General features: G+C 62.3%; 54 protein-coding genes (1 of these 54 only partly in view). 31 read left to right on the top strand and 23 right to left on the bottom strand.

Annotated features, from left to right (window positions below; genetic code table 11):
• The 14 genes from O0882_RS17305 to O0882_RS17240 all read left to right on the top strand — a co-directional run.
• On the top strand, positions 1-2,133 hold the 3' portion of the coding sequence (locus O0882_RS17305; RefSeq protein ID WP_289949954.1) for an ExeM/NucH family extracellular endonuclease. Its footprint begins 891 nt before the window's first position; only the last 2,133 of its 3,024 coding nucleotides appear in the window; its start codon lies off the left edge, out of view; its stop codon occupies positions 2,131-2,133.
• 10 nt (positions 2,134-2,143) lie between these two features.
• Positions 2,144-2,773 carry an NF038129 family PEP-CTERM protein gene (locus O0882_RS17300; RefSeq protein ID WP_289949952.1) on the top strand — a complete coding sequence of 210 codons (630 nt, stop codon included), beginning with the start codon at positions 2,144-2,146 and terminating at the stop codon, positions 2,771-2,773.
• A gap of 209 nt (positions 2,774-2,982) precedes the next feature.
• Positions 2,983-3,426 (top strand): type II secretion system major pseudopilin GspG, encoded by a 444-nt coding sequence (gspG, locus tag O0882_RS17295; protein ID WP_289949950.1) that lies wholly within the window; start codon positions 2,983-2,985, stop codon positions 3,424-3,426.
• Between the two features lie 35 nt (positions 3,427-3,461).
• The gene (locus O0882_RS17290; RefSeq protein ID WP_289949948.1) at positions 3,462-4,667 is read left to right on the top strand and encodes a type II secretion system F family protein; all 1,206 of its coding nucleotides are present in this window, start codon (positions 3,462-3,464) and stop codon (positions 4,665-4,667) included.
• Positions 4,664-6,370, top strand: coding sequence for a GspE/PulE family protein (locus O0882_RS17285; RefSeq protein WP_289949946.1), 1,707 nt, complete (start codon positions 4,664-4,666; stop codon positions 6,368-6,370). The genes O0882_RS17290 and O0882_RS17285 overlap by 4 nt, the downstream gene beginning before the upstream one ends.
• Positions 6,363-7,187 carry a hypothetical protein gene (locus tag O0882_RS17280; protein ID WP_289949945.1) on the top strand — a complete coding sequence of 275 codons (825 nt, stop codon included), beginning with the start codon at positions 6,363-6,365 and terminating at the stop codon, positions 7,185-7,187. The genes O0882_RS17285 and O0882_RS17280 overlap by 8 nt, the downstream gene beginning before the upstream one ends.
• Positions 7,184-7,732, top strand: coding sequence for a hypothetical protein (locus O0882_RS17275; RefSeq protein WP_289949944.1), 549 nt, complete (start codon positions 7,184-7,186; stop codon positions 7,730-7,732). The genes O0882_RS17280 and O0882_RS17275 overlap by 4 nt, the downstream gene beginning before the upstream one ends.
• Positions 7,729-8,292 (top strand): hypothetical protein, encoded by a 564-nt coding sequence (locus O0882_RS17270; protein ID WP_289949941.1) that lies wholly within the window; start codon positions 7,729-7,731, stop codon positions 8,290-8,292. Before O0882_RS17275 ends, O0882_RS17270 begins: the two co-directional genes overlap by 4 nt.
• Positions 8,289-8,804, top strand: coding sequence for a hypothetical protein (locus O0882_RS17265; RefSeq protein ID WP_289949940.1), 516 nt, complete (start codon positions 8,289-8,291; stop codon positions 8,802-8,804). The genes O0882_RS17270 and O0882_RS17265 overlap by 4 nt, the downstream gene beginning before the upstream one ends.
• Positions 8,804-10,750 (top strand): secretin N-terminal domain-containing protein, encoded by a 1,947-nt coding sequence (locus O0882_RS17260; protein ID WP_289950352.1) that lies wholly within the window; start codon positions 8,804-8,806, stop codon positions 10,748-10,750. The genes O0882_RS17265 and O0882_RS17260 overlap by 1 nt, the downstream gene beginning before the upstream one ends.
• Positions 10,747-11,229, top strand: a complete 483-nt coding sequence (locus O0882_RS17255; protein WP_289949937.1) for a type II secretion system protein — start codon at positions 10,747-10,749, stop codon at positions 11,227-11,229. The genes O0882_RS17260 and O0882_RS17255 overlap by 4 nt, the downstream gene beginning before the upstream one ends.
• A 3-nt stretch (positions 11,230-11,232) precedes the next feature.
• Positions 11,233-11,625, top strand: coding sequence for a prepilin-type N-terminal cleavage/methylation domain-containing protein (locus tag O0882_RS17250; protein WP_289949935.1), 393 nt, complete (start codon positions 11,233-11,235; stop codon positions 11,623-11,625).
• Between the two features lie 5 nt (positions 11,626-11,630).
• Complete coding sequence (locus O0882_RS17245; protein WP_289949933.1) at positions 11,631-12,305, top strand: type II secretion system protein; 675 nt, start codon at positions 11,631-11,633, stop codon at positions 12,303-12,305.
• 226 nt (positions 12,306-12,531) lie between these two features.
• The gene (locus O0882_RS17240) at positions 12,532-13,014 is read left to right on the top strand and encodes an FxDxF family PEP-CTERM protein (RefSeq protein WP_289949932.1); all 483 of its coding nucleotides are present in this window, start codon (positions 12,532-12,534) and stop codon (positions 13,012-13,014) included.
• Positions 13,015-13,136: 122 nt separating this feature from the next.
• On the opposite strand, the gene murJ is transcribed toward O0882_RS17240, so the two are convergent.
• Entirely contained in the window at positions 13,137-14,684 is a 1,548-nt protein-coding gene (gene murJ / locus O0882_RS17235; RefSeq protein ID WP_289949931.1) for a murein biosynthesis integral membrane protein MurJ, read from the bottom strand.
• Between the two features lie 297 nt (positions 14,685-14,981).
• Between murJ and rpsT the strand changes: the two genes are divergently transcribed.
• A complete protein-coding gene (rpsT, locus tag O0882_RS17230; RefSeq protein ID WP_010395935.1) occupies positions 14,982-15,248 on the top strand; it encodes a 30S ribosomal protein S20 in 267 nt (88 codons plus the stop codon).
• A 132-nt stretch (positions 15,249-15,380) separates the two neighbouring features.
• Here the strand turns inward: rpsT and O0882_RS17225 are convergent, their stop codons facing one another.
• The 3 genes from O0882_RS17225 to O0882_RS17215 all read right to left on the bottom strand — a co-directional run bounded on the left by O0882_RS17225 (position 15,381) and on the right by O0882_RS17215 (position 16,908).
• Positions 15,381-15,833, bottom strand: coding sequence for a DUF192 domain-containing protein (locus O0882_RS17225; RefSeq protein ID WP_289949929.1), 453 nt, complete (start codon positions 15,831-15,833; stop codon positions 15,381-15,383).
• Positions 15,834-15,964: 131 nt separating this feature from the next.
• Positions 15,965-16,234, bottom strand: coding sequence for a hypothetical protein (locus O0882_RS17220; RefSeq protein WP_289949928.1), 270 nt, complete (start codon positions 16,232-16,234; stop codon positions 15,965-15,967).
• A 110-nt stretch (positions 16,235-16,344) separates the two neighbouring features.
• Positions 16,345-16,908, bottom strand: coding sequence for a pseudouridine synthase (locus O0882_RS17215; RefSeq protein ID WP_289949926.1), 564 nt, complete (start codon positions 16,906-16,908; stop codon positions 16,345-16,347).
• A 290-nt stretch (positions 16,909-17,198) separates the two neighbouring features.
• Between O0882_RS17215 and icd the strand changes: the two genes are divergently transcribed.
• Positions 17,199-18,452, top strand: a complete 1,254-nt coding sequence (gene icd, locus O0882_RS17210) for an NADP-dependent isocitrate dehydrogenase (protein WP_289949925.1) — start codon at positions 17,199-17,201, stop codon at positions 18,450-18,452.
• A gap of 92 nt (positions 18,453-18,544) precedes the next feature.
• Here the strand turns inward: icd and O0882_RS17205 are convergent, their stop codons facing one another.
• On the bottom strand, positions 18,545-18,748 hold the full coding sequence (locus O0882_RS17205) for a cold-shock protein (protein ID WP_010395943.1): 204 nt from the start codon (positions 18,746-18,748) through the stop codon (positions 18,545-18,547).
• A gap of 321 nt (positions 18,749-19,069) precedes the next feature.
• Between O0882_RS17205 and clpS the strand changes: the two genes are divergently transcribed.
• The 3 genes from clpS (at position 19,070) to O0882_RS17190 (ending at position 25,325) form a co-directional block, all read left to right on the top strand.
• A complete protein-coding gene (gene clpS / locus O0882_RS17200; protein WP_071078868.1) occupies positions 19,070-19,372 on the top strand; it encodes an ATP-dependent Clp protease adapter ClpS in 303 nt (100 codons plus the stop codon).
• Entirely contained in the window at positions 19,369-21,669 is a 2,301-nt protein-coding gene (gene clpA / locus O0882_RS17195) for an ATP-dependent Clp protease ATP-binding subunit ClpA (RefSeq protein WP_289949921.1), read from the top strand. Before clpS ends, clpA begins: the two co-directional genes overlap by 4 nt.
• A gap of 287 nt (positions 21,670-21,956) precedes the next feature.
• A complete protein-coding gene (locus O0882_RS17190; RefSeq protein WP_289949920.1) occupies positions 21,957-25,325 on the top strand; it encodes a S41 family peptidase in 3,369 nt (1,122 codons plus the stop codon).
• A 5-nt stretch (positions 25,326-25,330) separates the two neighbouring features.
• Here the strand turns inward: O0882_RS17190 and O0882_RS17185 are convergent, their stop codons facing one another.
• The 5 genes from O0882_RS17185 to prpR form a co-directional block, all read right to left on the bottom strand.
• A complete protein-coding gene (locus O0882_RS17185) occupies positions 25,331-26,050 on the bottom strand; it encodes a LytTR family DNA-binding domain-containing protein (RefSeq protein ID WP_289949918.1) in 720 nt (239 codons plus the stop codon).
• Entirely contained in the window at positions 26,047-26,715 is a 669-nt protein-coding gene (locus tag O0882_RS17180) for a histidine kinase (protein WP_289949915.1), read from the bottom strand. Before O0882_RS17180 ends, O0882_RS17185 begins: the two co-directional genes overlap by 4 nt.
• Before the next feature lie 3 nt (positions 26,716-26,718).
• Positions 26,719-27,105 (bottom strand): hypothetical protein, encoded by a 387-nt coding sequence (locus O0882_RS17175; RefSeq protein WP_289949913.1) that lies wholly within the window; start codon positions 27,103-27,105, stop codon positions 26,719-26,721.
• 3 nt (positions 27,106-27,108) lie between these two features.
• Complete coding sequence (locus O0882_RS17170) at positions 27,109-27,981, bottom strand: alpha/beta hydrolase (RefSeq protein WP_289949912.1); 873 nt, start codon at positions 27,979-27,981, stop codon at positions 27,109-27,111.
• Between the two features lie 176 nt (positions 27,982-28,157).
• Positions 28,158-29,783 carry a propionate catabolism operon regulatory protein PrpR gene (gene prpR, locus O0882_RS17165; RefSeq protein WP_289949910.1) on the bottom strand — a complete coding sequence of 542 codons (1,626 nt, stop codon included), beginning with the start codon at positions 29,781-29,783 and terminating at the stop codon, positions 28,158-28,160.
• A 209-nt stretch (positions 29,784-29,992) separates the two neighbouring features.
• On the opposite strand from prpR, the gene O0882_RS17160 reads away from it, so the two are divergent.
• Positions 29,993-33,652, top strand: a complete 3,660-nt coding sequence (locus O0882_RS17160; protein ID WP_289949908.1) for a bifunctional diguanylate cyclase/phosphodiesterase — start codon at positions 29,993-29,995, stop codon at positions 33,650-33,652.
• On the opposite strand, the gene xth is transcribed toward O0882_RS17160, so the two are convergent.
• Positions 33,649-34,413: an exodeoxyribonuclease III gene (gene xth, locus O0882_RS17155; protein ID WP_289949906.1), complete on the bottom strand. Its 765-nt coding sequence runs from the start codon at positions 34,411-34,413 to the stop codon at positions 33,649-33,651. The genes O0882_RS17160 and xth overlap by 4 nt on opposite strands.
• Before the next feature lie 570 nt (positions 34,414-34,983).
• Between xth and O0882_RS17150 the strand changes: the two genes are divergently transcribed.
• The 4 genes from O0882_RS17150 to O0882_RS17135 are packed head-to-tail and all read left to right on the top strand — an operon-like array spanning position 34,984 to position 36,602.
• Positions 34,984-35,355 carry a hypothetical protein gene (locus tag O0882_RS17150; RefSeq protein ID WP_289949904.1) on the top strand — a complete coding sequence of 124 codons (372 nt, stop codon included), beginning with the start codon at positions 34,984-34,986 and terminating at the stop codon, positions 35,353-35,355.
• Positions 35,356-35,365: 10 nt separating this feature from the next.
• Positions 35,366-35,554: a DUF1653 domain-containing protein gene (locus O0882_RS17145; RefSeq protein ID WP_034782199.1), complete on the top strand. Its 189-nt coding sequence runs from the start codon at positions 35,366-35,368 to the stop codon at positions 35,552-35,554.
• A 32-nt stretch (positions 35,555-35,586) separates the two neighbouring features.
• On the top strand, positions 35,587-36,057 hold the full coding sequence (locus tag O0882_RS17140) for a CreA family protein (RefSeq protein WP_289949902.1): 471 nt from the start codon (positions 35,587-35,589) through the stop codon (positions 36,055-36,057).
• A gap of 11 nt (positions 36,058-36,068) precedes the next feature.
• Positions 36,069-36,602, top strand: a complete 534-nt coding sequence (locus O0882_RS17135; RefSeq protein WP_289949900.1) for a hypothetical protein — start codon at positions 36,069-36,071, stop codon at positions 36,600-36,602.
• 186 nt (positions 36,603-36,788) lie between these two features.
• On the opposite strand, the gene O0882_RS17130 is transcribed toward O0882_RS17135, so the two are convergent.
• Positions 36,789-38,282, bottom strand: a complete 1,494-nt coding sequence (locus O0882_RS17130) for a leucyl aminopeptidase (RefSeq protein ID WP_289949898.1) — start codon at positions 38,280-38,282, stop codon at positions 36,789-36,791.
• A 67-nt stretch (positions 38,283-38,349) separates the two neighbouring features.
• Between O0882_RS17130 and lptF the strand changes: the two genes are divergently transcribed.
• From lptF to O0882_RS17110, 4 genes are read left to right on the top strand one after another with little or no spacing between them, the layout of a single operon-like run.
• Complete coding sequence (gene lptF, locus O0882_RS17125; RefSeq protein ID WP_289949897.1) at positions 38,350-39,495, top strand: LPS export ABC transporter permease LptF; 1,146 nt, start codon at positions 38,350-38,352, stop codon at positions 39,493-39,495.
• Positions 39,492-40,661 carry an LPS export ABC transporter permease LptG gene (lptG, locus tag O0882_RS17120; RefSeq protein WP_219133427.1) on the top strand — a complete coding sequence of 390 codons (1,170 nt, stop codon included), beginning with the start codon at positions 39,492-39,494 and terminating at the stop codon, positions 40,659-40,661. Before lptF ends, lptG begins: the two co-directional genes overlap by 4 nt.
• Positions 40,661-41,068: a CbiX/SirB N-terminal domain-containing protein gene (locus O0882_RS17115; protein WP_289949894.1), complete on the top strand. Its 408-nt coding sequence runs from the start codon at positions 40,661-40,663 to the stop codon at positions 41,066-41,068. Before lptG ends, O0882_RS17115 begins: the two co-directional genes overlap by 1 nt.
• Positions 41,065-42,036, top strand: coding sequence for a Stealth CR1 domain-containing protein (locus O0882_RS17110; protein WP_289949892.1), 972 nt, complete (start codon positions 41,065-41,067; stop codon positions 42,034-42,036). The genes O0882_RS17115 and O0882_RS17110 overlap by 4 nt, the downstream gene beginning before the upstream one ends.
• A 6-nt stretch (positions 42,037-42,042) precedes the next feature.
• Here O0882_RS17110 and O0882_RS17105 read toward each other — a convergent pair whose 3' ends face one another.
• The 8 genes from O0882_RS17105 to O0882_RS17070 form a co-directional block, all read right to left on the bottom strand.
• Positions 42,043-42,693: a hypothetical protein gene (locus O0882_RS17105; RefSeq protein ID WP_289949891.1), complete on the bottom strand. Its 651-nt coding sequence runs from the start codon at positions 42,691-42,693 to the stop codon at positions 42,043-42,045.
• Between the two features lie 251 nt (positions 42,694-42,944).
• Positions 42,945-43,709, bottom strand: a complete 765-nt coding sequence (gene cobA, locus O0882_RS17100; protein ID WP_289949889.1) for a uroporphyrinogen-III C-methyltransferase — start codon at positions 43,707-43,709, stop codon at positions 42,945-42,947.
• A gap of 14 nt (positions 43,710-43,723) precedes the next feature.
• Positions 43,724-45,043 (bottom strand): GTP-binding protein, encoded by a 1,320-nt coding sequence (locus O0882_RS17095; protein ID WP_289949887.1) that lies wholly within the window; start codon positions 45,041-45,043, stop codon positions 43,724-43,726.
• Positions 45,043-45,954 carry a sulfate adenylyltransferase subunit CysD gene (gene cysD, locus O0882_RS17090; protein WP_244199084.1) on the bottom strand — a complete coding sequence of 304 codons (912 nt, stop codon included), beginning with the start codon at positions 45,952-45,954 and terminating at the stop codon, positions 45,043-45,045. The genes O0882_RS17095 and cysD overlap by 1 nt, the downstream gene beginning before the upstream one ends.
• Before the next feature lie 40 nt (positions 45,955-45,994).
• Positions 45,995-46,711 (bottom strand): phosphoadenylyl-sulfate reductase, encoded by a 717-nt coding sequence (locus tag O0882_RS17085; protein WP_289949882.1) that lies wholly within the window; start codon positions 46,709-46,711, stop codon positions 45,995-45,997.
• 9 nt (positions 46,712-46,720) lie between these two features.
• The gene (locus tag O0882_RS17080) at positions 46,721-47,281 is read right to left on the bottom strand and encodes a DUF934 domain-containing protein (protein ID WP_289949881.1); all 561 of its coding nucleotides are present in this window, start codon (positions 47,279-47,281) and stop codon (positions 46,721-46,723) included.
• The gene (locus tag O0882_RS17075) at positions 47,274-48,962 is read right to left on the bottom strand and encodes a nitrite/sulfite reductase (protein WP_289949879.1); all 1,689 of its coding nucleotides are present in this window, start codon (positions 48,960-48,962) and stop codon (positions 47,274-47,276) included. Before O0882_RS17075 ends, O0882_RS17080 begins: the two co-directional genes overlap by 8 nt.
• A gap of 69 nt (positions 48,963-49,031) precedes the next feature.
• Positions 49,032-49,805 carry a sulfite exporter TauE/SafE family protein gene (locus tag O0882_RS17070; protein WP_289949877.1) on the bottom strand — a complete coding sequence of 258 codons (774 nt, stop codon included), beginning with the start codon at positions 49,803-49,805 and terminating at the stop codon, positions 49,032-49,034.
• A 160-nt stretch (positions 49,806-49,965) separates the two neighbouring features.
• On the opposite strand from O0882_RS17070, the gene O0882_RS17065 reads away from it, so the two are divergent.
• From O0882_RS17065 to O0882_RS17055, 3 genes are all read left to right on the top strand, one after another.
• The gene (locus tag O0882_RS17065) at positions 49,966-50,907 is read left to right on the top strand and encodes a CysB family HTH-type transcriptional regulator (RefSeq protein ID WP_071078844.1); all 942 of its coding nucleotides are present in this window, start codon (positions 49,966-49,968) and stop codon (positions 50,905-50,907) included.
• A 61-nt stretch (positions 50,908-50,968) separates the two neighbouring features.
• A complete protein-coding gene (locus O0882_RS17060) occupies positions 50,969-51,619 on the top strand; it encodes a class I SAM-dependent methyltransferase (protein ID WP_289949875.1) in 651 nt (216 codons plus the stop codon).
• 194 nt (positions 51,620-51,813) lie between these two features.
• Positions 51,814-52,761 carry a porin gene (locus O0882_RS17055; RefSeq protein ID WP_096234409.1) on the top strand — a complete coding sequence of 316 codons (948 nt, stop codon included), beginning with the start codon at positions 51,814-51,816 and terminating at the stop codon, positions 52,759-52,761.
• Between the two features lie 51 nt (positions 52,762-52,812).
• Here O0882_RS17055 and O0882_RS17050 read toward each other — a convergent pair whose 3' ends face one another.
• From O0882_RS17050 to O0882_RS17040, 3 genes are all read right to left on the bottom strand, one after another.
• Positions 52,813-53,994, bottom strand: a complete 1,182-nt coding sequence (locus tag O0882_RS17050; protein WP_289949872.1) for a PAS domain-containing sensor histidine kinase — start codon at positions 53,992-53,994, stop codon at positions 52,813-52,815.
• A 165-nt stretch (positions 53,995-54,159) separates the two neighbouring features.
• Entirely contained in the window at positions 54,160-54,918 is a 759-nt protein-coding gene (locus O0882_RS17045) for a LytTR family DNA-binding domain-containing protein (protein WP_289949871.1), read from the bottom strand.
• A gap of 63 nt (positions 54,919-54,981) precedes the next feature.
• Positions 54,982-56,274, bottom strand: a complete 1,293-nt coding sequence (locus tag O0882_RS17040; RefSeq protein ID WP_289949869.1) for a histidine kinase — start codon at positions 56,272-56,274, stop codon at positions 54,982-54,984.
• Positions 56,275-56,769: the final 495 nt, after the last annotated feature.

Here is a 56,769-nt window from a genome sequence, read left to right as displayed (position 1 = left end):
AATTATCCCGTCACCGTCAGTTTCAGCAACGACCAGCAGCAGACAGCCTCGTGCAAGGTGGACGTGGCCGTGCAGGGCCTGGCCGCCATCAGCCATACGATTCCGCAAATCCAGGGCAGCGGCGCGGCCAGCCCGTACGCCAATTCCGTGCAGACGACCGAAGGCGTGGTGACGCTGAATGTGGGCACCGGCTTCTTCATCCAGGATGCGGCCGGCGACGGCGATCCGTCGACTTCGGACGGCATCTTTGTCTACACGGGTAGCACCGCCACCAGCGTGCAGCCAGGCGAACTGGTGCGCGTGACGGGCACGGTGTTTGAATATACGCCCACGGGTGCCAAGAATTCCTACACGGAATTGAAAGACGTGACGGCCATCCTCACGCAAAGCGCGGGCCACGCCGTCGTGCCGACGAATGTGGTCTTGCCCAACGACAACCTGGCGGCCGTGGAAGGCATGCTGGTACGCTTCACGCAGCCTTTGACCGTGTCGCAGAACGCCTACCTGGGCGCGCGCGGCGAATTGACTTTGTCGGCGGGACGGCGGGAAGTGCCGACCAACCGTTACCCTGCCGGCTCCGCCGAAGCGCAAGCCTTGATCGCGGCCAATGCGAACAACCTGATCGTGCTCGATGATGGCATCTTCGTTGCACCGCCGACGATACCGTATATCGGCCAGGATGGCACCGTGCGCAGCGGCGATACGGTGGCCGACCTGACGGGCGTGGTCGACTTTGGCGCCATCGGCGGTGGCGGTGCCGCGTACAAACTGCAGCCGACGCAAGCGCCGCAGTTTTCGCGCGACAACCCGCGTGCGGCCAGCCCGGAATTGCCTGTTGGTAACGTCAAGGTGGCCAGCGCCAATGTGCTCAATTTCTTCACGACCTTTACGAATGGCAGCAACGTGTTTGGCCAGACGGGACAGGGTTGTACGCTGGGCACGTCGACAAGCAAGAGCAATTGCCGCGGCGCCGACAACCTGGCTGAATTCGTGCGCCAGCGCGACAAGATCGTCGCCGAACTCAAAGCCATCGACGCCGACGTGGTGGGCTTGATGGAAATCCAGAACAATGGCGAGACAGCCGTCACCTACCTGGTCGAGCAACTGAATGCGGCCATCGGCGGCGTGAGCTATGCCGTGGTGCCGAAGCCTGCTGCCACGGGCACGGATGCCATCCGCGTGGCGATGATCTACAAGCCGGCCAAGCTGGGCCTGGTGGGCGGTGCCTTGTCGGATGCCCATGCCATCAACAACCGTCCGCCGATGGCGCAAACCTTCCGCGCTGGCAATGGCGAGAAATTCTCGCTGATCGTCAATCATTTGAAATCGAAGGGCAGCTGCCCTTCGGGCGGGCCGGACGCGGACAACAACGATAGCCAGAGTTGCTGGAACGCCACGCGCGTGCAGCAGGCGCAGCGGCTGGTGGGCAGTTTCGTGCCGCAAGTGGCAGCCACTGCCGGCGACGCGGACGTGCTGGTCATCGGCGACCTCAATTCGTATGGGGCGGAAGACCCGATCCAGGTCATCACGGGCGCCGGCTTCGTCAACGAACTTGAACGTTTCGTGCGCCCGTCCGGCATGCCGTATTCGTATGTGTTTGGCGGCCAGAGCGGCTACCTCGACCATGCGCTGGCCAGCGCCGCACTGAGCCCGCAAGTGGCCGGTGTTGCCGAGTGGCATGTCAATGCCGACGAGCCAGAAGTGATCGACTACAACATCGATGCGGCCAAGCCGCAAGACTTGTACAACGCCTTGCCCTACCGTGCCTCGGACCACGACCCCGTCGTCGTCAGCCTGGACTTGCAGCCAGCCTACCGCGACATCACGGCCGCCGTGGCGCAAGCCAGCTCGGGCCTGACGGTCAACCGCGTGACGCAGAAATACACGGGTACGTTTTCCTTCACCAACACGGGCACGAGCGCGCTCAGCGGCCCGTTCCAGGTGGTGTTTGGTGGCTTGCCGGCTGGCGTGACCCTGGCCAACGCCACGGGCAGCCATGCGGGCGCCGCGTACGTCAGCGTCAACGCGGCCAGCCTGGCGCCAGGTGCGACGGCTTCGTTTGCCGTCAGCTTCAGCAATCCGTCGAAAGTGACGATCAACTACTCGGCCAGCATCTTCGCCGGCAACTTCTAAGGACATCACCATGTTTGCAACGACACTCAACCGTACCTTGCGCCACGCCGTGCTGGCCGCCTTGCTTGCTGGCAGCTCCAGCCTGGCGCTGGCGAACACGCTCAGTTACCACGTGGAAATCGACACCAGCCAGTTTTCCGGCGCCGGCTTCCTCGATTTTGCCTTTATCGCCGGCAACAGTCCCGCACCGGGCGCCAGTGCCGTGCTCAGCAATTTCTCGGGCGCGTTCGGCGCGCTGGCGTCGCAGGAAGGCAATGTCAGCGGCAGCGTGCCGGGCACCTTGACCTTCGGCAATAGCGGCGCCTACAACGACTGGTTTCATAACGTGACCCTGGGCGGCAAGTTCGCATTCAACGTGGTCTTCGGCGGCGACTTCCTGAACACGGCCGGCAACGCGGGCACGACCTTTGGCGTGGGCTTGCTCGACGCCAGTGCCGGTTCTTACCTGGGTAATGTGAATGGCAACCTGGTGCAGTTCGAACTGACGCCGGTCAATGGCGGCTTGCCCGCCAGCATCGCCGGCAGCACCTATGCCAGCATCGCGTCGATCTCGGCCGTGCCGGAGGCGTCGGAATGGATGATGCTGACGGGCGGCCTGGCGCTGATCGGTTTTGCCTTGCGCCGCCGCCAGACCGTGTGAGCCTGTCGGTACGGCGCACGATTTGCGCTAGGGCAAACTTGATGGTTTCCTCCGGTGTTTTGTTGTTTTTAGTGCAAATAAAAGATTGCATTAAGCATAAGCTGCGTGGTAGCCTGCCATGCATCAGACAGGCAGGCGCCGCCTGTGCGTAGCCACCAGCGGCGCACAGGGAGGTAATGTATCGAATGTAGGCACGAAGGAGTTAGCGGATGCATGCAGCACACAGGCAGAACCTTGAGGCAACGCGCCATGCGCGCGGCTTTACCTTGCTCGAATTATTGGTCGTCATCGTGATCATCGGCTTGCTGGCGGCGTATGTCGGCCCCAAGTATTTTGCCCAGCTGGGCAAATCGGAAGTGACGGTGGCCAAGGCGCAGATCGAGGCGTTTGAAAAATCGCTCGACACCTATCGCCTCGATGTGGGGCGCTACCCGACCACGGAAGAAGGCCTGGCCGCACTGCTGGTGGCGCCGCCGGCTGCCGGCACGCGCTGGAATGGACCGTACCTGAAAAAGGCCGTGCCGCTCGACCCCTGGGGCCATGCCTATCAATACCGCGCGCCCGGCAGCAAGGGCGAGTACGACATCGTTTCGATGGGCAAGGATGGCCAGCCCGGTGGCAGCGGCGACAACGCCGACATCAGCGCGCAATAGCGCCAGCGCCACTCCTTCCTCACGGACACGCCATCATGCAGTTTGAAGTTCGCGCGCTCTCCACGGACCAGGCAGCGGCCACCTTGTCGACCTGCGTGATTGACGCGCGCGACGAAGCGGACGCGCGCCGCCAGGCCGAGGCGCGCGGCCTGTTCGTCAGCGCCATTCGTCCCCTGCGGGCCACGCCGTTCAGCGCGGCCGGACGGCAGCGCGCGCGGGCGCTGCCCTTGCTGTTGTTCAGCCAGGAATTGCTGGCGCTGCTCAATGCGGGCCTGGGCATCGTCGAAGCGCTGGAAGCCTTGCTGGAAAAGGAAGCGTCGCCGGCCACACGCAGCGTGCTCACGCGCCTGCTGGAAGGCTTGCGCGAAGGCAAGCGCTTTTCCGCCGCACTGGCGGAGCAGGCCGAACTGTTTCCACCGCTCTACATCGGCATCGTCAAGGCGGCCGAAGGCACCAGCGACTTGCCGCGCGCGCTGTCGCGCTATATCGACTACCAGCAGCGCATCGATGCGGTGCGCTCAAAAATCGTCAGCGCCGCCATCTATCCCACCATCCTGCTGGCCGTGGGCGGCGGCGTCAGCGTCTTCCTGATCAGTTATGTGGTGCCGCGCTTTGCCGAGGTTTACCAGGGCGCGGGGCGCAACCTGCCGTGGATGTCGCAAGTCATGCTCAGCTGGGGCCAGTTCGTCACCGAACACGGCCTGGTCCTGCTGCTGGCGCTGGCGCTAGCCGGCAGCGTGTTGCTGACCGCCGTGCGCCGCGTGCTGCGCCACGGCGGCGTGGCGCGCCTGCTGGCGAAACTGCCCGGCATCGGCGAGCGCGTGCGCATCTATGAACTGTCGCGCTTGTACCTGACCCTGGGCATGCTGGCCGAAGGCGGCATCACCATCGTGCAGGCAATTTCCACCGTGCAAGCGATGGTCTCGCCGCGCATGCAGGCGTCCCTGCAGGGCGCGCGCGGCGCCATCGAGGCGGGCCAGCCCCTGTCATCCGCGTTTGAACAGCATCAACTGACGACGCCCATTTCCCTGCGCATGCTGCGCGTGGGCGAGCGCACGGGCGACATGGGCCCCATGCTGACGCAGTCGGCAGCCTTTTACAACGGTGAAATCAGCCGCTGGATCGACCGTTTTACACGCACCTTCGAGCCGCTGCTGATGGCCGCCATCGGCCTGATCGTGGGCGCCATCGTGATCCTGCTGTACATGCCCATCTTTGACCTTGCCGGCGATATTTCATGATGCACACCAGTCCCGAACCCAGGGCGCCCGGCGTGACCATCGACGCTGCGCTGATGCAGCACGCGCGCGTCCTGAGCCGGCAATCGAAGCGCAGCCTGGTCGAAGAATTGCAGCACTTGAGCGGCATCGAGGCGCGCGCCGTGGTGCGCGAACTGGCGCGCCCGTTCGGCCTGGCCGTGCTGGAAACGGCCGACATGCTGGCATACGCTCCCGCCTTCGACCTGCTGCCGCTGTCGCAGGCATTGGCGCGCCATAGCGTGCTGCTGCGCGGCGCCGACGGCCATCTGCTGGGCGTGATTGCCGACCCGTTCGACCTCGACCTGCAAACCTGGCTGGGCGCGCGCGCGGGGCAGGGCGTTTTGAACGTGCGCCTGGCGCTGCAGGCCGACATCGGCGCCTACCTGTCGAAGCAGGAAGAATCGGCGCGCGCTGTCGACAACCTGCTGCCCGGTGCGGCCGCAGACACCCGGCGCGACGGCAAGACGGCCGCCGTGCTGTCATTCGCCAGTGTTTCGGAAGCGGCCAGCCCCGCCGTCAAGCTGGTCAACTCGACTTTATACGATGCGCTGAAGGCGGGCGCCTCGGACATCCACCTGGAAAGCACGGCCGGCGGCCTGGCCGTCAAGTACCGGATCGACGGCGTGCTTGATCACGCCACGTCCGTCAACGGCATCGAAGTGGCCGAACACATCATCTCGCGCCTGAAGGTGCTGGCCGAACTCGATATCGCCGAGCGCCGCGTGCCGCAGGACGGCAGCTTCCGCGTCGAATCGGGCGGGCGCGAAATCGATTTGCGCGTTTCCGTCATGCCCAGCATCCATGGCGAGGACGCCGTCATCCGCATTCTCGACAAGCGTGCCATGATCGAGGCATATGGCGCGCTGACGCTCGAAGCGCTGGGCTTTGACGCCCAGTCGCTCGAAGCGTTGCGCGCGCTGGCGCAAGAAGCCTACGGCATGTTGCTCGTCACCGGCCCCACGGGGTCGGGCAAGACCACGACTTTATATGCGGCGCTGACGGAAATCCATAACGGGCGCGAAAAGATCATCACCATCGAAGACCCCGTCGAATACCAGTTGCCCGGCATTTTGCAGATACCCGTGAATGAAAAGAAGGGGCTGACCTTTGCCAGGGGCTTGCGCTCGATCCTGCGCCACGACCCCGATAAAATCATGGTGGGCGAGATCCGCGACCGCGAGACGGCGGAAATCGCCGTGCAGTCGGCGCTTACCGGTCACCTGGTGCTGACCACCGTACATGCGAATAATGTGTTTGACGTGTTCGGCCGTTTTACCCACATGGGCATCGACCCGTATGCGTTTGTCTCGGCCCTGAACGGCATCTGGGCGCAGCGCCTGATCCGCACCAACTGCCCCCATTGCGCCACCGAATACACGCCGGACGACGGTGAACTGGCCAGCGTAGGGCTGGCGCGCGCCGACGCTGATACATATCAATTCAAGCAGGGCAAGGGCTGTGGCGACTGCCGCGGCACGGGCTACAAGGGCCGCCGCTCGATCGCCGAAATTCTCGTGCTGACCGATGAAATCCGCGAACTCATCGTCGACAAAAAACCGATCCGCCAGATCAAGGCGGCAGCGTATGCGAATGGCACGCGCAGCCTGCGCCTGGCGGCGCTGGAACTGGTCAAACGGGGTGCCACCACCATCACGGAAATCAAGAGGGTCACCCTGCATGCGTAGAGCTTTTGGAATGGGTTTGCGCCTGGGCGTGGCGGCGGGCAGCGTCAGCCTGTGGCGCAGCAGCCGCTGGCGCGCGCCCGCCTGGACCTTGCTGGGCGAAGCCGCGTATGTACCGGACGCCGGTCTGGGCCCGCATGGCGACTTTGCCGCCCTGGGCCAGGCGCTGGAGCAGGTGCTGCCGGCGGGGCACTACGCGCGCTGGCCCTTGTCCGTGGTGCTCGACGATGGCTTGGCGCGACTGTGGCAGGTGGACATGCCGCAGGGCGCCGCGCGCCTGGCCGACATCGAGGCGGCCGCCGCGCTGCGTTTCCAGTCGCTGTATGGCGATGCGCCTGGCCTGTGGCACAGCAGCCGTGCCTGGGATGCGCGCGTACCGTTTTTCTGCGCCGTGCCCCGTGCGCTGCTGGAGCAACTGACGCGTGTGGCCCTTGCGCGCAAGCTGGCCTTGATTTTCATCACGCCGCAATTCGCGCGCCACTGGAACCGCTGGCACGGCGCGCTGAAACCGGGCGCCTGGTTTGGCCAGTTGCAGGAGAACACCTTGACCCTGGGCGTGCGTCACGAAGGACGCCTGCGCGCCGTGCGCGCGTTGCCTGTCCCCCCGGACGCCGGCCATGGCTGGCTGGAGCAGACGCTGATGCGCGAAGCGCTGCTGCAAGGCGTGCCCGCACCGGTGCTGCTGCAGCTGTGCGGCGCGCCGCCGGCTGGCTGGCTGGTGCGGGCGGAAGCGTTCCACTGCCAGATTCTCTCCACGCGGGACGGGGACGGCGCCTTGTCGCCATCTGCCCGGCTGGCGCGCAGCGCAGGCCTGGCATGACGCGTCTCGATATCGATTTTGCGCCACCAGGCTGGCGCCGCAGCCTGCAGCGCGTGCCCGCCTGGGCGTGGATCACGGGGATACTGGGCCTGGCGCTGACCGTCACGGCGGCGTGGGCCGGCAGCGACGCGCTGCAGCGCCAGCAAGCCAGCGAGGCGCGATGGCAGCGCGCGCAGCAGCGCGTCGCGCAAGCCACGCAGGGGCCGGCACCCGTGGCGATCGTGCCGATTGCGCCGGCGCAGGCGGCGGCCGTGAATGCGGCCATCCTGCAACTGAATCTGCCGTGGCGCGACCTGCAGGATGCGCTGGCCAGCGCCACGCCGCCCGCAATCGCGCTGCTGGCGCTGGAGCCGGATGCGCGCAAGCGCGTGCTGAAGATCACGGCCGAGACGACGGGCAGCGATGCCATGGTGGCCTACATCGCGCAATTGAAGCAGCAGGAGCTGTTCGGCGCGCGCGTGCAGTTGCTGCGCCATGAAATCAACGCGCTCGATCCGAACAAACCCTTGCGCTTCCAGCTCGAAGCGCGCTGGGGCATGCCATGATGGCCATCGACCTCCATACCTTGCGCCTGCGCGCGCAACTGCTGCTGCGCCGCGTGGGCGCGCCCGCCTGGCTGGCCGTGGCCTTGCTCGCGCTGGGTGTGGCCGCCTGGGTCTGGGCCTGGCAGCAGCGCGCCGTGGCGGCGCGGCTGGAAGCGCGGCCCTTGCCGCAGCCATCGCTGGCTGTCGCCATCGTGGCGCCGCCAGTGACGGCGAGCGAGAACCTGGCGCGCTTCTATGCAACCCTGGGGCAGCAGCGCCACGCGGAGCAGCAGGTCAAGCAGCTGTTCGACCTTGCCGCGAAAAACGGCTTGCAGCTGGCGCAGGGCGAATACAAGAGCGGCTACGACAAGGCCAGCCGCGTCGCCACCTACCAGGTGACCTTGCCACTGAAGGGCAGTTATGCGGCCGTGTGGCAGTTTGCGCTGCAGGCGCTGCGCGCCATGCCGTTCGCCTCGCTCGACGAACTGAGTTTTCGCCGCGAGCAGATCGCCGATACGCAACTCGAAGCGCGCTTGCGCCTGACCTTTTATTTAGCTGACAGCGCGGGAGAAGCGCCATGACGCCGCGCCACTGGCTCATGCTGGCCGGCGTGCTGGGCGCGGGCGCCTTGCGGCTGTTCGGCGAGCGCCAGCCCGTGGCCGAGGTAGCCGAGGCGGTCGAGCGGGCCGTGGCGCCCGCGCGCCAGCGCGCTGCCAGGCCACCAGCCGAGCCACCGGTCATCCTGGCGCTGTTGCCGCGCAGCGAGGTGGCTGGCGAGGATGGCGACACCTTTGGCGGTGCCGGTAGTGTCTTCCAGCGCCAGGACTGGACCCCGCCACCGCCGGAAGTGACCGTGGCCCCGCCGCCACCACCGCCGATGGCGCCGCCCGTGCCTTTCGTCTACCTGGGCAAGGTGGCCGCCGACGGCGCCTGGGAAGTGTTTCTATCGCGCGCCGACAAGACGTATATCGTACGCGCCCATACCGTCATCGATGGCGCCTACAAGGTCGTGGCGATCGCGCCGCCCGTCATGACGCTCACTTACCTGCCGTTGAACCAGGTTCAGCAGCTCAACATTGGAGTTTCCGAGTGATGCCTCGTTCCTTTTCATCGGCGCCGTTGCTGGTGCTGCTGGTGCTGCTGTCCGGCTGCGCCGGTCAGCAGGCCTACCGCGACGGGCGCGAGCTGCTTGCGCAGAATCACATCCCGGCCGGTCTGCAAAAGCTGCAGGAAGCGCTGCAGCAAGACCCCGGCAACGCGCAATACCGCAGCGCTTATCTGCAGGCGCGCGAACGGGCCACCAGCACCGGCCTGCAGCAGGCCGAGCGTCAGGCGCAAACGGGGCAGGGTGAGCTGGCGCGCGCGGGCTTTCTGAGCGTGCTGGAAATCGACGCGCAGAACGAGCGGGCCAACAGCGGCTTGCGCGCGCTCGAACGCGAACAGCGCCAGGGGAAATTGCTGGCCGATGCACGCGCGGCGTTGGAGGCAAAACAATACGACCCGGCGCGCCAGCGCCTGAACGCCATCCTGACGGAGCAGCCGAACCATGCGGGCGCGCGCGCGCTGCTGCGCGAAGTCGATGAAAAGACGGCGCCGCCTATCGTCGAATCGGGCCTGGCCAAATCGTACAAGCAGCCGATCACCATCGAGTTCCGCGACGCGCCATTAAAACAGGTGTTCGAACTGATTGCGCGCCGCTCTGGTCTCAATTTCGTCTTCGACAAGGACGTCAAGGCCGACGCGAAGACGTCCATCTTTTTGAGGAACAGCACGGTGGAATCGGCCATCTACTTCCTGCTGGTGACGAACCAGCTGGAGCAGCAGGTGATGGATGCGAACACCATCCTGATTTACCCAAATGTGGCGGCCAAGCTGAAGGAATACCAGGAAGTGCTGGTGAAGACCTTCTTCCTGGCCAATGCCGATGCCAAACAGGTGGCCAACACGCTCAAGACCATCCTCAAGACGCGCGACGTGGTGGCCGATGAAAAACTCAACCTCGTCATCGTGCGCGACACGCCCGAGGCGATCCGCCTGGCCGAGCGCCTGATCGCGCTGCAGGACGTGCCCGAGGCGGAAGTGGTGCTGGAGCTGGAAATCCTCGAAGTCAAGCGCAGCCGCCTGCTGGAACTGGGCGTGGCCTGGCCTACGGGCCTGACCCTGACGCCGCTCTCCACCTCGGGCGGGATGGGCCTGACGATCAACGACCTGAATAGGCTGAACCAGCGCAGCATCGGCGTGAGCGACCTGTCCGTGACGGCGAATGTCAACAAGACGGACGGCGATGCGAACATCCTGGCCAATCCGCGCATCCGCGTGCGCAACCGCGAAAAGGCGAAGTTCGTCATCGGCGACAGGGTGCCCGTGGTGACCACCACCATTTCGCCGGGCACGGGCGGCTTCGCTTCCGAATCCGTCAGCTACCTGGAGGTGGGCTTGACGGTGAACGCCGAACCGACCATCTACCTGAATAACGAGGTGGGTATCCGCATCTCGCTCGAAGTGAGCAACCTGGGGGCGGCCACCGTCACACGGAGCGGCTCGACCCTGTACCAGATCGGCACGCGCCAGGCGTCGACCATGCTGCAATTGAAGGATGGCGAAAACCAGGTGCTGGCGGGCCTGATCAACAATGAGGAGCGCAGCTCGGGCAACAAGGTACCGGGCCTGGGAGATATCCCCGTGCTGGGGCGGCTGTTCGGCAGCAGCAAGGACGACAGCCAGAAGACGGAGATCGTGCTGTCCATCACGCCGCACCTGGTGCGCACGGTACAGCGTCCGGAAGCGAAGGAATCGGAATTTTCGGCCGGCACGGAAGGCAGCTTTCGCCGCCGTCCCGACATGGCGGCCAAGGTGGCCACGCAGATGCCTGGTACGGTGAGCGTGCGTTCCGGCCCGTCCGCCGTCGGCATGCAGCCGGCGCCGCTGCCACCGACCTTGCCACAGAGCGTGCCGGCGCCGGAAGTGGCGCCGTCGCCCGAGCCGGCCGCGTCGCCTTTGCCGATATCGTCCGGCCAGCCCGTGCCGGTCGCCAAATGAGACTGGCGCGTGCACACGGCGGTTTTACGCTGATCGAACTGCTGGTGACCCTGGCCATCCTGGGCGTGCTGGCCACGCTGGTGATCCCCGTCACGCAGGTGGCCATGCAGCGGCGCCAGGAGCAGGAGCTGCGGCGCGCCTTGCGCGATATCCGCCAGGCTCTGGATGCGTACAAGCGCGCTGGCGACGAAGGCCGCATCCTGCGCACGCCCGATGCCAGCGGCTACCCGAAAAGCCTGGAAGTGCTGGTCGAGGGCGTGCCGGACCAGCGCAACCCGAAGCGCAGCAAGATGTTCTTCCTGCGCCGCGTGCCGCGCGACCCGTTCAATGCCGATGCCAGCCTCAGCGATGCGCAGACGTGGGGCCGGCGCAGCTACGCCAGCGAGGCGAGCGAGCCGCACGAGGGGGACGACGTCTACGATGTGTATTGCACGTCCAGCAAGACTGGCCTGAACAATGTGCCTTACCGGGTATGGTGAACCATGGCTGCCGATAAGCATGCCGCGCGCGCGCGCGGCTTTACCCTGATCGAATTGCTGGTGGTGCTCGGTATCGTGGCGCTGCTGCTGACCCTGGCCGTGCCGCGCTATGTTCCCAGCCTGGACAAGGCCAGGGAAACCGTGCTGGCGGATAACTTGCGCAATCTGCGCATCACCATCGACCAGTACCACGGCGATACGGGCCGCTATCCCGATACCCTGGAGCAACTGGTGGACAAGAAATACCTGCGCGCCATGCCCATCGACCCCATCACGGAGAGCGAATCGACATGGCTGATCGTGGCGCCGCCCGACGATACGCCGGGCCAGGTGTATGACGTCAAGAGCGGCGCGCCTGGCAAGGACCGCAACGGCACGCCGTTTGCCGACTGGTAGCTGCGATGCATGCTCGTGCGCACCGCCAGCGCGGCTTCACCTACCTTGGACTGATCATCCTGGTGGCCATCCTGGGCTTGGTGGGCGCGGCCGGCCTGAAGATGGGTTCCCTGCTGCAGCGCCAGGCGGCCGAGCAGGAGCTGCTCGACATCGGCGCGCAGTTTTCAGATGCCCTGCGCAGTTATGCCGCCGCCACGCCCCCGGGGCAGCCGCAGCAGCCGCCGACGCTTTTCGCCTTGCTGCGCGACCCCCGCGTGCCGCAGCTGCGCCGCCATCTGCGCAAGCTGTATGTCGACCCCATCACGGGGCGTGCCGAGTGGGGCTTGCTGTACCAGCCCGGCAGCAATGGCATCATCGGCGTGCATAGCCTGTCGCCGGCCGCAGCGTTGAAAGTAGGGAACTTCGAAGCCCGGTTTGCCGGCTTCGACGGCAAGGCGCGGCTCTCGGAATGGCATTTCATGGTCGACGCACAAGCGCTCCAGCCGGCGGCGCAGGCTGGGGAAGCCGGCCTGGAAAATGCATCGGCCGCACTATCGCCAGGCGGTGCCGCCGCACCGCCGCCATCGTTATTTTCCAAAACTATTTCTGCGCAGCAAGAAGACGCGCCGCCAGAAGCGCCCCAGCTTCAGGATCCGGCCGAGCTGCCAGCCGACGCAGCCGCAGCGCCAGTGCCCCGATAGCGGGCGGCTGGCAGCGGGACGACGCGTGCGGAATTATTTACCTATGGAAAGTGCTCGATACAGGCAAATAGTTCAGTCCGTAAATGGTTATCTCGGATGAAACTTTGATAAAATATTTATAAGTAATTAGATGCATTTATGCTACCATTCTGTTCAGTACTTTCAGTACTAAAACTCTTGGTGGCCCGCGCATCGCTGCCATAAATTACTTTTTAAGGGATAAACTATGAAATTGAAATTTATCGTTGCCGGCATTCTGGCTGCGGCGTCGTTCAGTGCTTCTGCAGGTGATCAAGTCATCAATGTTAATGCCAATGGCCACGCGCATGCCTTCAACGCTGTCGTCGGCAATGGCATCCTGTTCGGCGGCCTCGATGAAATCCTCCTCACCGGCTTGGGCGCTGGCAAGTACAACATCGGCTTGTCGATTACCGGCCAGAACCTTTCGTTTGATGCGCTGACATCGAACTTGAACGGCAAGCTGGGTGAATCATTATCGTCTGGCAGCCTGCGCTTCTTTGGCGTGGAATACACCGGTGTCGGTCCGTTCAAGCTGCAACTGTTCGGTGAATCCTTTGCTGGCGGCAATTACACGGGGACGTACACCGTCAGCGCCGTGCCTGAGCCAGCAACCTATGGCATGCTGTTGGGCGGCCTGGGCCTGTTGGGCTTCATGGCGCGTCGCCGTGCCGCAAAAAAGGCAGCCTGATCACACTGTCTTGTCGTAGCGCCAAACCCGCCCGCATCTCGGCGGGTTTTTTTTCGCCCCGCCACATTGCGCTGGGCGTCTTGCCGATGGCAAGGCGCAGGCAGCGGGGCCAGCGCCGCGGGTCAGGCGCTGCGCTTGAAGTCGCGGAAGCGGAAGCCAACTAAAAAGAGGGTGGCAAAGTACGCCACGCCGCACAGGCTCACCAGCAGGGCCAGCGCGCCGGCCCGCAGCAGCGGATGGGCTTGCATAGCGATCCAGTCGATGCGCATGGCGCCAGCATACGCCACGCCGCCCATCACGATGAGGGCCGGCAGCAGGCGCAGGAAGAACTTGGCCCAGCCCGGTTTCGGCTGGTAGATGCCGCGCTTGCGCAAGCCCCAGTAGAGAAAAGTGGCGTTCAGGCAGGCGCCCAGGCCGATCGACAGGGCCAGGCCGGCCACGGCGATGTAGGGCACGAACAGCAGATTCATCAACTGTGTGGCGATCAGCACGCCGATGGCGATTTTCACAGGCGTGCGGATGTCCTGGCGCGCATAGAACGCGGGCGCCAGGGTTTTCACGAGGATGATGCCGATCAGGCCCAGGCTGTAGGCCACCAGCGGCTGCGTCGACATGGTCACCGATTCGGCCGTGAATTTGCCGTAGTGAAATAATGTCGCGATCAGCGGCGTGGACAGCGTCGCCATGCCGACGGCGGCGGGCAGGGCCAGCAGGAAAGTCAGGCGCAAGCCCCAGTCCAGCAGGGCCGAGTATTCCGTCTTGTCGCCATCCACATTCGCCTTCGACAGGCTGGGCAGCAAGATGGTGCCCAGGGCCACGCCCAGCATGGCGGTCGGGAACTCCATCAGGCGGTCCGCATACGACAGCCAGGAAATGCTGCCCTCCGTCAGGCGCGAGGCGATGCTGGTGTTGATCATCAGGCTGATCTGGGCTGCCGAGACGGCGAACACGGCCGGTCCCATTTTTTTCAGCACGCGGCGCACGCCGCCGTCGGACAGGCCGATGGCGGGATTGAGCGACAGGCTCGGCAGCATGCCGATCTTGATCAGGGCGGGAATCTGGATGGCCACCTGCAGCAGGCCGCCGGCGAACACGGCAATGGCCATGGCGTAGATCGGCTGTTTCAGGTGCGGCGCGAGGAACAGCGAGGCGGCGATGAATGATAAATTGAGCAGCACCGGCGTGAAGGCGGGAATCTTGAATTCGCGCCAGGTATTCAGAATGCCGCCCGCCAGGGCCACGAAAGACATGCAGGTAATATAAGGGAACATCAGCCGCGTCATCCACACGGCCGCGTCAAAAGCGCCCGCATCCTTGGTCAGGCCCGTGGCGATCGCATACACGAACCACGGCGCGCCGACGATGCCGATGGCGGACACGAGCAAAGTGGCCCAGACCAGCGTGGTGGCCACATGGTCGGCCAGTTGCTTGCTGGCTTCCTGGCCGTGCTGGTTCTTGTATTCCGACAAGATTGGCACGAAAGCTTGCGAGAACGCCCCCTCGGCAAACAATCGGCGCAACAGGTTGGGGATGCGGAAGGCAACAATGAAGGCGTCCGTGTAGGCGCCGGCGCCAAAGGCGCGCGCGAACAGGCTTTCGCGCAATAATCCGGTTACACGGGACAGCATGGTCATGCTGGAGATGGCGGCGAGGGTTTTAAGCAAGTTCATGGGGGCAGATTATAGCCGCGCATGGCCCTGGAAAATGCTTAAAATATGGTAACAATCGCTGTTGATTCACCGTTGTCAGGCCCATTTTCAGGTGTTTTTGGCGTCACACACGGTTTTTTGATTTGCCCCCGCTTGAAAATATCGCTATAATCGAAGGCTGTACAGAATTCTGTTACGCAGACACTAATGTTTGACAGGCACTGGTTTGGCACACATGGTTCGGCAGACGCACAGAACGCACCGGTTGGCAAACACTAATGTTTGCAAACGCACTTTGACCCTGTTTTAGGAAATTCCATGGCAAATACCGCACAAGCGCGCAAACGCGCTCGTCAAGCAGTTAAGCAAAACGCACACAATTCGTCCCAACGTTCGACCTTGCGCACGGCTATCAAAGCTGCTCGCAAAGCGATCCAGGGCGGCGACAAGGCAGCAGCTGCTGCAATCTTCCAAGCATCCGTGTCGACCATCGACCGTATCGCTGACAAGAAGATCATCCACAAAAACAAGGCAGCTCGCCATAAGAGCCGTCTGGCAGCTGCCCTGAAAGCACTGTCCGCTTAATATTCGCCAGCAGGCAAGCCACCATGGTGGCCTTGCCTGTGCCGGTACGCTGGCATTGGTTGAAAAGCAAAAACCCGCAGATTCGTTCTAGCGGGTTTTTTCGCGTTCTTTCGCGGCCGCGGCCAGCACTGTCTAGCGCGTCGCGGGCAGGTTGCCGATGCTCATGCCTGGCTTGATGTTTTTTTGCTTGAACCAGCCGAGGTTCATTTCCAGCGCATAACGCACGGGCACGGTTTTGGTCGAGCAATGGCTGTCGAGCGTGTGCGCTTGCATGTCTTCGATGTTGACGATCTTGCCGCTGGCATCGATAAAGGCCACGGACAGGGGCAGCGGCGTGTTTTTCATCCACATGCATTGCGTGGACGGGTTGCCAAAGACGAACAGCATGCCTGCATTGGCCGGCATCTTTTCACGGTACATCAAGCCTTGTTCGCGTTGCTCTTCCGTAGCGGCCACTTCTGCCTGGATCAAATGCATGCCGGCCGAGAGCTGCAAGCTCTTGCCTTGCGGTGTTTGCGCTTGCGCAATGCTGGCACACGCCAGCAGGGTGATGGACAGGCTGAGACAGCGAAGGGAAGTTTTCATGGCGCGGGACGGTGGCTGCGAAGCGGCGATTAAGCCATGCTGGCGGCTGCCTGGTCAAGCATGCTGCCCGGCCGCAGCGAAAGCGTGGGGTGACAGCAACATAGTCGCTGCCGTCACCCCATGAGCGACGCTTATTTCACCGGCTTGCCTGCTTCAGCGGCCGGCTGCTTCGTCTTGCGCGGCTGCGGAATCAGGCGCGGTGCATCGGTTGCGGCCGAGGCGTTGACCGAGGCCGCCGCCGGCTTGACGGCATCGGTGGCAGCCGAGGCATGGCTGGCTGCCGATGCCGGTGGCGGCTTGACGGCATCGGTCGCTGCGGAAGCGTGCACCTTGGCGCCCGATTGCGCCAGTGCGGCGCCGGCAAGCAGAGAGGCGGCCAGCATCAGTATTACTTTTGTCATCATCTTTCCTTTTCCGTCATGTTAAGGTCAGATGATTTTAATGCATTATCTAAAAATAAATAATGCTTATTGGAAAAATTTCAGTGCCGAAGCCGTTTTTCTTGTCCTGTTCACGCTTTTCCAATGTTCTCGGCCGGCACTTCACACCATTCGCCGGGTAGCAGAGGGTGGCTGGCCAGCGAGAACGGGCCGATGGCGCTGCGCACCAGGCGCAGGGTTGGCAGGCCGACGGCAGCGGTCATGCGCCGCACTTGCCGGTTTTTTCCTTCTTTCAACGTGATCGCCAGCCACGAGGTCGGCTTGTCGGCGCGCGCGCGGATGGGTGGATTGCGCGGCCACAGCCATTCCGGCTCGGCGATGCGCACGGCCTTGCACGGCTTGGTGATGAAGTCGCCCAGGTCCAGCGGCGCCTGCAGGCGCGCCAGGCTGGCCGCATCGGGCACGCCATCGACCTGCACCAAATAGGTTTTCGCTTCCTTGCGGTCGGGGTGGCTGATCTCGTGCTGCAGGCGGCCGTCGTCCGTCAGCAGCAGCAAGCCTTCGCTGTCGGCGTCGAGCCGGCCGGCCGGGTAGATGCCGGGAATGGTCAAATGGTCCGCCAGGGTGAGGCGGCCGTCCTGCGGCGAAAACTGGCACAAGACCTGGAATGGTTTATTGAAGAGGATGAGTGGCATGCTGGTCGGGGAATGGATGTAAGCGGTGGTGGCTGCTGGTCGGCGCCGCAAAAGCGTGGCGCCCTGTAAGATAGTGGTGCATAATGTGAAACACAGTCTTATGTCTTATAGAAGACATGAGCGGTATGGCAACGAGGTTCTTTGGCGCCGCAGATGGTCCGGCTGTTCTTTCCCTGCTAAAGTGCGTTGTTGCCGCCATGTTCGGACTTGTTTTTGTAAACTCTGCAACCGCAGAGCGCGTCGCCGGCCCGTGTTGCCCGCCAGCGGTGTGTCCCACTTCGGAGATCACGATGTATCAACATATCACTGTACCTGCTGACGGCCAAAAAATCACCGTCAACGCCGATTTTTCGCTGAATGTACCAGATAATCCCATCGTTCCCTTCATTGAAGGCGATGGCACGGGCATCGATATCAGCCCGGTCATGATCAAGGTGATCGACGCTGCCGTGGCCAAGGCCTACGGCGGCGCGCGCAAGATTAGCTGGATGGAAATCTACGCGGGCGAAAAATCGACGAATGTGTACGGTCCCGATGTGTGGCTGCCGGAAGAAACGCTGGCCGTACTGAAAGATTACGTCGTCTCCATCAAGGGCCCCCTGACCACGCCCGTCGGCGGCGGCATCCGCTCGCTGAACGTGGCTTTGCGCCAGCAGCTCGATTTGTACGTCTGCCTGCGCCCCGTGCGCTACTTCACGGGCGTGCCGTCGCCCGTGAAAGAGCCGGAAAAGACGGACATGGTGATTTTCCGCGAAAATTCGGAAGACATCTACGCCGGCATCGAATACCAGCAAGGCTCGCCCGAAGCCAAGAAATTGATGGATTTCCTGATCAATGAAATGGGCGTGACGAAGATCCGCTTCCCGGCCACGTCCGGCCTGGGCATCAAGCCCGTCTCCATCGAAGGCACGCAGCGCCTGGTGCGCAAGGCCATCCAGTACGCGATCGATAATGACAAGCCATCCGTGACGATCGTGCACAAAGGCAACATCATGAAGTACACGGAAGGCGGCTTCCGCGACTGGGCGTATGCGCTGGCGCAAAAGGAATTCGGTGCCGAGCTGATCGATGGCGGCCCATGGTGCAAGTTCAAGAATCCGAAGACGGGCCGCGACATCATCGTCAAGGATTCCATCGCTGACGCGTTCCTGCAACAAATCCTGCTGCGTCCGGCCGAATACAGCGTCATCGCCACCCTGAATTTGAACGGCGATTACATTTCCGACGCGCTGGCGGCGCAAGTGGGCGGCATCGGCATCGCGCCCGGCGCCAATCTGTCCGACTCCGTGGCCATGTTTGAAGCGACGCATGGCACGGCGCCGAAGTATGCGGGCAAGGATTACGTGAACCCCGGTTCCCTGATCCTGTCGGCGGAAATGATGCTGCGCCACATGGGCTGGCTGGAAGCGGCCGACCTGATCATTTCTTCAATGCAAAAATCGATCGCCTCGAAGCGCGTCACCTACGATTTCGCCCGCCTGATGGAAGGCGCGACGCAAGTGTCGTGCTCCGGTTTCGGCGATGTGATGATCGAGCACATGTAACACGCGGGGCAGGGCAGGGTGCAGCGCACCCTGCGGACGAAAAAAAACCCCGTCAGGAGACGGGGTTTTTCACATCTGAGGGCCGGCGATGCTTAGGCTGCTTGGATGTTGGAAGCTTGCTTGCCTTTAGGGCCTTGCGTGACTTCGAATTGAACTTTTTGACCTTCTTTGAGGGTCTTGAAACCGTTCATGTTGATTGCGGAGAAATGAGCAAACAAATCTTCGCCGCCATCATCTGGAGTGATGAAGCCAAAACCTTTGGAATCATTGAACCACTTAACTGTACCTGTTGCCATAAAAAGAACTTTCAAAATTAAAACAAATCACACGAGCCATAAAAGCAAGAAGCTTCTTGCCCCCTCCTCGACGTCTCACTTCTTATCAAGCTGTACATTACTGCAACAGTCGATACAGCATTGTTGGCGGAATAAATAATGAAGTCAAGCGCTTTTCCATCGATATTGCCAAATTCTTCACGGCAACCAAAAAAGCAACTCTTGATTTTGACAGCAAGGTCGCCATCTGCGCACTATTAAGAAAACGCGTAAGATTGAAAACAATTGGAAAGGCGTAGATATTGCGCATGACAACCACTGTGAAAGCATTAGAATAAGCGTATGGCAACCAAGCATGACTCAGAAACCCTGCTGGAGCGGCAAGTGCTGAAGCCGCCGCCGCTCTATCAGGTAGCCTTGCTCAATGATGACTACACCCCGATGGAATTTGTGGTGGCCATCATTGAGGAGTATTTCAACAAGGACCGTGAAACGGCGACGCAAATCATGCTCAGTGTTCATCGCTACGGCAAAGGAGTGTGCGGCGTGTTCTCTAAAGATATAGCGTGTACCAAAGTGGAGTTCGTTTTAACGCATGCGCGCAAGGCAGGGCACCCCCTGCAGTGCGTGATGGAGGAAGTATGATTGCGCAGGAATTAGAAGTTAGTTTGCACATGGCGTTTGTCGAAGCTCGGCAGGCACGGCATGAATTCATCACGGTTGAGCATTTACTGCTGGCACTGCTGGACAATCCCTCCGCTGCCGAGGTGTTGCGTGCCTGCGCGGTCAATATTGAGGACCTGCGCAAGACCCTCACCAATTTCATCGGCGATAACACGCCGACCGTGCCTGGCACGGGCGAAGTCGACACCCAGCCGACGCTTGGTTTCCAGCGCGTCATCCAGCGCGCCATCATGCACGTCCAGTCCGCCTCGAATGGCAAGAAGGAAGTCACGGGCGCCAATGTGCTGGTGGCCATCTTCGGCGAAAAGGATTCGCATGCGGTCTACTACCTGCACCAGCAGGGCGTGACGCGCCTGGACGTGGTCAATTTCATTTCGCACGGCGTGCGCAAGGACCAGTCGACGGAAAGCGCGAAAGCCTCCGAAGGCGTGGAAGACGCGCCCGTCGAGGGCCAGCCGAAGGAAAGCCCGCTCGACCAGTTCACGCAAAACCTGAACAAGGCCGCTGCCGAAGGCAAGATCGACCCGCTGATCGGCCGCGAGGAAGAAGTCGACCGCGTGATCCAGATCCTGTGCCGCCGCCGCAAGAACAATCCGCTGCTCGTCGGCGAGGCGGGCGTGGGCAAGACGGCCATCGCCGAAGGCCTGGCCTATCGCATCACGCAAAGCGACGTGCCGGAAATCCTGCAAAATGCCGTCGTGTATTCGCTGGATATGGGCGCCTTGCTGGCCGGTACCAAATACCGCGGTGACTTCGAGCAGCGCCTGAAAGCCGTGCTCAAGCAATTGAAGGACAATCCGAACGGCATCCTGTTCATCGATGAAATCCACACCATCATCGGTGCGGGCTCGGCCTCGGGCGGCACCCTGGACGCCTCCAACTTGCTGAAACCGGCACTGGCGAATGGCCAGTTGAAATGCATCGGTGCGACCACGTACACGGAATTCCGCGGCGTGTTTGAGAAAGATCATGCGCTCTCCCGCCGTTTCCAGAAAGTGGACGTCAACGAGCCGACCGTCGAGCAAACCATTCAGATTCTGCGCGGCCTCAAGTCGCGCTTCGAAGAACATCACGGCGTGAAATACTCGGCCTCGGCCCTGTCGACGGCGGCCGAACTGGCGGCGCGCTTCATCAACGACCGTCATCTGCCCGACAAGGCGATCGATGTCATCGATGAAGCGGGCGCGGCGCAGCGCATCTTGCCGAAGTCGAAGCAAAAGAAAACCATCGGCAAGGCCGAGATCGAGGACATCATTGCCAAGATCGCGCGCATTCCGCCGCAAACGGTCAACCAGGACGACCGCAGCAAGCTGCAGACGATCGACCGCGACTTGCGCAATGTCGTGTTCGGACAAGATCCCGCCATCGACGCGCTGGCGTCGGCCATCAAGATGGCGCGTGCCGGCCTGGGCAAGACGGACAAGCCGATCGGCTCCTTCCTGTTTTCCGGTCCGACCGGTGTCGGCAAGACCGAGGTGGCCAAGCAACTGGCCTTCATCCTCGGCATCGAGCTGATCCGTTTCGACATGTCGGAATACATGGAACGCCACGCCGTCAGTCGCTTGATCGGCGCGCCGCCGGGCTACGTCGGTTTCGACCAGGGCGGCTTGCTGACGGAAGCGATCACCAAGAAGCCGCATGCGGTCTTGCTGCTCGATGAAATTGAAAAAGCCCATCCGGACATTTTCAATATCCTGCTGCAAGTGATGGACCATGGCACCTTGACGGATAACAATGGCCGCAAAGCTGATTTCCGCAACGTGATCATCATCATGACCACCAATGCGGGTGCGGAAAGCTTGCAGAAAGCCTCGATCGGTTTCACCAATTCCAAGCAGGCAGGCGACGAGATGGCCGACATCAAGCGCATGTTCACGCCGGAATTCCGTAATCGCATCGACGCGACCATCAGCTTCCGCGCACTGGACCAGGACATCATCCTGCGCGTGGTCGACAAGTTCCTGATGCAGCTGGAAGAGCAGTTGCACGAGAAAAAGGTCGAAGCCGTGTTTACCGAGAAGCTGCGTGCTTTCCTCGGCAAGAAAGGCTTCGATCCGCTGATGGGCGCGCGGCCGATGGCACGCCTGATCCAGGATCTGATCCGCAAGGCTCTGGCCGACGAGCTGTTGTTCGGCCGCCTGGTCACCGGCGGACGGGTCACCGTCGACCTCGACGACAAGGACCAGGTCTTGCTGGAATTCCCGGAACCGCCAGACGCGGCGCCGACGGCAGCACCGGAAACGGTGGAAGTCGAGTAAGAACACCGAACCAAACCTACTGCGCGTCGCGATTTGCGGCCTCCGATGCTCACTGTGCTAAAGCACAGCTCCGCTTCTCGGCCGCAACTCGCTGCCGCTCGCTACGGTTTTGTTCGGCGTTCAGAGCGTTTCTGCTCTTGTCGAAAAACCCGCCCACGCAAGTGGCGCGGGTTTTTTTACGTTTTTGTGGGCAATAAAGAAGGTTTTCTTTGGTCGCGCTTATGCCAGAATTGCTGTCCGGTATCGACATGATGTCCATGCCCCCTGACCGCTATCTGGATGCCCACATGAAAATTTCCCGTACTCTCGCCTTCCTGTTGTTTTCCGCCGGCCTGCTGGCTGACGCTGCGGCCGCCGCCGCCGCCGCCGCCACCGCGCCTGCCGGCAGCTATTTCCGTTTTCCCGCCGTACGCGGCGACACCGTCGTCTTCACGGCCGAAGGCGATTTGTGGAAAAGCAGCGTGCGCGGCGGCGCGGCGCAGCGCCTGACCACGCATCCCGGCTATGAAACGAACGCGGCGATTTCGCGCGACGGCCTGTGGCTGGCCTTTTCCGCCGCCTACGAAGGGGCACAGGAGGCGTATGTGATGCCGCTGGCGGGCGGCTTGCCGCGCCGTATTTCCTTTGATAATGGCGGCGTGCTGGTGCTGGGCTGGACGGCGCAGGGCGAAGTGCTGGTCAGCACGCAAAACACGGACGGTCCCGCTTCGCGCCGTATCGTCGCCGCCATCGATCCCGTGAAACAGACGCGGCGCGTGTTTCCCGTGGCTGACGCCAACGACGCCGTGCTCGACGATGCGGGCAAGACGCTGTTCTTCACGCGTTTCGGCCTGGCTGTGACCAACGACAATGTGCGCAACTATCGGGGCGGTGCGCATGCCACCCTGTGGCGCTACGACCTGGACGGCAAGGGTGAGGCCGTGTGCATGCACGCGGAGCCTGCCGTGTTGGCGGGCAACAACAAGCGCCCCATGTGGTGGCAGGGTCGCGTGTATTACATCAGCGACGCGGGCGGCAGCGACAATCTGTGGAGCATGCTGCCCGACGGCTCCGACCGCCGCGTATTGACGTCCCATAAGCAATGGGACGTGCGCAATGCTTCCTTGGGCGATGGCAAGATCGTGTATCAATTGGGCGCCGACCTGCAGGTGCTGGACCTGGCGGCAGGGACGGACTCATCGCCGTTGCCGATCAACCTCGTATCCGATTTTGACCAGCAGCGCGCGCGCCAGATCCGCTCGCCGCTCGATACCTTGAGCAATGTGCAGCTGTCGGGCAAGGATGAGCGCATCATCCTCACTGCAAGGGGCCGTGTCAGCATCGCCGGCACGGGCAGCCTGCGCCGCGTCGATATCGCCATTCCCGAAGGGGCGCGGGCGCGCGATGCCGTCTTTTCCAGCGACGAGAAATCCGTGTTCGCCATCGTCGACACGAGCGGAGAGAACGAAATCTGGAAGTACGCCGCCGATGGTTCGGGCAAAGGTGAGCAGCTGACGACGCAGGGCGACAACCACCGCTGGAAACTGTACCCGTCGCCGGATGGGCGCTGGCTGGCGCACACGGACAAGAAGGGCCGTTTCTGGCTGCTGGACCTGGCGACCAGGGGCAACCAGCTGATCGACGACGCGGGCAAGGCGGGCGTGGACAAGCACGACGAAGTGCAATGGTCGCCCGACAGCCGCAACCTGGCCATCGTGCGCGTGGCCAGCAACGAGCAGCGCGAGCAGATCGGCTTGTACAACCTCGCCTCGAAACAGCTGCAATTCGTCACCAGCGACCGCTACACGTCCGGTTCGCCCGTGTTTTCACCCGACGGGCGCTGGTTGTATTTCCTGTCGGCACGCAATTTCCAGCTGGCCAACGGTTCGCCGTGGGGCGACCGCAACATGGGCCCCGTGTTCGACAAGCGCATTGGCGTGTATGCGCTGGCGCTGCAGCCGGGCAACCGTTTTCCGTTCCAGCCCGACGATGAGCTGAGCCGTCCGGGTGTGAAACCGGCCGAGACGGACGATGAAAAGGCGGCCGAACTGGCGGCGGAAAAGGCCCTGGAGAAGGCGGGCGGCAAGACGAGCGTGAAGAAAGCGCCGGCGGCCCTGCCGGACGTCGTCTTCAAGGGCCTGGCCGAGCGCCTGTATGAAGTACCGCTGGCGGCGGGCAATTACGGTGCGCTGGCCATGGATGACAAGCGCCTGTACTTCATCGAGCGGGAAAGCGGCGAGAACAAGTCCAGCCTGAAAACGCTCGCCATTGGCAATACCGGCTCCAAGCCGGAACTGCTGGTGGCCAATGTGCGCGAATTCGACCTGGCGCAGGATAAAAAGCATTTGTACTACCGCACTGTAGCGGCCACCGGCCCGGGTGAGATGCTGGTGATCGAGGCGGGCGCCAAGCTGCCGTCCGACCTGTCGAAGGCGAAAGTAAAAGTCGACGACTGGACGTTTGTGTCGAACCCGCGCCTGGAATGGAAGCAGATGTTCAACGACGCCTGGCGCTTGCACCGCGATTTCCTGTACGACGCGAAGATGCGCGGCGTGAACTGGAAGGCGGCGCGCGACAAATATGCGCCACTGGTCGAGCGGGTCACGGATCGGGCCGAGCTCAATGACGTGCTGGGCATGATGGTGGCCGAAGTAGGCGCCCTGCATTCGCAGATCCGTCCCGGCGAATTGCGCCGCACGGAGCAGGAAGGCACGCCGGCCGGCCTGGGCGCCGTGCTGGCGCGCACTGGCGACGGCTACCTGGTCGAGCATGTCTACCGCAGCGAAGCGGAATTGCCCTCGGCGCGCGCACCGCTGTCGCGCCCTGAAGTGGATGTGAAGGCGGGCGACGTGATCACGGCCGTCAACGGCAAGGACGTGCTGGCCGCGCGCGATATCAGCGACCTGCTGCTGAACCAGGCCGACAAGCAGGTGCTGCTGCAGGTCAAACGGGACAATGGCAAGGGCGCGCCGCGCGCCGTCATCGTCACGCCCGTCAACATGGCGAAACAGACGGCGCTGCGCTATGGCGACTGGGAATTGAGCCGTGCCGAACAGGTGGCTGCCGCCTCGCAGGGGCGCATCGGCTACCTGCACCTGCGCGCCATGGGCGCGAACGACATCGCCTCGTTCGCGCGCGACTTTTACGCCAACATCAACCGCGAAGGCCTGATCATCGACGTGCGGCGCAATAACGGCGGCAATATCGATAGCTGGATCATCGAAAAACTGCTGCGCAAGGCCTGGGCATACTGGGCGCCGCCGGGCGTGCAGCCATCGTCGAACATGCAGAACACCTTCCGCGGCCACCTGGTGGTGCTGGTCGATGAACTCACGTATTCGGATGGCGAGACCTTCGCCGCCGGCATCAAGGCATTGAAACTGGCACCGCTGGTAGGCAAGCGCACGGCCGGCGCCGGCGTCTGGCTGAGCGACAATACGCGCCTGGCCGACAATGGCATGGCGCGCGTGGCGGAAAACGGCCAGTTCGGCATCGATGGCCAGTGGCTGATCGAAGGCGTGGGCGTGGTGCCGGACGTCGAGGTGGAAAATCCGCCGCACGCCACTTTCAATGGCGCCGACCGCCAGCTGGAAGTGGCGCTCGACATGCTGGCGAAAAAACTCAAGGAGCAGCCGCGCCCCGCCTTCCAGGCGCAGCCTATCCCCGCGCTGAAGTAGTCGCGTTACAGGCCGCAGGCGGCCTTGAACTGTTGCGCGCGGCGGCGTGATACTTCCACCACGCTGCCGTCCAGCAGGTGCAGGTCGATGCCATCGGCCGCATTCGGCGCCACTTGCGCCACCTGCGCCAGGTTGACGATCTGGCGCCGGTTGGCGCGCAAGAACAGGGTGGGGTCGAGCTTTTCTTCCAGCTGGTTCAGGGTGCGCAGCAGCAGCGGATGCTGTGCACCAAAATGCACGCGCGTGTAGTTGCCTTCCGATTCGAGCAGGCGGATATCGTCAAACGCGACAAACCAGCAGCGTTCCCCATCCTTGATGAAGACCTTGCGCGGCGCGGGCGGCGGCATGGCTTGCGCCCGTGCGCCGGCACGCGCCAGGGCCGTGGCCAGGCGTGCCGCCTGCACGGGTTTTTGCAGGTAGTCGAGGGCGCTCACTTCAAACGCCTGCAGCGCGTACTGGTCGAAGGCCGTGCAAAAGATGACGTCGGGCGCATCGTCCAGCGCGGCCAGCAGGTCGAAGCCGGAGCCGCCCGGCATCTGCACGTCGAGCAGCAGCAGGTCCGGGTGCAGTTTGCCGATCTGCGCGATGGCGTCGGCCGCGCTGGCCGCCTCGCCGACGATCTCCACGGCGCCCCGCTGCACATGCGGCGCCAGCAGGCGCCGCAGCTCGGCGCGCGCCAGGCGCTCGTCATCGACCAGCATTACCTTGAGCGGCTGACCGTTCATGCCAGCTCCGGCACATGGATGGTGGCGTATATCCAGCCCGCCTGCTGGCGCAGTTCCAGGCTGGCGTGCTCGCCGCAAGCCAGCTGCAAACGCTGGCGCGCATTGCGCAAGCCGACGCAGGTGGAGTTACCTGGCTCGCGCAAGGCGCCCGTGTTGGCGACATCGATCCGCAGCATGGTGGCGCCGTCGGCAGGGCTGGAACGCTGCGCTGCAATGCGGATGTCGCCGCCATCGGCGCTTGTTTCCACGCCATATTTGACGGCGTTTTCCACCAGTGTTTGCAGGGCCATGGGCGGCACGCGCACGCGATCGATGCCGGGGGCGATGTCGAAGCTGACGCGCAGGCGATCCTCGAAGCGTATCTGTTCGATCGCCAGGTAGGCGCGCACGGCGTCCAGTTCGGCCGACAGCGGCACCGTCGCATGCTGGCTGGACTGCAGCGCGTGGCGCATCAGGTTGGCCAGCTGGTCGATCATCTGCGCGGCCGCCTCGCGGTCTTCGAAGATCAGGGCGCGCACGCTATTGAGGCTGTTGAAGAAAAAATGCGGATTGACTTGCGCCTGCAGCGCGCGCAGTTCCGCATCCCGTCCATGCAACTGCAGGCGCAGGGTTTCCGCTTCCAGGTGGGCGGCGCGGCGCAGCGACAGCGCGGTGAAGTAAAACACCGTTCAGGTCAGGAATACCCCGAACCAGAACAGCAGCGCACCGGGCAGCCATGCCAGGCCGCGCAGGACGTCGGGCGGATACATGACGTGGAAGGCGGTCGTCACGCTGGCCGTCTGGATGGCGGCCAGCAAGGCCAGCGAGGGCAAGATGCGTTTCCAGCGCAAGCCGTTCGCCGCCCAGCCGCGCCGGCGCAGGACGCCATGCCAGAGGTGCGACAGCAACAGCCCGCCCAAGCCCCCCCAGCAGGCAATCGTCACGACGATGCGCAGCTGCGAGGAGCCGCCATACACGCTGTTGAACAGGGTAAGTGCGCCCCAGCCGGCCAGCTGGAAGGTCCAGTACCAGTTGATCCTGGCCAGCAGCGGCGGCCGGTGCAAGGGTGCGTTCATTGCCTAGTCCAGGAACTGTTCGATGCGCGCATGCATCCAGTCCGGCTGGTCGTACATGATGAAATGGCGCGCCGTGTCGGCCAGCGCGATTTTTACGCCCGGCAGCTGTGCATACTGTTGCTGGAAGGTCGCTTCGATGGCGGCGCGCGGCGCATAATCCTTGTAGGCGATCCAGGTGCCCAGCACCAGCGTGGGCGACGTGATGCGTGCCACATCCTGGCGCAGGTCGCTGGCCATCAGCGTGCCCATGGTGCGGATGACCGTTTCGCGGTCCGAGCGCTGGCCCCAGCCGATGATGCGCTCCACGTCGGCCGGCGCGCTGGCCATGCCGGCGACGGTGCGGCGCTGGCTGGCGCTGGAGCTGGCCACATCCTGCGCGCGCATGGCCGATTGCATCTGGCTCGACATGGCTTGCAGCTGTTCCGGCGTGGCGTTTGGCATCTGCGTCACGCCCAGCGCCGGCAGCGAGTCGACGATCAGCAGCTTGCCCGTCTGGGCCGGATGATCGATGGCCATTTTCAACGCCAGGAAGCCGCCCAGGCTATGCCCGATGATGGCTGGCCGGCCCAGTTTCTGGGTGCTGATGTAGTCGGCCAGTTGCTGCTCCGCCTGCGCCAGCAGGTCGCCTTCGATGGGCGCCACGCCGGCAAAGCCGGCCAGGGTCAGCACATGGCAGGCGCGTCCTGTTTTCGGTCCGCACAGGCGCGCCACCGTGCCTTGCCAGACTTCGCCCGAGGATGCCAGGCCGGGAATCAGGATCAACGGGCGGCCCTGGCCCGTGACGTCGACCGTGAATGCAGTCGGGGCCGCGGCCCGGCTGGCACCCGCCAGCAGCACGGTACTGAGCAAGATCAATGTTTGCAATGTTCGTTTCATGATGTGTTCCTCCTTGACGACGATGCTAGCGGGCCAGGCGGCCCGCCGCCAGCACCGCGGGATGAGCGGCGGCAGGCAGGGATGAACGGTGCAAAAGATGCGGGTGCCGCTGCCGTACAGGTGCTGGCAGGCGTGGCGCATCGTTTTGAGCCATGGTCGTTTCCGTGCTTGAACACTCAGCCGGCGCGCAGGCGGCGCCACAGGGTGGTGCGGCTGATGCCGAGGTAATGGGCGGCCGCATCGCGGCGCCCGCCGAAGCGCGCCAGCACGGCGCTGGCGCTTTCCTCCTCTCGCTGCTGTGCAACGGCGGCAGCCGGCGCCGGCAAAGCCGTGGCCGGGCTGGCGTCTTGCGCCAACTCCGGCGCCACACCCAGCACGAAGGCGGGGGTCAGCGCCTGCAGCGGTTCGGCGGCCAGGAACAGCGCCAGGCGCTCGGCCAGGTTGCGCAGTTCGCGCACGTTGCCGGGCCAGTCGTAGCGGCGCAGCAGCGGCGCGCAGGCGATGATTTCCGCGTGCAGGTTGGGGTGTGGCCGCGCGCCCAGCGCGGCCAGCGCGTTTTTCAGCGACCATTCTGCCAGGCCTGGAATATCGCTGGCGCGTTCGCGCAAGGCGGGCAAATGCAGGCGCAGCACGGCCAGGCGGTAGAACAGGTCGGCGCGGAAGCGTCCTTCGCGGATACGCTGCTCCAGGTCGCAATGCGTGGCGCTGATGATGCGCACATGGATGGCGATGGGCCGCGTGCCGCCCACGCGCACCACTTCGCGCTCTTCCAGCACGCGCAGCAAGCGCGTTTGCAGGGCCAGCGGCATTTCGCCGATTTCATCGAGGAACAGGGTGCCGTGGTTGGCCGCTTCGAACAGGCCCGCATGGCCGCCCCGGCGCGCTCCCGTGAAGGCCCCATCCTCGTGGCCGAACAGTTCCGATTCCAGCAAGGACTCGGCGATGGCGCCGCAATTGATGGCGATGAAGGGCCGGTTCGCGCCCAGGCTGCGCGGGCTTTCGCGGTGGATCGCCTGCGCCACCAGCTCCTTGCCGCTGCCCGTCTCGCCCTGGATCAGCACCGTCGCCGGCGAGCGGGCATACAGCACCACCGACTGGCGCAGCGCTTCCATCGCTTCCGATTCGCCGCGCAAGTCGTGCAGGCCGTGGCGCGCGCGCAGGGTGTCGGCCACCACCGTGCGCCGTCCCCGGTTCGATTCGATCTGGGTCAGGCGGGCCAGTTCCAGCGCGTCGTCGAAGGCGCGCCGGATGGCCGTGGCCGAATACACGAAGACGGCGGCCAGCCCTGCCTCCTCGGCCAGGTCGGTGACGAGGCCCGCGCCGACGACGGCTTTGACGCCGGCCGCCTTCAATTCATTGATCTGCGCGCGCGCGTCTTCCTCGGTGGCATAGGTGCGCTGCGCGATCTGGAAGCCGAAGGTGGCGGCAAATTCGGCCAGTTCCGGCATCGGATCCTGGTAGGTGACGACGCCGATGTCCGGCGAGATGCGCCGCGCGCGCGCCAGCGCCTGCATCACGTCGTAGCCGCTGGCCTTGGCGATGATGACGGGTACCGACAGCCGGCCTTTCAGGTAGGCGCCGTTCGAACCGGCCGCGATGACGGCGTCGCAGCGTTCGGTGGCCATGCGTTCGCGGATGTGGCGCACGGCGTCGTCGAAACCCAGGTTGATCGGTTCAATCGTCGCCAGGTCGTCGTATTCGAGCGTGATGTCGCGGAACAGGTCGAACAAACGCGAGACGGAGACGGTCCAGATGACGGGTTTGTCGCGGTGGTCGAGCGGAGGTTGGGGAGGGCGGCGCATGCTTTATTCTAAACGATTTGTTTCATTTTATTCCCATGCAACGGCGGTGCAACGGGCGTGTTGCAAGTGGTCTGTGGCGTTTCAGATATTGCCAATAAGGAATATGAAAAAACCCCGGGAAACTGGTTTATGATCTGACAGCACTATGATGCCTGACGAATATATTGCTCAGGTGCATTCCGACCGCTAACAACCGACCCATGGTGTTCATGAACCGCGTACCGACCAGTCCCGATTTCATCGCCGATGCCTTGCAGCTGATCGCCTTGCCCGCCTGCGCCTGCGATGCCTGCGGCATGGTCGTCGCGGTGAATGGCGCCTTGAGCGCCTTGCTGGGCAGGGATGTGTCGGGCTGCCTGCTGGCCGACTGTTTTACGGACGCCTACCGCGCGTCGAGCACCAGCATGCTGCGTGGCGCGCTGGGTGCGGCCGGGCGCGAGCGGCACTGGGACAGCAGCCTGGAGGGAATCGATGCGGCCATCGCCGTGCAGGTATGGGCCAAGCCGCTGCCGGTGGGCGATGGCTTGCCGGGCGCGACCCTGGTGTTTGCCGACATCAGCGTGCAGCAGCGCGACCAGCAAGCCTTGCGCAAGACCTTGCTGGAACAGCAGGCCATCCTGGAAAGCGCGGCCGTCGGTATCGTGTTTTCCAGGGGCGGCTTCATCGAGGAGTGCAATATCCGCGCCGCCGAGATGCTCGGCTATGCGCGCCACCAGTTGACGGGCATGCCGGGCGCGGTGCTGTATCGCTCCGCCGAGCATTGCCGCAACTTGGGGCTGGAAGCGGCGCCGCTGCTTTCCAAGGGCAAGCCGTACCGCACCGAACTGGAATTGCGGCGCCAGGATGGCACGCTGTTCTGGAGCCGGCTGCACGGGCGCGCCGTCGATCCCTTGAATACCCATGACGGCACCGTATGGATCATCGAAGATATCAGCGACCACCGGCGCGATGAAGACCAGCTGCGCCGTGCCATGCTGGAAATGCAGGCCGTGATGGACAACGCGCCGCTGGCCATCGGTTTCCAGCGCGACAAGGGCGTGCTGCGCTACAACCGCCGCTTCGCCGAATGCTTCGGCTTTGATGGCGACAGCGGCGTGGGCCTGGCCGTCGCCGACCTGTACCCGTCGCGCGCGGCCTATGAGAACGTGGTGCGGCAAGCGTCGCCCTTGCTGCGGCGCGGCCAGCCGTTCCAGGGCGAGATGGAGATGCGCCGCCGCGACGGTTCTACATTCTGGGCGCTGGCATATGGCTACGTGCTGAACCCGGAGAGCCAGACCGACCGCGGCTTGCGCGACACGATCTGGCTGTTCGACGACCGCAGCGCGCAGAAAGCGGCCGAGGAGGCCACGCGCCAGCTGATGCTGGAGCAGCAGGCCATCCTCGACAATGCGTCCGTCGGCATCCTGTTTTCGCGTTCGCGCCTGGTCTTGCGCTGCAATCCCCGCTTCGCCGAAATGTTCGGCTACGCGCAGGAGGAGATGACGGGCTTGCCCGCCGCCGAGCTGTTTCCCTCACCCGCCGCCTACGCAGCGTTTGGCGTGCAAGCCACGCCACTGCTGGGACAGGGCTTGCCGTACGAGCAGGATGAAGTGCTGTTCCGCCGCCGCGATGGCAGCCTGTTCTGGTGCCGCATCCGCGCCAAGGCCGTTGACCAGGAGCATAGCGAGCAGGGCACCATCTGGATACTCGAAGACGTCACGGACAGCCGCCAGGCGCAGATGGAAGTGGCGGCCATCATGACGAATGCCTCGGTGAGCATCCTGTATACCAAGAACCGCCAGATCACGCGCTATAACCTGGGCTTTGCCACGATGTTCGGCTACAGCGGCGACGAGGCGCTGGGCCTGCCCGGGCGCGCGCTGTATGTGTCGCAGCAGTCCTACGAGTTGCTGGGCGCGGCGGCCTTCCCTTTCCTGTCGGTGGCCAAGCCGTTCCAGACGGAAGTGGAAATGATGCGCCGCGACGGCAGCACCTTGTGGGCGCAGCTGATCGCCTATGTCGTCAATCCGGACGATCCGGCCGCCGGCACCATCTGGATCATCGAAGACCGCACGGAAGCGAAGCGCGCCGAAGAATCCTTGCGCAATGCGCTGCTGGAAAACCAGGCCATCCTCGACAGCGCCGTGCTGGGCATCTCGGTGGTGGAGGGCGGCTACAATTTGCGTGCCAACAGCAAGATGGAAGAGCTGTTCGGCTATGGACCCGGCGAGATCAACGGCCTGTCGGTGCAGGCCCTGTATCCGGACGTGGCTGCGTGGAAGACGGCACGCGGCGAGACGGCGCGCGACTTCGAGGCCGGCAGGGTGCACATGTCGGAATACCAGCTGGTGCGCAAGGATGGCAGCCGCTTCTGGGCGCGCCTGTCCGGCCGGCCATTCGACCTGGCGCATGCGCATGGCCGTTCCGTGTGGCTGGTCGACGACGTGACGGCGCGCCGCGAGGCGGCCGAGGCGGTGCGCCGTGCGCGCGACGAACTGGAGCTGCGCGTGCACGAACGCACGGCTGAACTGGCCGGCGCCAATTTGCTGCTGCAGGGCGAGATCGCCGAGCGGCGCCAGGCCGAGGCGCGCGTGCATCACATGGCTTACCACGACAACCTGACGGGCTTGCCGAACCGCGCACTGTTGTCGGACCGCCTGGAGCGGGCCATGCTGTCCTCGCAGCGCTCCGGGCGCAAGCTGGCCGTGATGTTCATCGACCTGGACCGCTTCAAGACCATCAACGATTCGCTGGGCCACATGACGGGCGATGTGCTGCTCAAGGAAGTGGCTGCCCGGCTGTGCCACGCGGTGCGCGCCAGCGACACGGTGGCGCGCCTGGGCGGCGATGAATTCGTCGTGCTGGTGCCGGGCATCCGCGACAGCGACGAGGCGGCGCGCGTGGCCGAGAAGGTCATCGAGGCGCTGACGCCCGCTTTTCCGCTCGATGGCCATGTGCTGCACGTCACGCCGTCCATCGGCATCTGCGTGTATCCGGACGATGGCGGCGATGTCGACGCCCTGATGCGCCATGCCGATGCGGCCATGTACCACGCCAAGGGCAATGGCCGCAATAATTACCAGTTCTTCACGCAGACGATGAACCAGGCGGCGGCCCTGCACTTCGACCTGGAAAGCAGCTTGCGCACGGCGCTGGCGCTGCAGCAGTTCGAACTGTTTTACCAGCCCATCATCGATATCGCCACGCGCCGCCTGCATGGCATGGAAGTGCTGCTGCGGTGGCGCCGTCCCGGCCATGGCCTGGTGCTGCCGGACCGCTTCATTCCCATCATGGAGGAAAACGGCTTGATCGTGCCGGTGGGCGAATGGGTCATGCGCCAGGCCTGCGAGCAAAGCATGGCCTGGCAGCGCCAGGGCTTGCAGCCCGTGCCCCTGGCGGTGAATTTGTCGCCGCGCCAGTTCATGCACAAGGGCCTGGTGACGGCCATCGGCGCCGTGATGCGGGAAACGGGCATCGATCCGGCGCTGCTGGAATTCGAGATCACCGAGACGGCGCTGATGCAGCACGGCGAGCATACGCTGGAGATTTTGCGGCAGATCAATGGCATGGGCCTGCGCCTGTCGATCGACGATTTCGGCACCGGCTATTCCAGCCTGGCCTACCTGAAGCGCTTCCCCGTGAAAAAGGTCAAGATCGACCGTGCCTTCATCAAGGACCTGGAACACAGCGCGGAAGACCGCGCCATCGTGGCGGCCATTATCGCGCTGGCCGACAGCCTGCAATTGTCGACCGTGGCCGAGGGCGTGGAGACGGAAGAACAGTTCGCCCTGCTGCAGGAGAAAGGCTGCCGCTATGCGCAGGGTTATCTGTTTTCCGCGCCCGTACCAGCTGCAAATGCGCAATCGCTGCTGGAACGGTTTCCTGCTTAGTCGATGGTGGCAACGACGGGCGCATGGTCGGACGGCTGCTCCCACTTGCGGGGCACGCGGTCGATCACGCAGGCCGTGCAGCGGGCACTCAGGGCGGGCGAAAGCAGGATATGGTCGATGCGCAAGCCCTTGTTCAGGCGGAAGCCCAACTGGCGGTAGTCCCACCAGCTGAACGATTTTTCCGCCTGTTCGAACAGGCGGAAGGCGTCCGTCAGGCCGATGTCGAACAGGCGCTGCAGGGCGGCGCGTTCCTTGTCCGAGACCAGCACCTGGCCGGCCCAGGCGACGGGGTCGTGCACGTCGCGGTCGTCGGGGGCGATATTGTAGTCGCCCACGACGGCCAGCTGCGGGTGCTGCCGCGCTTCTTCGGCCAGCCAGTCGTGCAGGGCGGACAGCCAGCCCAGCTTGTACTCGTATTTGTCCGAGTCGACGCTCTGGCCGTTCGGCACGTAGGCGCAGACGACGCGCACGCCACCGATCGTGGCGGCCAGGATGCGCTGCTGCGCATCTTCATAGAGGGGATTGTTCTTCACCACGTCGGTGATCGGCAGCTTCGACAGGATGGCCACGCCGTTGTAGGTTTTCTGGCCGCTGAAGACCACCTGATAACCAGCCGCCTCGATCTCGGCGACGGGGAACTTATCATCCGTGAGCTTGGTCTCTTGCAAGCAGAGTATGTCGACCGGATTGTCGGTCAGCCACTGCAGCACTTGCGGCAGGCGCACTTTGAGTGAGTTGACGTTCCAGGTGGCGAGTTTCATGGGAAAAATCCTTGCTTGAATAGATATCGATAAGCGCGAATCTTACCGCATGCGTGTCGCCGGCGTCCTGCGCGCCGCTTGTCGCGCAAGCACATTATTTTCCCACGGGGAAAAAGAGTGTTCATAAAGTATTTATATTTAGCCAATCGTGGCGCATGAATATTATGTTTTTGTGTATGATTGATCAACCCCTGTGTTTGATTTGGCATAAGTGGCTGGCGTGGCAGGCTGCGTCTCGCCGTTTAACGCGACAAAGGTGTAAAGTTTCTCGCTGAAACGCGATAAAAACTACTAAAATGGCACAATGTAACAACTGTGTCACACGGCTTTGTTACAGCCAAGTTGAGAACCGAACAGGAAGCAGTTGTAATTAGTTGTAATTGCTATTCCGATTACATGACCACTGTGCCGAGGCGGAGCGTCAATTCCGTTTCCGGCGCCGCCAGACTTGTTATGTAAATTGCAGTACTATATCTATGAGACTGTTTTACGACATCAATAGATGGTACTATTTTGAAATGTTGCAGTTTTAATAGTGAGACTTGCGCGTAGCATTTGCAAAGGAAGAAAATGCGAACTGCATTTGAAGCGTGGGCGCAGCGTGACGGCCACATTGTGCGGCGAAGAGAAGACAAACCGGATGAGTACCTGATTTTCGAAACCCAGCGCCGCTGGGTTATCTGGCAGGCAGCTCTGACGCATGGCAAGACGGCGGCCAAGCCGCGCGTGAGCGCTGCCGAAAAGGCGGCGAAAGCCCAGCGCGCGCTGGAAATGTCCTCCGATGAGGCGACCGTGCGCAACAAGGTGCTCAATGAAGTGCTCGACGCCTTCAACGGCGCCGATGGCGCTGCCGGCATGGAAGGCATACTGAAAGTGATCCAGGGCCTGAAGATGAAGCAGAAGGCACTGGCCGACGACAAGAGCGAAGATTCAACGGCTTGAGGGGACGGCGATGCGTTATCGACACTACAAGGGCGGCATTTATGAACTGGTGTGCGAAGCCACGCTGGAAGCGGATCTGACGCCGATGATCGTGTATCGCGCTGCGGACGGTTCCATCTGGACCCGGCCGAAAGACGTGTTTTTTCAACTGATCGAAGTCGAAGGCGTCATGGTCCAGCGTTTCGCTCCCATCAACTGATGGCCGCCTGCGTGCGTGCCCGGGATTATTTCATGCGTAAACTGCTGCCTGCCGTTTTGGTGCTGGGCTTTGCCTGTACCGCGGCGCATGCCGAAACCATCGGTTCGGTCGACACGGTGTTCAAACTGATCGGCCCTGACCACAAGATCGTCGTCGAAGCCTACGACGATCCCCGTGTCGCTGGCGTCAGCTGCTATCTGTCGCGCGCCAAGACCGGTGGCATCAAGGGCGCCGTCGGCCTGGCCGAGGACAAGGCTGATGCGGCCGTCGCCTGCCGCCAGGTGGGGCCGCTGCAATTCAAGGGCAAGCTGCCGCGCCAGGAAGAAGTGTTTACCGAGCGTGCCTCGCTCTTCTTCAAGCATGTGCGCGTGGTGCGCATGGTCGACAGCAAGCGCAATGCGCTGGTCTACCTCGTGTATTCCGACCGCCTGATCGAGGGCAGCCCGAAAAACAGCGTCACCGCCGTCGCCGTGCCCGCCGACCAGCCGATTCCCGTCCGTTAAGCGAGCCAGCCATGCGTGTGCCGCTGTCCGCCCCCCTTGCCGCCTTTGCCGCCGGGACGCTGTTGTTCGCTCTGGGCGGCTGCGCCACCTTGACCGGCAATACCGAGCAGATGGTGCTGGTGCAAACCATCCAGGACAACCGCGAGCTCAATGGCGCCGGCTGTATCCTCAGCAACGACGTGGGCAAGTGGTTCGTCACCACGCCGGGGCGCATTACCATCCGCAAGAGCCAGGAGCCTCTGAAGGTCGATTGCCGCAAGCACGGTTCACCCGCCATCGCCACGGACGATCACATCGACCCCAAGCTCAATGCCAGCGTCTGGGGCAATGTCATCCTGACCCTGGGCGTCGGTTATTTCGTCGACCGCAACACGGGCGCCGGCTTTGACTACCCGTCGATCCTGACCATCGTCATGCAAGACCCGGCCCGTCTGGCGCCGCCGCCCGCGCCGATTTCGTTGCCGCCGCCTGCGGCCGCCGTGCCGGAAACGGTGGTGCAGCCAAAAGTGGCGCCATCGCCTTTGCCCAATCCCGTCGTCTACTGATTCAAATACACCTAAAAAAGCCGCCATGGTCAGTGACCATGGCGGCTGCCTTCTTACGTAACGACGCCTGACAAAACCGTAGCGAGCGGGAGCTAGTGGTGGCCGAGAAGCGCAGCTGTACTTTATGTACAGCGAGCATCGCCGGCCGCCAATAGCCCCGCGCAGTAGGTTTGGTCTGGCGTTCTCTTACACGCGGTTGATCAGGAAGGTCGTCAGCAGGGGCACTGGACGACCGGTCGCGCCTTTTGCGCCGCCCGATTTCCATGCCGTGCCGGCGATGTCCAGATGCGCCCAGGTGTACTTCTTGGTGAAGTTTTCCAGGAACGCCGCTGCCGTCACCGAACCGCCGCCTGGCGTGCCGATGTTCGCCAGGTCGGCGAAGTTCGACTTCAGCTGCTCGTTGTAGGCCTCTTCGATCGGCATGCGCCATGCCGTGTCGCTCGACTGCTTGCCCGCTGCCAGCAGTTCATTGGCCAACTGGTCATGCGCCGCATCGCTGCGCGTAAACAGGCCGCTGTTGTGGTGGCCCAGGGCGACGACGCAAGCGCCCGTCAGGGTGGCGATATCGACCACGGCTGCCGGCTTGAAACGTTCGGCGTAGGTCAGCGCGTCGCACAGCACCAGACGGCCTTCGGCGTCGGTGTTCAGCACTTCGATGGTCAGGCCGTTCATCGAGGTGACGATGTCGCCCGGCTTGGTGGCGCGGCCCGACGGCATGTTTTCGCACGCGGCGATGACGCCGATGACGTTCAGCTTCAGGTTCATTTCGCCGATGGCGCGGAAGGTGCCCAGTACCGAGGCGGCGCCGCACATGTCGTACTTCATTTCATCCATGCCAGGACCGGCCTTGATCGAAATGCCGCCCGTGTCGAAGGTGATGCCCTTGCCGACCAGGACCACTGGCGCATCCTTGGCCTTGCCGCCCAGGTGCTTCAGGACGATGAATTTCGGCGGCTGCTCGCTGCCGTTGGTGACGGACAGGAAGCTGCCCATTTTCAGCGCTTCGAGCTGTTTGCGGTCCAGCACTTCGACGTCAAACTTGTAATCCTTGGCCAGCTGCTTGGCCGTGTTGGCCAGGTAGGTTGGATTGGCGACGTTGGCAGGCAGGTCGCCCAGCTTGCGCGTCAGGTCGGAACCGTTGCCGATGGCGATGGCTTGCGCCAGCGCGCCGCGCGTCGCTGCCGTTGCCGGTGCCGCCAGGGCGATCTTGCGCACGCCTGCTGGCGCCGGATCTTTTTTGCTTTTTTGCGAGTCGCAGCGGTATTCGCTGTCGTGGGCGGCTTGCACCACGCAACGGATTGCCCAATTTACGTCGCGCTCTTTCACTTCCGTCAGCGGTAATGCGATAATGGCGTCCGCAGCGCCCAGCGAGCCGAAAGCCTTGAGGGCCGCTTGTACACCGGTAGCGAAGCTTTTTTCGCTGACAGTTTCGTCGCTGCCCATGCCTACCAGCAGAACACGTTCGGCGGCGACGCCATCGACTGCGCGCAGCAGCAAGGTGCTGCCTGGCTTGCCGCTGATGTCGCCGGACTTCAGCGCAGCCGAAATCGCACCCTTGCTGTCCAGCGATTTTGCCGCTGGCGACAGTTTTTTGTTTTCGAATACCGCAACCGCGATGCATCCGCTTTTGGCCGTGCCGAGGGTGCTCTTGGTATCGAATGCTTTTATGCTAAAGTCCATTTGGTTCTCCGTTTTCATTTACTAGTAACGTGTTACTCAACTAACTGACCCGAATTATAAACTCCGAATGATCTTTCAACGCGCCCTTCGACGTGAATTGGCTAGTGCCGCCGGGGCCACCTTCACTGTTTTGTTCAGCATCCTGCTCACCTGGATGCTGATCGGTATTCTCGGCAAGGCGGCGGGCGGCAAGATTGCGTCGGCCGACGTCATGTCGCTGATGGTTTTTTCCGCCCTGATGCAGCTGCCCACCATCATCATCCTTACCGGTTTCATTTCGGTGCTGATGGTCGTCACGCGCAGCTACAAGGAGTCGGAGATGGTGGTGTGGTTCGCCTCCGGCCTGAGCCTGTCGCGCTGGATCTGGCCCGTGCTCAGCTTCGGCCTGCCGCTGGTGCTGGCCACCGGCGTCCTGAGCCTGTACGCCACGCCGTGGGCGCAAAAGAAAAGCGATGAATACGTGTCGCGCTTTGAGAAGCGCGAAGACCTGCAGAAAGTCACGCCTGGCCAGTTCCGCGAATCGGCCGGCAGCAACCGCATCTTTTTCGTCGAGGGCGTCAGCGGCGAGAAGAATGTGGTGCAGAACGTCTTCGTCAATACCGTCGATGAAAAAGGCAGCGCCGTCGTCGTCGTCGCCAAGGAAGGCGTGATCAATACCGACGCCAAGGGCGAACGCTTCCTGGTGCTCAAGAGCGGCCGCCGCTACCAGGGCGTGCCGACACAGGCGGACTTCCAGACCATGGAATTCGAGCAGTACATCATGCGCATCGAGAGCAAGCAGCAGGAACTGGGCGCGGAACTGGGCGTGCGCGCCATGAGCACCATGGCGCTCATTGCCGATCCGAATCCCTACACCATGGCTGAATTGCTGTGGCGCGTCAGTGCGCCCATGATCGGCCTGATGCTGATCCTGCTGGCCATTCCGCTGGGCTTTGTCAATCCGCGCGCCGGCAGTTCGGCCAACCTGATTGTGGCCCTGCTGATTTTCTTCACCTACAGCAATCTGATCAAGGTCGTCGAAGCGAGCGTGAAACAGGGGCGCCTGACATTCGGCCTGGCCTGGTGGCCGCTGCACCTGCTGGCGGCACTGGCCGTGGTGGCGCTGTTTGCATGGCGCCTGAATGTGAATCACCGCTATCATCCGCTGGTCCTGCTGGCGTCCTTCAAGCGCGCGCGCCGCGCCGGCAAACCAAGTAAAGCGGTATCGAAATGAAGATTTTACAGCGCTATTTTGCGGTCTCGATATTCCAGGCGGTGCTGTTCGTGCTGCTCGCCTTTTTGGCACTGCAAGCCTTCATCGACCTGACGGGCGAGCTGCCCAAGGTGGGCCGCAACGGCTACACCATCCAGTATGCCTTCCTGTATGTGCTGGTGCTGGTGCCGGGGCATGTGTACGAGGTGATGCCGATTGCGGCACTGATCGGCACGATCTATACGATGGCGCAGTTTGCGGCCAGCTCCGAATTTACCATCATGCGCGCCTCGAGCATGTCGACGGCGATGGCGGCCGGTTTCCTGTTCCGCATCGGTATCGTCTTCGTCGTCATCACCTTCATCTTTGGTGAGCTGATCACGCCGCGCACCGAGCCGCTGGCCGAACGCCTCAAGCTGACGTCGCGCGGCGCGGCCGTGTCGAGCGAATTTCGCTCGGGCCTGTGGACCAAGGACATGGTCAAGAGCGACGGCCTGACGGGCACCGTCACCGGTTCGCGCTTTTTCAATGTGGGCGAAGCGCGTCCGGACGGCCAGCTGAAAAACGTCAAGCTGTATGAATTTGATACCGATATGCGTTTGCGCACCCTGACCGTGGCCAAGGGGGCGACGTATCAGGGCAATAATATCTGGCGCCTGACCGACGTGACGGAAACCTCGTTCTCGAACAGCGCGGCGACCTCGCCCGGCTTCGAACCGAAGCTGACGAACTACTATGGGCAGGAAACGAGCCTGGTGCGCACGGTGCAGAGCGCCAGCAAGGACATGACGTCGGAAGTGACGCCGAAGATTCTGACGGTGTCGGCTTCCGATCCCGAGCGCATGTCGGCCAGCGAACTGGCCGTGTACACGCGCCACCTGGCCGAGAACAAGCAGGAAACGGAACGCTTCCGCATCGCCTTCTGGAAAAAGCTGATCGATCCGCTGGCCATTTTCGTGCTGATGGCGCTGGCGCTGCCGTTCGCCTACATGCACACGCGCAGCGGCGGCATCAGCCTGAAGATCTTCATCGGCATCATGATCGGCGTGAGCTTCATGCTGGTCAACACCCTGTTTTCGCATCTTGGGCTGCTCAGCACCTGGCCGGCCTTCCTGACGGCGGTGGCGCCGAGCACCCTGTATCTGCTGCTGGCGCTGGGCGCCCTGTGGTGGGTGGAGCGGCATTGATGGAGACGAACGTGCAACAGGCACTGATCTTGTTTGCCCATGGCGCGCGCGCCGCATCGTGGGCCGCGCCCTTCGAGCGCCTGCGTGATCTGAGCCAGGCGCGCCTGCCCGGCACCAGCGTGCACCTGGCCTTCCTGGAGCTGATGACGCCGCGCCTGCCCGAACTGGTGGCGACCCTGCTGTCCGAGTTGCCCGCCGGCGCCATCCTGGACGTCACCGTGGTGCCCGTGTTCCTGGGGCAGGGCGGGCATGTGCTGCGCGACTTGCCGCTGTTGCTGGAAGAACTGCGCCAGCAGCATCCGGCACTGCGCCTGAAGGTGGTCGAGGCGGTGGGCGAGAACGCCAGCGTGCTCGCTGCCATCGCCGATTACTGCGTGGCGGCGCCAGGCTCCAGCCCTCTGCCTTGAGCGGCATCGACATCGACATCGTCTACCTGTGGGTTGACGGCGCCGATCCCGCATGGCGCACGCGCCGGCGGCACGCCTATGCCGCCTGGGCGCAGGCGCATCCCGGCCAGCTGGCCCTGCACGGTAACGTGGCGGGGCGCTACCGTGACAACGGCGAACTGCGTTACAACCTGCGCGCGCTCGAGCGCTTCTTCCCAGATCACGGCCATGTCTATCTGCTGACGGACCGCCAGGTGCCTGCCTGGCTGTGCGCTTCACCGCGCCTGACGGTGATCGACCATGCCAGCCTGATGCCCGATGCCTCCCTGCCCGTGTTCGACTCCGGCCATATCGAATCGTACCTGCACCATATTCCTGGCTTGTCCGAGCGCTTCCTGTATCTGAACGACGACGTTTTTTTTGGCGCGCCGTTCGAGCCCGCATTCTGGTTTGGCGGGGAAGGGGACCGGCGTTTGAGTGTGTTTACGGAGAGCGCGCAGCAACCCGATTTACAGGGCTTGCGCGCCGACGTGGCGGCACCCGTGAATTGTGCCACCCTGTCGCGGCAATGGCTGTCGGCGCAATACGCCGATTACCGGCATGAACCGCGCCTGTATGCGCATGCGCCGCGGCCCATGCTGAAAAGCGCGCTGCATGCACTGGAAGGGCTGGCGCCGGCCATGTTTGCCGGCGTGCGCGCGACGGTGTTCCGTTCCTGGCAGGTGCCGGCATTGCTGCCCGACCTGGTGCCGCGCTGGATGGTGCATCAAGGCGTGGCACGGGCGCGCATGCTTGACCCGCTGCATATCGCCAGCGGCGATGTGGATGCGCCGCAGCAGCTGGAGGAGCTGGCGGCGCGTTTCGGCAGCTTGCCGTTTTTCTGTATCAACGATACCTGCGACGAGGCCGAGGACGACGATCCGCGCCTGCTGCGCGTGGCCGCGACCTTGCAGCGGCTGCTGCCGCTGCCATCTTCCTTTGAAATCTGAAGACGGTCAGGCCGCTTTCCTTTTTGGCGCCAGGCTGATGCGGGCGGCGGCCGTGCTGTCGGACAGCGAGGCGAGGAACAGCAGCAGATAGGCGCCCAGTTCGAAGACTTCCTCGCCCAGCAGCGCGTAAGCGTCCGGCATGCCGTGAAATACCTTCTTGTCGAAAGGCCAGCCAGCGACCATCAGCAAGCCGCCGATGGCCGTCAGGATGGTGATGCGCATGCTGAAAATCCGCGGCGCAAGGGCAAACACCTTGCGCGCGCGCGGCGCAAAAAAGATCAGCAGGCGTATCAGGATCAGCAATTCCATCACGCGCAGGGCTTTTTCAAGCTGCGCCCAGGCGGGGGCCGTACCGAACTGGTCGATATCGAGTTCGCGCAGCAGGAAGCCGAACAGCAGGGCCGACAAGCCCGCGTGCATGAGGAAACGCAGGGACTGGCGGTCAGGCTCCTGCCATGCGCGCACGCCGTGCACAGTGCAGGCCAGGGCCAGGAACAGCGCCTGCAGCCATTCCAATAAATGGTTTTCATCGTCGATATTCGGAAACACCGTCCACAGGGCGATGGAGGCGAGCATGCTGAGCAGCACAGCGCTGGCGACGCCGGCATTACTGCGGCTGAGCGAAATCAGGGCTTCGCGCATGGAAGTGAAATTCATGGTTGGATCGTAACGGCTAAAGTTGCGCGGCGGCGGTATTGCAGCCTGCGGGCGCAGCTTTTTTCGGGGAGACTGCCGCGCGGTTCCCGTCAACGGGGAGGCCGCACAGCAAGCGCTATGGCGGGGTGTAGCGGGAATTTCATTGCAATTACGCAATAACTTCTCGAGAAAAGATGCGTGAGCATCGTATCATGTTTCTTTTGAAGACGTCGGTTACTGACTTTAAAGTCGGTAAAATACGGTGTATTTATTCAGGCATGGCGCGCCAGAACAGCAGTGTCATCTTCGATGGCCTGGTGTGCGCGCGTGGCCATGGCGTCGCCCAGCATCACCAGAACGGGGCCGTGGGTGTCGCCCAGGCCGTGCGCCAGGGCGCTCAGCGTCAGGCGCACGATGCGCTGGTCCGGGCGGCTGCAGTTTTCAATCACCACCACGGGCGTGTCAACGCGCCTGCCCTGGGTCAGCAGGCGTTGCGCCGTGGCGATGGCTTCGCGTCCGCCCATGTATTGCACCAAGGTATCGCAGTCGGGAATGCGCGTCTGCTCCGGTTCGCCCGGCGCCGTGCTGGATGTGAAAAAAGCCACGCTGCGCGAGACGCCCCGCTTGGTCAGCGGTTGCAAGGTGGCGGCGGCAGCCGCCAAGGCCGTGGTAATGCCGGGCACCACTTCGACAGCGATGCCCGCTTCTTCCAGCGCCCGCAGCTCCTCGTCGGCACGGCCGAACAGCATGGGGTCGCCCCCTTTCAGCCGCACCACGACGGCGTGCTTGCGCGCGTTGTCGACCAGTTGCTTGTTGATGAAGGCTTGCGCCGTCGACAACTGGCCGCAGCGCTTGCCGACCAGAATCTTTTGCGCCTGCGGACACAGCTCCAGCATCTCTTCTGTGACCAGCGCGTCGTGCAGCACGACGTCCGCTTGCGCCAGCAGGCGCGCGCCGCGCAAGGTCATCAGGTCTTGCGCGCCGGGGCCGGCACCGATCAGGTAGACCTTGCCGGGGAGTGATGTGGAGTTGTTCATGGTGCTTTCTTTCCTTAGTCGAGACGAATCATTCCCGCCGCGACGGTCTGGTGGGTCACTTCATCGATCAGGATGAATGCACCCGTGGCGCGGATATCGGCATACGCGTCGGCCGCCAGCGCCTGCTGCACGTTCAGGCTGATGCGCGCAATATCGTTCAGCTTCAAGCCTTCGGCAGGATGGCGCTGTTGCGTATTGATGTCGAGGATCGACTCGATCGCCGTCACTTTTGCCGCCGTCTGTTTCGTGCCGTGCTTGATCCAGTACTTGCGGCGCAGGTCCAGCGCGTCTTCGGACAGCCAGCATACATCGGCCACCACCTGTTTCAGCAGGGTGGCGGGGCGGTCCGCTCCGGCCAGCAAGTCGCCGCGCGAGATATCGAGGTATTCATTCAGCAGCAGGGTCACCGACTGGCCCACCACGGCCGTCGGCAGCGAGCCATCCAGCGTGACGATATCCTTGACGGTGGCCGTCTGGCCCGACGGCTGCACCACGAGGGTGTCGCCGATGCTGACCTTGCCCGCTTCGATGCGGCCCATGTAGCCGCGGAAGTCGTTCGCTTCGTGGCCGTTGTGGCGCGCCACCAGCTGCACCGGGAAGCGGAAAGGCGTGTCGTGCGATTCGTCGTAGACGGACAGCGATTCGAGCAGTTCGATCAGCGTCGGGCCCGTGTACCAGCCCAGCTTGTCGCCGCGTTCGACGACGTTGTCGCCGGTCAAGGCGGACAGCGGGATCGGCGTGATGTCCTTCAAGCCCAGCGACTGGGCAAATTCGCGGTAGGCTGCGACGATGCGCTTGTACACGGTTTCATCGTAATCGACCAGGTCCATCTTGTTGACGGCGACGACCACGTGCTCGATCTGCAGCAAATGGGCAATCGTCGAATGGCGCTTGGTCTGGATCAGCAATTCCACGCTGCCGTCGTCACCGAGTTTGACTTTCGACACGTCGATCAGGATGATGACGGCGTCGGCCGTGGACGCCCCCGTGACCATGTTGCGCGTGTACTGTTCATGGCCCGGCGTGTCGGCGATGATGAACTTGCGTTTCGGCGTGGCGAAATAACGGTAGGCCACGTCGATGGTGATGCCTTGCTCGCGTTCCGCTTCCAGGCCGTCCGTCAGCAGGGACAGGTCGACCGTGTCGCCCACCGTGCGCTTGTGCTTGGAGCGCGACATGGCGTCGAGCTGGTCGGCGAAGATGCCCTTGCTGTCGAACAGCAAACGGCCGATCAGGGTGCTCTTGCCGTCATCGACGGAACCGGCCGTAATAAAGCGCAACATGCCGCGTTCAACGCTGTCGGTGAGAGTGGTGTTGGAGATTGCTGCGTTCATTAGAAATACCCTGCTTTCTTGCGTTTTTCCATCGAGGCTTCGGAAGTCTGGTCATCCATGCGGGTGGCGCCCCGTTCCGTGATTTGCGTGATTGCCGTCTCGGCGATGATGGCGTCGACCGTCGCCGCGTCGGAAGACACGGGGCAGGTGCACGAGATATCGCCCACCGTGCGGAAGCGCACGACTTGCGTTTCCACCGTTTCGCCTTCGCGCGGCGGCGTCAGATCCGTCAACGGTACTAATAAACCGTTGCGCGGGATCACCTGGCGCTCGTGCGCGAAGTAGATCGGCGGCAATTCCAGCTTTTCGCGGGCAATGTATTGCCACACATCCAGTTCGGTCCAGTTCGAGATGGGGAAGACGCGCATGTTTTCACCGGGATGCACGCGGGTGTTATACAGGTCCCACAATTCGGGGCGCTGGGCTTTCGGATCCCAGGCGCCGAATTCGTCGCGGAAGGAAAAGATGCGTTCCTTGGCGCGGGCCTTTTCTTCATCGCGGCGCGCACCGCCGATGCAGGCGTCGAATTTGTATTCAGCAATCGTTTCCAGCAAGGTCACGGCTTGCGCCGCATTGCGCGAATCCGTGGCCGGGTTGCGCAGGCGCACGGTGCCGCGCTGGATCGAATCTTCGACGGAGCCGATGATCAGGCGCTCGCCCAGCTCGGCCACTTTCTTGTCACGGAAGGTGATGACTTCCGGGAAGTTGTGGCCCGTGTCGATATGCACGAGGGGGAATGGAAACTTGCCTGGACGGAAGGCTTTCTCGGCCAAACGCAGCAGGACGACGGAATCCTTGCCGCCGGAAAACAGCAGCGCGGGGTTGGCCGATTCGGCCGCCACTTCGCGCAGGATGTGGATGGCCTCTGATTCAAGGCTGTCGAGGTGACGCTGGTTCAAAATATTGCTCATATGGTGTACTTTCTTGTTCTGCTGAGTCTGTTGTGTCTGTTCAGGCTGCCACGGATTTGATGCGTATCAACTTGCCGTCCACCATGTGCAGGCCGCATTCCTTGGAGTCCGGGTTTTCCCACCACCAGCGTCCGGCGCGCACATCTTCGCCCGGTTGCACGGCCCGCGTGCACGGTTCGCAGCCGATCGACGGGTAGCCCTGGTCGTGCAGCGCGTTGTAGGGCACGTCGTTGGCGCGGATATAGTCCCACACATCCTGCTCGGACCAGTCAGCCAGCGGATTAAATTTCGTCATCGCGTGCGCCGGATCGTCTTCCTGCACGTGCAGTTCGGCGCGCGTGGTGGACTGGGCGCGGCGCTGGCCCGTGACCCAGGCCTTGTTGCCGGCCAGGGCGCGGCCCAGTGGCTCGACCTTGCGGATGCGGCAGCATTCGCGGCGCATCTCCACGCTGTTGTAGAACGCATTGAGACCGTTCTGTTCCACGTAGGCCGCCACCGCTTCCGGCTGCGGGCGGTACAGGGTGATGTCGTGGTCGTAGCGGGCCTTGACCTTGTCGAGCACGGCCAGGGTTTCCTGGTGCAGCCGGCCTGTTTCCAGGGAAAAGATGCCGATTGGCAGCTTTGCCTTGAGAATCATGTCGGTCAGCACCATGTCTTCGGCTGCCAGGCTGGACGCGAACACGGCCGGCGCAAATTCCGCGGCGATGCGTGTCAGCGTTTGCTCGGTGGCGTCAATCAAAGAAGTCAAATCGCTCATGATGGGTCCTCAGATGCCGGCCGCGTTGTCGAGGTCAGGATTCTGGCCTTCGCGCTGGTGACGGCGGAAAAGCGGCGATTTCTGATCCCACGAGGCCTGGTAAGTTTCCGAAAAGACCGACAAACCTTTTAAAGCGTCATGGATGCTGCGGTCCGGGCGCGTCGCATACGCGTCGAAGCCGACCCTGTGCATGGAAAACAGCTGGTCGCGCAGCACGTCGCCGATGGCGCGCAATTCACCCTGGAAACCCAGGCGGGCACGCAGGTTGAAGGCGATGGAATAGCCTCGGCCATCCGTGAATTTCGGGAAGTCCACGCCGATGACGGGCAGTTGCGCCACGTCGGCCGCCAGTTCTTCCGGGCGCTCGTCGCTGGCCAGCCAGACGCCGATGTCGGGCAGGCGCGCGGCCAGGGTGTCGCGCTGGGCTTGCCACACGGGCAGCGGTACGATGACCTTGCCGGCGGGCACGACCACCGTTTCCGGCGTGTCGGTCTCATCGAGGCGCAGCAAGCCCCAGGTATTTGGCACCACGGCGGCGTTCTTGATGATTTCTTCGCGTACTTCAAACATATTCGTCTTCTCCCACCAGGTTGCCGACCGTGATCGGCGTTGCATAGACATGTTCCTTGAACGGCGCCAGGCCCAGGCGCTGGGCCGTATCGACGAAGCGCTCGCCTTCGTGGCGGTCGCGCACGTAGACGTGCAGCAGGCGGCCGATGACTTCAGGCATCTGCAGGGAAGAGAATGATGGTCCGATGATCTTGCCGATGGCGGCGTTGTTGCCTTGCGCGCCGCCGATCGACACTTGATACCATTCGCTGCCATCCTTGTCGACGCCCAGGATGCCGATGCTGCCCACGTGATGGTGGCCGCAGGCATTGATGCAGCCGGAAATATTCAGTTCGATCTCGCCGATGTCGTGCTGGAAGTCGATGCTGTCGAAGCGTTCCGCGATGGCGGCCGCGATCGGCAGCGACTTGGCGTTCGCCAGCGAGCAGAAATCGCCACCGGGGCAGCAGATCATGTCGGTCAGCAAGCCGATGTTCGGCGTGGCCAGGCCGTGCGCCTTGGCTTCCTGCCACAGCTTGAACAGTTTCGATTGCTCGACGTCGGCCAGCACCAGGTTTTGTTCATGCGTCACGCGCAGTTCACCAAAGCTGTAGCGGTCGGCCAGGTCGGCCGCGAAATCGATCTGCTCGGCCGTCGCGTCGCCCGGTGGCACGCCCGTTTTTTTGAGCGACAGCACCACGGCCACATAGCCGGGGCGCTGGTGTGGCTTGACGTTGCGCGCCAGCCAATTCACATACGCCTTGTTGTCCGCGTGTTCGGCCTTGTAGTCGAGTTCCGGCAGGGCAAGGTAGGCGGGCGGATTGAAAAAGTCCGCCACGCGCTGCATTTCCTCGGCCGTCAATGTTTCCGGGCCATCCTTCAAGTCGACCCACTCCGCTTCCACCTGGCGCGTGAACTCTTCCACGCCGATGGCTTTCAACAGAATCTTGATGCGCGCCTTGTATTTGTTGTCGCGGCGGCCGTGCAGGTTGTACACGCGCATGATGGCCTGGATGTAGGTCAGCAAATGCTGCCATGGTAAAAAGTCGCGCACGACGCTGCCCAGGATCGGCGTGCGGCCCATGCCGCCGCCGGCCATCACCTTGAAGCCCACCTCGCCAGCGGCGTTGCGCACGGCCGTCAAGCCGATGTCGTGCACGGCGATGGCGGCGCGGTCTTCCTCGGCGCCATTGATGGCGACCTTGAATTTACGCGGCAGGGCGATGAACTCGGGGTGGAAGGTGCTCCACTGGCGCAACACTTCCGCGTACGGGCGCGGATCGATGATTTCATCGGCGGCGACACCGGCGTACGGGTCCGATGTTGTATTACGGATACAGTTACCGGACGTCTGGATCGCGTGCATTTCCACGGACGCCAGGTCCGTCAGGATATCGGGAGTCTGTTCCAGCTCAATCCAGTTGAACTGGATGTTCTGGCGCGTGGTGAAATGGCCATAGCCGCGGTCATACTTGCGCGCGATGTGCGCGAACATGCGCATCTGCGTCGACGACAGCAAGCCGTACGGCACGGCGATGCGCAGCATGTAGGCGTGACGTTGCATGTACAGGCCGTTTTGCAGGCGCAGCGGGATGAATTCCTCTTCCGTCAGTTCATTGGCGATACGGCGCGCAACCTGGTCTCGGTACTGGGCGATGCGCTCTTTGATGATGAGGTGGTCGTACTGATCGTAATGGTACATATCAATTCCTAAAAAAGCCGGGGTACTGGAAGACTGCCTGGGATGATGTTCTGGATACTGCTCTTGTCTTTAATAGATTAGCTTTATTGCCACGCCGGTCAAGGTCATCGCCAGCAGCACTCTTAAAAACTTCTCCGGCACGGAGCGGGCCACCCAGGAGCCGAGCGTGATGCCGGGCAGGGAGCCGACCAGCAGCGAGGCCAGCAATTCCCAATGGATGGAACCGAGCCACCAGTGGCCCAGGGCGGCGATGGCCGTCAGGGGCACGGCGTAGGCGATATCGGTGCCCGCCACTTCTGCCGAACTCATGCGTGGATACAGCATCACCAGCAAGGTGGCGCCGATGGCGCCGGCACCGATCGACGAGATCGTGACCAGAGTGCCCAGCACGGCGCCTGAAATGATGGTCGCTGCGGCAAGCTTGTTTCCTTGTAATTGTTTTTCAGGGTGGGCATTGATCCATGTGAGCATGCGGCCCTTGAAAACCAGCGCGACCACGGTCAGCAGCACGGAGCCGGCGATCGAGTAACGGATGATCTGGCCGATTTCCGGCGACAGGGTGCCAAATGATTTCAGCGCCAGGGTCGACACGACGGCGGCAGGCAGGGCGCCGATGCACAGGCGCTTGACGATATCCCAGCGGATGGTGCCACGCAGGCGGTGCGTCAGGGTGCCGGCGCTCTTGGTGATCGAGGCGAACGCCAGGTCGGTGCCCACGGCCACGGAGGGCGGCACGCCAAACAGCAGGGTTAACAGCGGCGTCATCAGCGAGCCGCCGCCCACGCCGGTCATTCCTACGAGTAATCCTACGGCAAATCCTGAGACTATATAAGACAAAGTCATGCTTGCACCCCCAAAGTACCCGCAATAGTAATAAACTTAGTGTTTATTCCAAACTACTTAGTACGCATTTGCTTATATGCGATATGCGTATATGCATGAACGCAAAATCATGGGTGGGGCGGAAACTCGGCAAATTACGGCAATCTAGGGTAAACCAGCAATGAATCTCCATCAACTGCGCTTCGTGCGCGAAGCGGTCCGTCAGAACTATAACCTGACGGACGCCGCCAAGGCCTTGTTTACGTCGCAACCGGGCGTATCGAAAGCCATCATCGAGCTGGAGGAAGAGTTGGGCGTGGATATTTTTACACGCCACGGCAAGCGCATCCGCGGCTTGACGGAGCCGGGCCGCCTGGTGCTGGAATCGGTCGAGCTGATCATGCAGGAAATCGACAGCATGAAGCGCATCGGCAAGGAATTCGCGGCGCAGGACAGCGGCAGCTTTACCATTGCCACCACGCATACGCAGGCGCGCTACACCTTGCCCAAGGTGGTGCAAGCCTTCATGCTGAAGTTCCCCAAGGTACGCTTATCTTTGCTGCAAGGCAACCCACGCCAGATCGCCGAGATGGTGCAGCGCGACCAGGCCGATCTTGCCATCGCCACGGAATCGATCGCCGCCATCGATGGCCTGATTACCTTGCCCTGCTATCAATGGGAGCACGTGGTGGTGGTGCCGGTCGACCATCCGCTGCTCAAATCGAAGTCCGTGACCCTGGAAGAAATCGCCGCTTTCCCCCTGATTACCTATGACAGCGCGTTTGCCGGACGCAACAAGATCGACCACGCTTTCGTGCTGCGCGGCCTGAAACCGGACATCTTGCTGGAAGCCATCGATGCCGACGTCATCAAGACTTATGTCGAGTTGGGCATGGGGATTGGTATCATAGCGGGTATGGCCTTTGATGCCGAACGCGACAAAGGCTTGCGCTCCATCCCTGTCGGCCACCTGTTCGGCATGAATGTGTCGCGCGTGGCCGTCAAGCAGGGCGCGTATTTGCGCAGCTATATTTATACCTTTATCGAGTTGCTGACGCCGACCCTGAACCGCAAGCTCATTGAGCAGGCGATGAGCGGAGATAAAGAGCACTACGAACTATAACAATGCATGAAGTCGGCCGGGCGATGTGCCTGGCCAAGATTATTTAAGAAGAGAAGAAACAATGATTACCGATCAGCTTGCCAAATATTACGCCACCATCGCGCAGCAATACGAGCGCGTCTATGACAAGCCCGAACGCCAGGAAGACCTGGAAGTGTTGCGCGACAAGGTTGCCGACGTGCTGGAAGGCCACACCGTGCTGGAACTGGCCTGTGGTACCGGCTACTGGACGGACGTGGTCGCCGAGTCGGCCGAGTCCGTACTGGCCACCGATATCAACGATGAAATGCTGGCGCTGGCCCAGGCCCGCGGCTTGCCCGACAACGTCACCTTCGCCAAGCTCGACGCATTCAACTTGCCCGATGATCTGCTGGGCAAGTTCACGGCCGTGTTTGCCGGTTTCTGGTGGTCGCACGTCAAGCGCGAAGACCAGGACAAATACCTGAAGCAATTGCGCAACAAGCTGGGCAAGGATATCCTGCTGGTGCTGATTGACAATTCCTATGTCGATGGCAGCAGCACGGTCATCGCGCGCACTGACTTGCTGGGCAATACCCACCAGTTCCGCACGACGGATGCGGGCGAGCGCTATGAAGTGCTGAAGAATTTCCCGTCGGATAGTCATCTGCGCAAGAAGTTTGCCCACTCGGCCCGTGAAATCCGCATGAAGCGCCTGGAATACTACTGGCTGCTGAGCTGCCGCCTGAAGTAAGGCCGGCACGACAAGATAAACCGCCTGCGGGCGGTTTTTTTTCGCCTGTTGTTTTTATGTGACACGGCGTTGTGCTAAAAAGCAACAACTTGTCGATGTCATATTGTTGAAGTATTTCGTGGGCATGATTCGGTTCAGCAGCTAAGCAGCTCAGCAGCAGCTCAACTTGTCCAACCTAATGTAGAGAATCTCAAGTGAAAAAAATTACTCTGGCAGCATTGATCATCGGCACCTTCGCAGCAGCGACGGCGCAAGCACAATCGAACGTCACCGTGTATGGCCTGGTTGACCTCGGTATTGCCAAGACCACTGGCCAGCCGACGGTACAACGCGAAAACAATGCGTCGCGCCTCGGTTTCAAGGGTACGGAAGATCTGGGTGGCGGCCTGTCCGCAATTTTCAACCTGGAAAGTGAATTCCTGGCCGACACCGGCGCGCAAAAGGGCGTGTTGTTCGACCGTCAAGCGTATGTGGGCTTGAAAGGCGCTTTCGGTACTGCCATCCTGGGCCGCACCAAGAATCTGGTCGATGGCACCATCGCCCGCGTCGACCCATTCAACACCTACGGCGTGGTTGGCAAGAACAATGAAACCCTGCTGCGTTCGGGCGTCGGCTCGTCGCGCGTGAACAACGCTGTGACCTACAACAGCCCGAGCTTTGAAGGTTTCGTGGGCAGCCTGCAATACGTGCTGAGCGAAGTCAACAGCGCTGACGCAGGCGTCATCGGCCTGGCAACCTACGACAATGGCCCGATCAGCTTGCACGCCGGCTACGAAAAAGCCGTGCAAGCAACGGCGACGGCCGCCAAGCCTGACCTGTGGTCCATCGGTGGCGGCTATAAATTCGGCCCAGCCAAGATCACGGCCGCCTACTCGAAAGGCGACACCAAGGTGGCTGCCAACGGCGAATTCAAGTCCTACCTGATCGGCCTGAACTACACGGTTGGCGGCGGCGATGCCAAAGTGTCGTATGGCAAGCAAGAGCAAAGCAACAACAAGGTCAAGGATCAGGACACCATCAAGGAATTCGGCGTCGGCTACGACTACCACCTGTCGAAGCGTACCGACGTGTACGCTTACGCTGGCCGCGAGCGCGTCAAGTCGCTGACTTCGTACCAAGTTGGTATCGCACACAAATTCTAAGCATCCGTTGATGTGATGGATGACAAAGGCGCCTGCGGGCGCCTTTTTTCGTTATGACGTGGCTGTTTCCATCACTTCCGCCTGCATGGGCAGCGAGATTTCGATGCGTGTGCCGCCCAGTTCGTTATCGGCGCCGATATGAATGCTGCCGTTCAAGCCCCACACCCGTTCGCGCATACCCAGCAGTCCCAGGGCCGTGGCTTTTTCCAGGTCATGTTCGGCAATGCCGCGGCCGTCATCCTGAATGGTGATCGCCAGCGAGGAATCGATGCGGTGCAGGGCGATGGTGATGTGGCTTGCCTCGGCATGGCGCGCGATATTCGTCAGCGCTTCTTGCACGATGCGGTAGATGGCCGTGCTGCGCGCGTCGTCGAGCACGAGGTCGGCCTCGTCGGCCAGCAAGTCAAAATGGATGGCGCGGCGCAACAGGAAGTCGTGGCGCAATTTTTGCAGCGCGAAATACAAGCCTCCTTCATCGAGCGCGCGCGGACGCAGGTTGCTGGCGATGCGCCGCAGCGAAGTGATGGCCGTCACCAGCAAGCCGTCCATGCTCTGCAGCAACGCTTGCAGGGGGCCGGTGGTGTCCGAGTGCTGGCGCACCAGGGTCAGGTCGCCACGCAGGGTGGCCAGCAATTGCCCCAGGTCGTCATGCAGTTCGCGCGCGATATGCTTGCGTTCCTCTTCGCGGATGGATTGTAGCGCGCTCGACAATTCACGCAATTGTGAAAAGGAGCGGGCCAGCTGTGCATGCATCTGCTGGCGCGCGCTGATATCGCGCACGATGATGGTAAATACGCTGTGGCCGTCTTCTTGCATGGCCGAGAGCGAGCCTTCGAGGGGAAACATGGCGCCATCGCTGCGCCGTCCCGTCAGGGTGTAGTCGGTGGCGCGCCGGCCCGTCAGGCGCAGCTCCTGACTGATGTCGCCAAACGGCGGATCGCCCTCGTGCCTGCCCAGGCTGCGCAAGTCGCGCAGGATGTAGTGGCCGAGGTGCCTGCCGCGCATGCCGTCCGGCGTGTCGTCGAACAATCTGGCTGCCGCCGCGTTCGCAAGCAGGATGAATTGCCCGCTATCGATGCTGATGATGGCGTCGCTGGCGCTGTCGATGATGGCTTGCCCGCGCGCCTGTCTTTGCCGGCGGGCTTTCAGCGGAGGAAACAAGCACAGCAATAGCGCCGCCGCCATGCCCAGCGGCAGGATGCGCAGCAGTGTGGGACTGCCTCGGTCGGGCATGGGCTTCTCCTTGCGAACGTGTACGAAGGCAGGCAAGACAGCGATGGAGCGTTGGACTTCATGTAGCCTATGCCTGCTGGGGCGGCGCGGCTTGATGTGGCGCAGGAAGGGGGGTGGAAGAGATCAAGGCGCCGCGCCGGCATGGGCCGGGCGGCGGCGCGCGACTTACATTTGCTTGAACAGGTGCAAGAAGCTGCGGCTCACTTCGAGCTTGTCGGATTTGCCTTTGATGAGTACCAGGTGGCGGCCGCGGATGTCGCGCGTCACGCCTTCGATGGCATTCACGTTGACCAGGGTAGCACGGTGGATTTGCCAGAACAGTGCAGGATCGAGCTCTTCGGCCAGATCGCGCACGGGCTTGCGGATCAGCGCCTCGTACTTGGCGGTTTGCACGCAGGTGTATTTCTCGTCCGAACGGAAAAATAAAATCTCTTCCACCGGGATCATGCGCAAGTCCTGGCCGATGCTGGCCTGTATCCATTGCAAATAGGTGGGTTTGGCCGTGATTTTTTCCGCCAGCTGCGACAGCATGGCCGTCACGCTGCTGTTGACGTCCAGCGCAGGCTTGTTCAAGTGCGTTTTCAGGCGCTCCACCGTCACCAGCAAGCGCTCATGCTCGGGCGGCTTGAGCACATAATCGACGGCGCCCCGCTCGAAGGCTTCGACGGCGTGGGTGTCGTAGGCCGTGACAAAGACGATATGCGTCTTGCTGCCAATTACTTGCGCCGCCTCCATGCCCGTCTTGCCCGGCATGCGGATATCGAGGAAGGCAAAGTCGGGCCTGAGTTGCTCCACCAGTTCGATCGCTTCGTCGCCATTCTTGGCTTCGCCGATGATTTCCAGTTCGGGCCAGGCCTGGCCCAGGCGCAGGCGCAGCTGGTCGCGCATCAGTCTTTCGTCGTCGGCAATAATAGCGGTAGGCATAGGTCTCAAGTGTGAACAGGCGAAGATTGATTATTCAATGATTTAGCGTTTTTATCAACTGTCTTATTTAGACAGCTGATATGGCACTTCGATCACGGCGCATACACCGCTGGGCTGGTTGGGCGTGATGGTCAGGCTGCCCTGGTCGCCATGCAGCAGCTTCAGGCGTTCGCGGATGGTGGGCAAACCCAGTCCCGTGCCATCGCTGGGCACCACGCCAAAGCCCAGGCCGTCATCGGTGACGATAACGCGCAGCTTGCTGTGCGCCACTTCCGCCACGATGCGCAGGGTGCCGCCTTCCGGCTTGACTTCCAGGCCATGCTTGATGGCATTTTCCACCATCGATTGCAGCATCATGGGCGGGAACGCGGCGCTGCGCAGGCCATCTGGAATCTGGAAATCGACGGTCAGGCGTTCTTCCATGCGCATTTTCAGCAGGTTCAAGTACGCTTGCACCATGTCCGCTTCGCGGCCCAGGTTGGTAATCAGGGCGTTGTCGCGCATTTGCGGCAGCACGGCGCGCAGATACTGGATCAGGCTGCGCTGCATCTTGGCAGCGCGCGGCGGGTCGACCTGGATCAGGTGTTCGACGGAGGCGAGTGTGTTGAACAGGAAGTGCGGCTCGACTTGCGCCTGCATCATCTGCATCTTCGCTTCGCTGAGCTGGCGCTGCATGGATTCCCGTTCGGCTGCCTCATTCGCCGTGACAGTTTCCGCTTCGGCACGTTTTTTGCCGCCAACCAGGGCTTTCATGGCGAACAGGGCCAACACCAGCAAAGACACAAAACTCTTGAACCAGGTCGACGCTTGCTGGTGGTAGCGCGACACTTTTTGCTCCGCAGCATCATCGACCGCTTCTTCGATGGCATTCGACAGCTCTTCGCCGATTTGTGGTGGCAATTCAATATGGACTTCTTCCCCCGAAGCATTGGTGGTCACGGGATAGCTGGGTTTGGCTGGAGCGGCCGGTGGTTGAGGCGGCTCAGGCGGTACGGCACTGGCTTGGACGTCCGCCTCGGCGGCATCGGCTGGATCGCTGGCTGCATCGGCCGCGCTGCTGCGCCGGTTCTTGCTGTTGCGGGGATTGAAATGGATGCCGGTATCGTCGATCAGGATATTGGTTTCGCCCGTGCCCTTGCTGCTGCGTTTATGCGACTTGATGACCACTTCTTCGTCCGGGCTGGACGAGAACAGCTCATCTTGCAAAATGGAGCCGGCGATCAGGGCCAGCGCCGCGAACAGGAAAAATTTCCACCAAGACAGTTGGGTAACCCAGGTTGTCGTCGCGTCGAATGCCCGTTGCACCCAAGCGAGGATGGTTTTCAACAATTGGGGCAGGCTGGAAATCGGAAGCATGGGGGCACTTTCAAGTACAAGAGTTAATCGACGCAGCGGGCAAGTTTAACCCCTTGTTGAGTAGCGTCAGAGTCTGATATTGCCACTGTGCCTAAAGACCACGAACTACGCCAGCCGATTGCGACAGGCTGCACAAAAAGGCGCTTGAAGTGAAGACAATGCTTGCTGGGCGGTGAGGGTGGAAAAATAGCCCTTGCGGGGCGTGCGGGGCAGGGCTATAATTCGCCCCCTCGCTGAACGATGCATGCAAATGCTGAGTGAGGCGGGTAAAAAAGAAGGTTGACGAAATTCTGAAAAAGCTTCATACTCTTTCTTCTTCGCAGCTGACAAACACAACGCTTTGTCGATAGCGCGAAAGCAGTACCGAATACCGTTCTTTAACAATTAACAGTCGATAAGTGTGGGCATTTGATGTAAGTGCAGCGTCAATCTTCGGATTGGCGTCTAACTTAAAATATCAAATGTTCACAAGAAATAATGAAATAGGCGCTACGC

It is taken from the genome of Janthinobacterium sp. SUN073 (genome assembly GCF_030397665.1).
Lineage (GTDB): Bacteria > Pseudomonadota > Gammaproteobacteria > Burkholderiales > Burkholderiaceae_D > Janthinobacterium.
This window is presented reverse-complemented; position numbering and strand designations above follow the sequence as displayed.

Coding starts and splice junctions, on each gene's coding strand:
- O0882_RS17215 (WP_289949926.1), bottom strand. CDS start 16,908: ATGCCACTCATCCTCTTCAATAAACCATTCCAGGTCTTGTGCCAGTTT.
- O0882_RS17095 (WP_289949887.1), bottom strand. CDS start 45,043: ATGAACGCAGCAATCTCCAACACCACTCTCACCGACAGCGTTGAACGC.
- O0882_RS17050 (WP_289949872.1), bottom strand. CDS start 53,994: ATGCCCGACCGAGGCAGTCCCACACTGCTGCGCATCCTGCCGCTGGGC.
- O0882_RS17290 (WP_289949948.1), top strand. CDS start 3,462: ATGCAGTTTGAAGTTCGCGCGCTCTCCACGGACCAGGCAGCGGCCACC.
- O0882_RS17205 (WP_010395943.1), bottom strand. CDS start 18,748: ATGGCAACAGGTACAGTTAAGTGGTTCAATGATTCCAAAGGTTTTGGC.
- O0882_RS17245 (WP_289949933.1), top strand. CDS start 11,631: ATGCATGCTCGTGCGCACCGCCAGCGCGGCTTCACCTACCTTGGACTG.
- O0882_RS17300 (WP_289949952.1), top strand. CDS start 2,144: ATGTTTGCAACGACACTCAACCGTACCTTGCGCCACGCCGTGCTGGCC.
- lptF (WP_289949897.1), top strand. CDS start 38,350: ATGATCTTTCAACGCGCCCTTCGACGTGAATTGGCTAGTGCCGCCGGG.
- xth (WP_289949906.1), bottom strand. CDS start 34,413: ATGAAACTCGCCACCTGGAACGTCAACTCACTCAAAGTGCGCCTGCCG.
- O0882_RS17190 (WP_289949920.1), top strand. CDS start 21,957: ATGAAAATTTCCCGTACTCTCGCCTTCCTGTTGTTTTCCGCCGGCCTG.
- O0882_RS17105 (WP_289949891.1), bottom strand. CDS start 42,693: ATGAATTTCACTTCCATGCGCGAAGCCCTGATTTCGCTCAGCCGCAGT.
- murJ (WP_289949931.1), bottom strand. CDS start 14,684: ATGAACTTGCTTAAAACCCTCGCCGCCATCTCCAGCATGACCATGCTG.
- O0882_RS17255 (WP_289949937.1), top strand. CDS start 10,747: ATGAGACTGGCGCGTGCACACGGCGGTTTTACGCTGATCGAACTGCTG.
- O0882_RS17160 (WP_289949908.1), top strand. CDS start 29,993: ATGAACCGCGTACCGACCAGTCCCGATTTCATCGCCGATGCCTTGCAG.
- O0882_RS17175 (WP_289949913.1), bottom strand. CDS start 27,105: ATGAACGCACCCTTGCACCGGCCGCCGCTGCTGGCCAGGATCAACTGG.
- O0882_RS17040 (WP_289949869.1), bottom strand. CDS start 56,274: ATGCTTCCGATTTCCAGCCTGCCCCAATTGTTGAAAACCATCCTCGCT.
- O0882_RS17135 (WP_289949900.1), top strand. CDS start 36,069: ATGCGTGTGCCGCTGTCCGCCCCCCTTGCCGCCTTTGCCGCCGGGACG.
- O0882_RS17260 (WP_289950352.1), top strand. CDS start 8,804: ATGCCTCGTTCCTTTTCATCGGCGCCGTTGCTGGTGCTGCTGGTGCTG.
- icd (WP_289949925.1), top strand. CDS start 17,199: ATGTATCAACATATCACTGTACCTGCTGACGGCCAAAAAATCACCGTC.
- O0882_RS17060 (WP_289949875.1), top strand. CDS start 50,969: ATGATTACCGATCAGCTTGCCAAATATTACGCCACCATCGCGCAGCAA.
- O0882_RS17070 (WP_289949877.1), bottom strand. CDS start 49,805: ATGACTTTGTCTTATATAGTCTCAGGATTTGCCGTAGGATTACTCGTA.
- lptG (WP_219133427.1), top strand. CDS start 39,492: ATGAAGATTTTACAGCGCTATTTTGCGGTCTCGATATTCCAGGCGGTG.
- prpR (WP_289949910.1), bottom strand. CDS start 29,783: ATGCGCCGCCCTCCCCAACCTCCGCTCGACCACCGCGACAAACCCGTC.
- O0882_RS17140 (WP_289949902.1), top strand. CDS start 35,587: ATGCGTAAACTGCTGCCTGCCGTTTTGGTGCTGGGCTTTGCCTGTACC.
- O0882_RS17225 (WP_289949929.1), bottom strand. CDS start 15,833: ATGAAAACTTCCCTTCGCTGTCTCAGCCTGTCCATCACCCTGCTGGCG.
- O0882_RS17045 (WP_289949871.1), bottom strand. CDS start 54,918: ATGCCTACCGCTATTATTGCCGACGACGAAAGACTGATGCGCGACCAG.
- O0882_RS17275 (WP_289949944.1), top strand. CDS start 7,184: ATGACGCGTCTCGATATCGATTTTGCGCCACCAGGCTGGCGCCGCAGC.
- O0882_RS17150 (WP_289949904.1), top strand. CDS start 34,984: ATGCGAACTGCATTTGAAGCGTGGGCGCAGCGTGACGGCCACATTGTG.
- O0882_RS17280 (WP_289949945.1), top strand. CDS start 6,363: ATGCGTAGAGCTTTTGGAATGGGTTTGCGCCTGGGCGTGGCGGCGGGC.
- O0882_RS17085 (WP_289949882.1), bottom strand. CDS start 46,711: ATGAGCGATTTGACTTCTTTGATTGACGCCACCGAGCAAACGCTGACA.
- O0882_RS17265 (WP_289949940.1), top strand. CDS start 8,289: ATGACGCCGCGCCACTGGCTCATGCTGGCCGGCGTGCTGGGCGCGGGC.
- O0882_RS17250 (WP_289949935.1), top strand. CDS start 11,233: ATGGCTGCCGATAAGCATGCCGCGCGCGCGCGCGGCTTTACCCTGATC.
- O0882_RS17185 (WP_289949918.1), bottom strand. CDS start 26,050: ATGAACGGTCAGCCGCTCAAGGTAATGCTGGTCGATGACGAGCGCCTG.
- O0882_RS17285 (WP_289949946.1), top strand. CDS start 4,664: ATGATGCACACCAGTCCCGAACCCAGGGCGCCCGGCGTGACCATCGAC.
- O0882_RS17170 (WP_289949912.1), bottom strand. CDS start 27,981: ATGAAACGAACATTGCAAACATTGATCTTGCTCAGTACCGTGCTGCTG.
- O0882_RS17115 (WP_289949894.1), top strand. CDS start 40,661: ATGGAGACGAACGTGCAACAGGCACTGATCTTGTTTGCCCATGGCGCG.
- clpA (WP_289949921.1), top strand. CDS start 19,369: ATGATTGCGCAGGAATTAGAAGTTAGTTTGCACATGGCGTTTGTCGAA.
- rpsT (WP_010395935.1), top strand. CDS start 14,982: ATGGCAAATACCGCACAAGCGCGCAAACGCGCTCGTCAAGCAGTTAAG.
- O0882_RS17075 (WP_289949879.1), bottom strand. CDS start 48,962: ATGTACCATTACGATCAGTACGACCACCTCATCATCAAAGAGCGCATC.
- O0882_RS17240 (WP_289949932.1), top strand. CDS start 12,532: ATGAAATTGAAATTTATCGTTGCCGGCATTCTGGCTGCGGCGTCGTTC.
- O0882_RS17270 (WP_289949941.1), top strand. CDS start 7,729: ATGATGGCCATCGACCTCCATACCTTGCGCCTGCGCGCGCAACTGCTG.
- cobA (WP_289949889.1), bottom strand. CDS start 43,709: ATGAACAACTCCACATCACTCCCCGGCAAGGTCTACCTGATCGGTGCC.
- O0882_RS17080 (WP_289949881.1), bottom strand. CDS start 47,281: ATGTTTGAAGTACGCGAAGAAATCATCAAGAACGCCGCCGTGGTGCCA.
- cysD (WP_244199084.1), bottom strand. CDS start 45,954: ATGAGCAATATTTTGAACCAGCGTCACCTCGACAGCCTTGAATCAGAG.
- O0882_RS17130 (WP_289949898.1), bottom strand. CDS start 38,282: ATGGACTTTAGCATAAAAGCATTCGATACCAAGAGCACCCTCGGCACG.
- clpS (WP_071078868.1), top strand. CDS start 19,070: ATGGCAACCAAGCATGACTCAGAAACCCTGCTGGAGCGGCAAGTGCTG.
- gspG (WP_289949950.1), top strand. CDS start 2,983: ATGCATGCAGCACACAGGCAGAACCTTGAGGCAACGCGCCATGCGCGC.
- O0882_RS17065 (WP_071078844.1), top strand. CDS start 49,966: ATGAATCTCCATCAACTGCGCTTCGTGCGCGAAGCGGTCCGTCAGAAC.
- O0882_RS17145 (WP_034782199.1), top strand. CDS start 35,366: ATGCGTTATCGACACTACAAGGGCGGCATTTATGAACTGGTGTGCGAA.
- O0882_RS17220 (WP_289949928.1), bottom strand. CDS start 16,234: ATGACAAAAGTAATACTGATGCTGGCCGCCTCTCTGCTTGCCGGCGCC.